We start from the raw sequence: 57,671 nt of genomic DNA, 5'->3' as shown, positions 1-57,671 counted from the left end.
ACCTGTCGGTCGGGCGGGCGTTCCTCGACGATCCGCTCACCACCACCGAAGAGCCGATCAAGCTCATCGGCGTGCTCGACTCGCTGCGGATGTACGGTCTGCCCCGCCGAAACCTCGGTCGCGACATCCCGCTCCTCCTCATGGTGGGCCGCGACGACACGGTCGGTGGGCCGCGCAGCGTGCACAGGCTCGCCGACGCCTACCGCACGCGGTCGGGGCTCACCGACGTGACGACGCTCGTCTATCCCGACACGCGCCACGAGGTCTTCAACGATGTGACGCAGGAGGACGTCCGGGCCGACCTGCGCGCGTGGCTCGATCAGCGGTTCCCGGTGCGCGTCTGAGGTCTGATCGCAGCCGCGCCCGTTGACGCGCGAGGCCGCGGTGCGTCATCCTGTCACCAATGACTGCCGTGGGAGCGCTCCCACGCATCCACGGCAGTCGGGCCGCGTCGCCGATGTCGCGCGCCTTGGTCGACGATGACCTCGAGAGGAATACCTCCCATGTCCCACTCATCCCCCCGCTCGCCACGACGGAGGGCTGTCGCGCTCGGCGCGGCCGCAGCCCTCGTCGCCGGACTCGCGGTCCCCTTCGCCGCAGCTCCCGCGGGAGCCGCCGACGGCGGGCTCCCCGGCTCGGAGCTCTTCCTGAATCCGTGGAGCACGACGCTCGAAGCCGCGCAGTCGCTGCACGGCCAGGCGCGCGCCGACGCCCAGCTGCTCGGGTCGATTCCCTCGGCCGACTGGTTCACAGACGGCACCCCTGCCGAGGTCGAGGCCGCTGTCGACGACGTCGTGAGCGCTGCAGCCGCGAAGGGGCAGATGCCGGTGCTCGTGGCGTACTACCTGCCGTTCCGTGACTGCGCCCAGTACTCCGCGGGCGGCGCGCTCGACACGGCCGGGTACCAGGCGTGGATCGACGGCTTCGCGGCGGGCATCGGCGACCGGCCGGCGACGGTGATCCTCGAGCCCGACGGCCTCGGCATCATCCCGCACTACACGACCCTCGACGGCATGCTCGAGTGGTGCCGGCCTGCCGAGGTGTCCGCCGAGACGGCCGCCGCCGACCGCTACACGCAGCTGAACTACGCCGTCGACACGCTCGGCGGGCTCGCGAGCACGTCGGTCTACCTCGACGGCACCGGCTCGAGCTGGCTCAACGTCGGCGAGATCTCGGACCGCCTGATCAAGGGCGGCGTGCAGCGCGCGGACGGGTTCTTCCTGAACGCCTCGAACTACCAGTTCACGACGAACTCGACCTATTTCGGCCGCTGGATCTCGTCGTGCATCGCCTACGTCACCGAGGTGAACCCGGGCGACTTCGGCTCGTGCGGCAACCAGTACTGGAACGGCGGCCCGGCGACGGAATGGAACGGCGCGACGATGTCGCCCTACGGCGAGTGGGGACCGGGCAACGCCGACCTCACCTTGAACGTGGACGGCGTGGAGTCGCGCTACGACCTCATCCTCGGCGGCGTCGAGCCGACCACGCGCTTCGTCGTCGACACCAGCCGCAACGGGCTCGGCCCCTGGGACTACCCCGACGGCGTCTACCCCGAGCATGAGGACTGGTGCAACCCGCCCGACCGCGGACTCGGCCTGCGGCCCACGACCGAGACGGGGGTCGCGCTCGTCGACGCCTACCTGTGGATCAAGGTTCCCGGCGAGTCCGACGGCAAGTGCTACCGCGGCACGGGCGGTCCGCTCGACCCTGAGCGCGGCATGGAGGACCCCGCCGCCGGTCAATGGTTCGTCGAACAGGCGCGGGAGCTGATCGCCCTCGCGAACCCGCCGATCGCTCCGCTCGACTGCCACGTCAAGGTCGTCGGCACGAAGATCGGCAAGGGCTTCATCGCCGCTCTGACGGTGCGCAACAACGGGACCTCGACCCTCGACCCCTGGACCCTCACGTGGTCGTTCGACGGCACGCAGAAGGTCGTCAGGGTCGTCGGCGGTGACGCGGAGCAGGACGGTGCGAACGTCGCCGTCGAGGGCGCGCGGTCGCTGCGGCCCGGCAAGACGGCGGCGCTCGCGGTGACGGGCACCGGTCCGGCGGTCGAGCCGTGGCAGTTCCACCTCAACGGGAAGGCCTGCACCTCCTGAGAACAGACGGCGGCGCCGGGATGCTTCCACCCGGCGCCGCCGCCTCCCTGAGGCTCGGGGCCGCAGCCCCAATAGGCTGAACCCATGCACGGCGAATACAAGGTGCCCGGAGGCAAGCTGGTCGTCGTCGACCTCGAGGAACGCGACGGCCGCATCGCCGACTTCCACCTCGCCGGCGACTTCTTCCTCGAGCCCGACTCCGCCCTCGACGACATCGACGCCGCGGTCAACGGCCTGCCGGTCGAGGCCGACGTCACGACGATCGCCGGCGCGGTGCGCTCGGCCCTCCCCGAAGGTGCGCAGCTGCTCGGCTTCACCCCCGAGGCTGTCGGCACCGCGGTGCGCCGCGCGCTGGTGACGGCCCCCGGCTGGCGCGACTTCGACTGGGAGATCGTGCACGAGAAGCCCGTGTCGCCGCGCATGAACCTCGCGCTCGACGAGGTGCTCACCGGCCGCGTCGGCGACGGACGCCGTCGCCCGACGCTGCGGCTGTGGGAGTGGGACGAGTCGGCCGTCGTGATCGGGTCGTTCCAGTCGCTGCGCAACGAGGTGGATCCCGAGGGCGCCGAGCGGCACGGGTTCGACGTCGTGCGCCGCATCTCGGGCGGGGGCGCGATGCTCATGGCCGCGAACTCCATCGTCACGTACTCGCTGTACGTGCCGGCATCCCTCGTCGCCGGACTCACCTTCGCCGATTCGTACGCCTTCCTCGACGACTGGGTGCTGCAGGCGCTGCGCTCGCTCGGGATCGAGGCCACCTATCAGCCGCTCAACGACATCGCGTCGCCGCAGGGCAAGATCGGCGGAGCGGCGCAGAAGCGCCTGGCGAACGGCGGCGTGCTGCACCACGCGACGCTGAGCTACGACATGGACGGCCGGATGATGACCGAGGTGCTGCGCATCGGCCGAGAGAAGCTCAGCGACAAGGGCACGACGTCGGCCGCGAAGCGCGTCGACCCGCTGCGCCGCCAGACCGGGCTGCCGCGCGAGGCGATCATCGAGCGCTTCAAGGAGACGTTCGCGAAGCTGTACGGCGCCGTTCCGGGAAATATCACCGAAGAGGAATACGCCGAGGCCGAGGCGCTCGTCGAGTCGAAGTTCGCCACCGACGCCTGGCTGCGCCGGGTGCCGTGACGCACCCGACCGAAGCAGCGCGACCATGAGCGCGCCCGCGACCGGGGCCGAGGCATCCGGAGCCGTCGAGATCCACGTGGGAGACAACCTCGACGTCATCCGCGGGTTCGCCGACGGATCGTTCACGCTGGTGTACCTCGACCCCCCGTTCAACACCGGGCGCACGCAGGAGCGCGTGACCGAGACGGCGCGCGCGCCGCGTGACGACCGTGCCGCCGACGCGGTCGTGCGCCGCGGCTTCCACGGTCGCGAGTACGAGCGGCTGCGCGGAGACCTGCGCGCGTACGGCGACCGATTCGACGACTATTGGGGCTTCCTCGAGCCGCGGCTCATCGAGGCGTGGCGGCTGCTCGCCGACGACGGAACGCTGTACCTGCACCTCGACTACCGCGAGGCGCACTACGCCAAGGTGCTGCTCGACGCGCTCGTCGGGCGCGACAAGTTCCTCAACGAGCTCATCTGGGCCTACGACTACGGCGCGAAGACGCGGAAGCGGTGGCCGACCAAGCACGACACGATCCTCGTGTACGTGAAGGATCCCGACCGGTACTGGTTCGACTCCGAGGCCGTCGACCGCGAGCCGTACATGGCGCCCGGGCTCGTCACGCCCGAGAAGGCCGCGCGCGGAAAGCTCCCGACCGACGTGTGGTGGCACACGATCGTGCCGACGACCGGGCGGGAGAAGACGGGCTACCCGACGCAGAAGCCCGAAGGCGTGCTGCGCCGCATCGTGCAGGCGTCGTCGCGCCCCGGCGACCGCGTGCTGGACTTCTTCGCGGGCAGCGGCACGACCGGTGCCGTGGCTTCCGCGCTCGGACGCGACGCGGTGCTCGTCGACGACAATCCCGACGCGATCGCCGTGATGATGCAGCGGATGCCGCAGGCCGCGGTCGTGCGCCACGGAGGGTCGCCCTCGTAGGCTGGACCAATGCGCTTCGGAACCTTCATCCCCCAGGGCTGGCGATTCGACCTCGTCGGCATCGACCCCGCCGACCAGTGGCGGGTGATGGCGACCCTCGCCCAGCTCGCGGATGACGGCCCATGGGAGTCGCTGTGGGTCTACGACCACTTCCACACCACGCCGGTCGCCTCGGAGGAGGCGACCCATGAGGCCTGGACGCTCATGGCCGCGTTCGCCGCATCGACCAGCCGCATCCGGCTCGGGCAGATGTGCACGTGCATGGCGTACCGCAACCCCGCATACCTCGCGAAGGTCGCGGCGACCGTCGACGTCGTCTCGGGCGGTCGCACCGAGATGGGCATCGGCGGCGGCTGGTACGAGCACGAGTGGCGGGCGTACGGGTACGGCTTCCCCGAGGTGAAGGACCGGCTCGGGATGCTGCGCGAAGGCGTGGACATCATGACCCAGGCCTGGACCACCGGGTCGGCCACGCTCGACGGCAAGCACTACCAGGTCGACGGGGCGATCGTCCGGCCACTGCCGCTGCAGGAGGGCGGGATCCCGCTGTGGGTCGCCGGCGGCGGTGAGAAGGTCACGCTCAAGATCGCCGCGAAGTACGCGGCGTACACGAACTTCAACGGGACGCTGGACGTGTGGGACCGCAAGAGCGAGATCCTGCGCGGGCACTGCGAGGCGATCGGCCGGGACTTCGGCTCGATCACCCGGTCCGCCAACTTCAACACCATCGTCGGCGAGACCGAGGCCGAGGCATCCGACCGGCTCGCCGATGTCAAGGCGCGGTTGCTGCCGCACGTTGGCCAGGAGCGCGCCGACGCCATCGAGGCCGAGTACCGCTCCTCGCCCGCATTCGGCACGGTCGAACAGGTCGCCGAGCGGCTCGCCGAGCGCGAGCGCCACGGCCTCGGCTACGCGATCCACTACTTCCCCGAGGCGGCCTACGACCGCTCGGGTGTGCAGCTCTTCGAGCGCGAGGTGGTCGGCGCCCTGGCCTGACCCCTGCGCGCGGCGGGCCCGCCGGGCAGGCCCGCCGCGCGGCCCGGCGCGGGGGCTCGACCCTACCCGGGCCTGGCCCTGCGCAGGTCGTCTGAGGCGCTCACCCGTCAAACGGTCGGGCTGAACGTGGCTGTACGAGTCACTGTCGGCACGGTCGCCCGGCGTTTCGCCCGACCGTTTCACCGGCGTGCCGGCGACCTTCCTCCCCAGCGTCGGTTCTGCGCGCGGTGTCCTGAGAACACCGTCCCGCCCGGCTCCACCGCGGCCGATTCGACCACAGTCGCCGCATGCACTCTGCACCCCCCATGGCGGCGTCACGGCGAAGCGAGCTCATCCGACTGGGCTGGACCGATCGCGAGCTGAAGCGGGCCGTGGCAGAAGGGCGGCTGCTCAAGCCGCGGGCGAACGCGTACCTCCTGCCCGGAACGGACCCCGACCTCATCGACGCGTGCGCGCTCGGCGGGCGACTCACGTGCGTATCGGAGCTCGCCAGGCACGGCGTATTCGTCCTCGAGAGGGAGACGCTGCACCTTCACTTCCACGAAGCACGAGATCTGGCACCGAAGACGAGCAGGAGGATGCGCCGTCACTGGGGGCGACCCCGACGTGCGCCGCACCCTTCTGCCCTAGCGCTGGAGCTCTTCGATGCTCTCAGGGAGTCCGTCAGATGCCAGACTCCCCGTGCCGCGATCGCGACGCTCGACTCCGTGCTGCACCTCGGCCTCCTCCAGGCCGACGATCTGGACGAACTCTTCGCCACACTGCCTCGTCGCTATGGCGTGATTCGTTCGTTGGCCGACGAGCGGTGCGAGTCAGGACCCGAGTCCCTCCTGCGGCTGATCCTTCGGACGCTCGGCGTGAGCTTCGAGGTACAGGTGATCATCCCGCGCGTCGGTCGCGTCGACTTCGTGGTCGACGGGTGGCTCATCGTCGAGTGCGACAGCTTCGAGCACCACTCGAGTTGGGAGGCGCAGCGCCGTGATCGGCGTCGGGACCAGGCCGCGGCCGCGCTCGGCTACGCGACATATCGGCCCATCGCCGAGGACATCATGTGGCGGTCGGCAGATGTACAGGCGGCCCTCGTGGGTCTGCTTCGAGGACGAGCCGGGAAAGCCGCCAGGCGGTGATAGCCGCTTCCCGTCGAAGGGTCGGGCAGATTCCGCTCCCCGAACCTGTGATGGCCGGCGCGACGGCGTTTCGTCCCGACCGTTTGACCGCAGCGCCCCGTGAGCAGCGGGGCGCGGAGCAGGGTCAGGCCCAGGCGGTCGGGCCCGCGACGAGCGAGCGCACGCTCCGGTAGCCGTCGGGGTCGACGTCGGGGCGGGATGCCTCGCCCCCGAACATCCGGGTCGCTCCGGGCTGCTCGGCCCACGTCGGCCACCCCGGGTCGCCGTCGCGCACGAGGCCGACGGCGGCGCCGTGGACGGCGTCGGCGAGGCGGCGGGGCGGGGCGTCGCCGGCCAGCGCCGTGACACCCTCGGCGTCGAGGCAGTCGAACCAGAACGGCACGTCGAGGCAGTGCAGCGCCCACCCCCGCGTGGGGGAGACCCACGTGAAGCGGTACACCCACGTCCGCGCGTCGCCGCGCGCCTCGGCCACGCGCACGACGTCGGAGCGGAAGACGACGTCGGTGACGTAGCGGCCGAGGACGGCCGCCGTTCCCTTGCGGCGCTGCGCGACGTTGGCCGCGAGGTAGGCGCGCCGCGCGCCGCGCGGCAGCTTGAGCTTGCCGAGGGCGAACGAGGCGGGCACGAGCCGCAGCTTGCCGCGCGCGGAGTCGGTCACCATCGTGAATTCGTCGTCGGTCGTGCCGAGCACCAGGGGCTTGTCGGAGCCGACGCCCGCCGCGAGCGAGGCGACGGTCGGCTGCGTCAGCAGCTCGCCGTCGATCATCGGACCCCACGACAGCCCGTCGTCGAGGATCACGTGCACGGCGGCGAGCGGATCGCGCGAATCCGGCGTCGCGGCATCGTGCTGCAGGTCGTGCAGCGTCTTCTCGGGCACAGACGCGAAGCCGTCGCGGTTCGGCGTGACGCCGGCGAGGTGCGCCAGCTTGGCCGACAGGGTCCGCGCCCGTTCGGGTGCGACGTCGGCGAGCGCGGCCGACATCGCCCACGCCGAGTGGAACAGGTGCTGGGCTGCCGGCATCCCGAGCAGTGTCAGCACGGCCCCGCCGCCCGCCGACTGTCCGGCGATCGTCACGCGCGCGGGGTCGCCGCCGAAGGCCGCGATGTTGTCGCGCACCCACTCGAGCGCTGCGAGCCAGTCGCGGACCCCGCGGTTGGAGGGGGCGCCGGGGATGTGCCCGAAGCCGTCGAAGCCGAGGCGGTACGAGAGCGTGACGGTGACGACGCCGTCGCGGTTGAACGACCGGCCGTCGTACCAGGGGCTCGCGGGCGATCCCGCGACGTACCCGCCGCCGTGGATGTAGACCATCACGGGCAGACGCGCGTCGCCGCCCGGCGCAGGCGTGAAGACGTTCACGTTGAGCGTCGAGTCGCCCGGGATCGCCGGCTCGGGGATCAGGGTGTCGCCGGGGTCGATGCGATGCGCGGTGGCGCCGTACGCGAGCGCGTCCCGCACCCCCTCCCACGGTTCCGGCGGAACGGGTGCCGCGAAGCGCAGGTCGCCGACGGGCGGCTGCGCGAACGGGATGCCGAGGAACGCCGCCGATGCGCCGGGGGCACCCGGCTCACCGCGCCAGAGCCCGCGGACGTCGCCCGGGGCGGTCGAGACGACGGGATGCTCAGGATGCTGCGCCATGACGCCCCGCTTCCGTGTCGGTGCCGGCATCCGGGCCTGCGGCCGCGCGGGTGTCGAGGGCGGTGAACAGGCTGTCGATCGTGCCGGCCATGTCGACGTCGGGTTCGAGCATCCACTGCACCTGGAGGCCGTCGGCGACGGCCTGGAAGATCCGGGCGAGGGTGTCGGGATCGACGCGATCGCTGAGCTCTCCCGCGGCCTGCTGCGCGGCGATCGCGGCGGCGAACGCGGTTCGGAGCGTCTTGCCGCGCGCCACGAAGAAGTCGTGGGCCGCGTGGTCGGGATCGCTCGCGTCGACCGACAGGCGCGCGAACAGCTGGACGAGCCCGGGCACCTCGGCGTTGTGGCGGATCACGCCGAGATAGCCCTCACGGAGGTCGACGCCCTCGACCGGCCCATCATCGTCTGCCAGGCCGAAGTTGGCCGAGTCGATCTCGTCGCGCTTGCGGAGGATCGCCGTGAAGAGCTCCTCTTTGCTGTCGAAGTAGTGCAGCAGACCGGCCTGGCTCAGGCCTACCTCCTCGGCGAGCTCCTTGATCGAGGCCCCCCGGTAGCCCTCGCGCGCGATCACGTCGAGTGCGCGCTCGAGGATCTCCTCTCGCTTGGCGACGCCCTTCGCGTACGAACCCCTGCGTTCCTTGCGGCCTTCTGCCATGGGGACAAGTAAACCCGAACGAGGCTTGATTTCTCAAAACCAAGTGGCATATGGTTTTGCCAGCGCTCGAGGACGAGCGTGCTCCATCCCGATTGGACCGTCCATGACATCGCCGTCTGACTCCGCACTCGCCCCCGAGCCGGCCCTGCCGCCGACCGCCCCCATGACCGAGAACACCTTCGTCGCCACCGCTGCGGGGAAGGACGATCCGCCTGCGCCGATCAAGGGTCTTCGCCGACTTCTCGGCTGGATCGTCCCGGCGAATCTCGGAATCTTCCTCATCTGGGGTGCGGTGCCCGGCATCCTGCTCCCGCAGCAGGTGACCGTCGCCCTCGGCGAGGAGAACAAGGTCGCCAACCTGGCGATCATCGCGACGATCGGCGCCTTCGCGGCCATGGTCGCCCAGCCGATCGCGGGGCAGATCTCGGACCGCACACGCTCGCGCTTCGGGCGCCGCGCCCCGTCGATCGTGATCGGCTCGCTCGCGGGCGGTCTCTCGCTCGTCGGGCTGGCGTTCGCGAACAGCCTCGTCGGCATCGCGATCGCCTGGACGCTGGTGCAGATCGCCTACAACTTCGCGCAGGGCCCACTCAGCGCGATCCTCCCCGACCGTGTGCCGCTCAAGCGCCGCGGCCTTTTCGCGGCCCTGTCGGGCATCGGCCTGATGGTCGGCGCACTCGGCGGCCAGATCGTCGGGTCGCTGTTCTTCAACAGCATCGCCGTGGGGTACGTGACGTTCGCGGTGATCTCGCTGGTCGTGCTGACGCTGTTCGTCGTGTTCAACCCCGACTACTCGAGCACGAAGCTCCAGCCCGAGCCCTTCCGCCTCGGCGACTTCCTCCGCACCTTCTGGGTGAACCCGATCCTGCATCCCGACTTCTTCTGGGCGTTCACCGGGCGCCTCCTGCTCTACACCGGCTATTTCGCGGTCACCGGGTACCAGCTGTTCATCCTCACCGACTACATCGGCGTCGAGAATCCCGAGACCGTCATCCCCATCCTCGGGCTGCTCAGCCTCGTCGGCATCGTGATCTCGACCGTGGTCTCGGGGCCGCTCTCCGACAAGGTGGGGCGCCGCAAGCCGTTCGTCTTCGGCTCGTCGGTCTTCGTCGGTCTGGCGATGCTCATCCCGATCCTCATGCCCACGCTCGAGGGCTGGATGCTCATGACGTTCATCGCGGGCTTCGGCTTCGGCATGTTCCAGGCCGTCGACACGGCACTGATGAGCGAGGTGCTCCCGTCGGCCAAGTCGTTCGCCAAGGACCTCGGCGTCGTCAACATCGCCGCCACGCTGCCACAGACGCTCGCCCCGGCGGTCGCGGGAGCGATCGTGCTCACGTTCGGCTACGTCGGCCTCTTCCCGGTCGGCATCGTGCTGAGCATCCTGGGCGCCTTCGCCGTCTGGCCGATCAAGGCGACCCGCTGAGCCCGACCCGCTGAGCCCGACCCGCTGAGCCCGACCCGGTGAGCCCGACCCGCCGACCCCGACCCGCTGGACCACGGGCCGAACGCCCCCTGACACCTCGACCCTCATCCACGGAAGGATGGCCCCCATGACCGACACCACGACCGCAGCCGAGGCCGCGGCATCCGTCTCCGCTCTCACCCTCGAAGAGAAGGCGTCGCTCACCAGCGGCGCGAGCTTCTGGTACACCAAGCCGATCGAGCGCGCCGGCGTGCCGGCGATCATGGTCACCGACGGCCCGCACGGCCTGCGCAAGCAGCGCGGGGGCGGCGACCACCTCGGCATCGGCGACAGCGTGCCGGCGACGTGCTTCCCGCCCGCGGTCGGGCTCGGCTCGTCGTGGGACGTCGACCTCGTCCGCCGCGTGGGCGAGGCGCTCGGCACCGAGACGTCCATCGAGAACGTCGCGGTGCTGCTCGGCCCGGGCATCAACATCAAGCGCTCGCCGCTGTGCGGCCGCAACTTCGAGTACCTGTCGGAGGACCCGATCGTCTCGGGTGTCCTGGGTGCCGCGATCGTGAAGGGCATCCAGTCGAAGGGCGTGGGCACGTCGCTCAAGCACTTCGCGGCCAACAATCAGGAGGACGATCGGATGCGGTCGTCGTCCGACGTCGACCCGAGGCCGCTCCGCGAGATCTACCTGCGCGGCTTCCAGCGCGTGGTCGAGGATGCCCAGCCGTGGACGGTCATGTGCTCGTACAACCGCATCAACGGCGTGTACGCGTCGGAGGACCCGTGGCTGCTGACCCGGGTGCTGCGCGACGAGTGGGGCTTCGAAGGGCTCGTCGTCTCGGACTGGGGCGCCGTGAACGAGCGCGTGCCCGGACTCGCGGCAGGCATGGACCTTGAGATGCCGACCTCGAACGGCGTCACCGACGCTCAGATCGTCGCGGCCGTGCAGGACGGCTCCCTCGACGAGCGCGTCGTCGACACCGCCGCCGCGCGCGTGCTCGACCTCGTGCGCAAGGCGCAGGCCGGAGCCGGCGAGGTCGAGGGTCCGCTCGATGTCGATGCCCACCACGCTCTCGCTCGCGAGGCGGCGGGACGCTCGATCGTGCTGCTCAAGAACGACGCGGTCGCCGAGGACGACGCGCCGCTCCTGCCCCTCGCGAAGGACGCGCGCATCGCGCTGATCGGCGAGTTCGCCGAGAAGCCGCGGTACCAGGGCGCCGGTTCGTCGATGATCAACCCGACGAAGCTCGACACCGCGCTCGACGAGATCCGCGCCCTCGCCGACGGCGACGTGAGCTACGCGCGGGGCTTCAGCGCGAAGCCGAACGTCACCGACGACGAGACGGCGCAGCTGCGCGCGGAGGCGGTGGCCGCGGCATCCGCTGCCGATGTCGTCGTCCTCTTCCTCGGGCTGCCCGCCCGACTCGAGTCGGAGGGCTATGACCGTACCGACATCGACCTGCCGGCCGAGCAGCTCGCCCTTCTCGACGCGGTGGTCGCCGCCAACCCGAAGGTCGCGGTCGTGCTGTCGAACGGCGGTGTCGTGGCGCTGCCGTTCGCCGACCGGGTGCCTGCGATCCTCGAGGGCTGGCTGCTCGGACAGGCCGGTGGCGGCGCGGTCGCCGACGTGCTCTTCGGCGACGTGAACCCGTCGGCGAAGCTCACCGAGACGATCCCGCACCGCCTCGAGGACACCCCTGCGTTCCTCGACTTCCCCGGCGAGTTCTCGCACGTCCGCTACGGCGAGGGGCTGTTCGTCGGCTATCGCTGGTACGACGCGCGCCGCATGGGTGTCGCCTTCCCGTTCGGCCACGGTCTGTCGTACACGACCTTCTCGTACGGCGAGGCGACGGCGTCGGTCAATGCTCGGGGCGACATCGACGTGACGCTCACCGTCGCGAACACCGGAGACCGGGCGGGGCGCGAGGTCGTGCAGGTCTACACGTCGCTCCCGGGAGGCGCCGTGCAGCGCCCGGTGCGCGAGCTCAAGGCGTTCACGTCGGTCGCGCTCGAGGCCGGCGAGATCGCGGAGGTCACGATGACCGTGCGCCGGAAGGACCTCGCGTACTGGGACGTCCGTCTGGACGCCTGGGTCGTCGAGGGCGGCGACTACGTCGTCGAGGTCGCGGCGTCGAGTCGCGACATCCGCTCCACCGCCGAAGTGACGGTCGAGGGCGACCCGATCGTGCTGCCGCTCACCCGCAACTCGTCGATCGGCGAGGTCATGGCCCACCCCGTCGTCGGGCAGATGGTGCAGGCGGCGATCGCGCAGATGATGTCGGGCATGGAGGGTGTGGAGGCCATCATGCCCGAGGGCGTCGACGCGTCGAAGATGATGGAGTCGTTCCCGATCGGCCGCGCCGGGATGTTCGCCGCCGGCGACTCGAACGGAGCCGTCAGCCCCGAGATGATCGAGGGCCTCATCGCGATGGCCAACGCCCCGCAGCAGCAGCCGCAGGACTGACAGACGAGCGGATGCCTCGCCCCGGGCGGGCAGGGGCATCCGCTGTTCTTCGTGTCAACCCCGCTCCGTCCGATCGCGGCCCTGCGTAGGTTCGAGCGTGGGGGAAGAGAGGACGAGCCATGAACCGCAATGCGCCGGACGACGCACGCACGAACGACCCGGAGGGCACCCCGAAGCCGGACGGCCTCGGCCAGGACGGCACGATCCCCGACGACCCCGACGGCGTCGCCGCCGGTCACACCGGCACGGCGTCCACCTTCGAGCCCGAAGAGGACGAGCAGGCCTGAGCCGCGGCATCCCTCATCCCATGTCCGGTGAGGGACGGGGCCTTCAGCGGCCGGCGCGCAGTCGCAGCGCGCGGAAGTAGCGGCGCCGCGCGACCTGCTGAGCGAGCAGCAGTCCCGGGTAGGCCGCCCGCCACCTCGCGCGGTCGCCCGGGCGGGTGAGCGAGCGGATCGTCAGCAGCACGGTGTCGCCCGAACGGTGAGCGATGAACGCCTCCTCTCCCGAGACAGGGTGCCCCGGCAGCGTGCGGTACGCGAACCCGACGCGGTCGGCCCGCCGCACCACGGCGACCACCTCGACCGGCTCGCGCACCGCCAGCCCGAACGCGTGCGCCACGATGATCGGCCGGGCGCCCGTCTCGGCCGGAGCGTCGGGCGTGACGGCGAAACCGCTGCGGGTCTTGACGCGCCAGCGCATCAGCTCGGTGGTCACCCGCAGCCAGACGTCGTCGCCATGCCCGAGCACGGCCGACTTCTCCCAGCGGCGGTACCCGCGAGGCGTCGCTCCCCACGTGACCTCCGCGGGCGAGGTCATCGACTCCGACCGGGACGGACTCACGGTGCCGCCCCCGCGCTCAGGACTTGAGGAACGCCAGCAGCGCCTCATTCACCTCGGTGCCGTGCGTCCACAGCAGACCGTGCGGCGCCCCCTCGATCTCGATGTAGGTCGCGTCGGGCAGCATCGTGCGGAACCGCCGCGCGGTGGCGTCGATCGGCAGGATGTTGTCGGCCGTGCCGTGCAGGATGAGCGTCGGCACGTCGACCGCGCCGATGTCGGCGCGGAAGTCGGTCGGCCAGGTGAGCGGCGCCGCCGCCATGCCCGCGTTGCTCGCGAGATTCGCCACCTGGATGCTGGCGTCGACCGCCTCCTGCGAGATGCGCGACCCCAGGTTGTCGTCGAGGTTGTAGAAGTCCGTGAAGAACCCGGAGACGAATGCGTACCGGTCCTCGCGCACCGAGGCGGCGATGCCGTCGAAGAAGTCCTGCGGACCGGCGCCGTCGGGATTGTCGTCGGTGATCAGCAGGTACGGCTCGAGCGATCCGAGGAAGGCCGCCTTCGCCACACGCGCGCTGCCGTACCGCGCGAGGTAGCGCGCGATCTCGCCGGTGCCCATCGAGAAGCCGACGAGGACGGCATCCTTCAGATCGAGGTCCTCCATGAGCGCGTGGAGGTCGGCCGCGAACGTGTCGTAGTCGTAGCCCGACCCCGCCTTCGACGACGCGCCGAACCCGCGCCTGTCGTACGCGATGACGCGGTAGCCGGCGTCGAGGAGCGCCGCCTGCTGCTTGCCCCACGATTCCCCGTTCAGCGGGAATCCGTGGATCAGCACGACCGGCCGGCCCTCGCCCTGGTCGGTGTAGTAGAGCTCGATGTCGGCCGAGTTCTCGGTTCCGACGGTGATGTACGCCACGTGTCGCTCCTTCCGGACCGAGGCGAGCGGATGCCGCGGCCCAGGTTCGACGCTAGGGCGCGGCATCCCGAACCGCCAGGGGTTGACGACGTCCGGGCTGTGACCCGGCGGGACGACAGGGGTGCCGGCGGGCCTCAGGCGTCGCGGCCGGCCCCGTCGGATGGCGTGACCGTGAAGATCGTGGGGGCGGTGAAGCCGGATGCCGCGAACGCGCCGGTCACTGCGTCCGTCACCCGCTCGACCCGGTCGTGCGCCACGAGCGCGATCGCCGCGCCGCCGAAGCCGCCGCCGGTCATGCGCGCGCCGACTGCGCCCGCGGCGAGCGCCGCGTCGACGGCGGTGTCGAGCTCGGGCACGGAGATCTCGAAGTCGTCGCGCATCGAGGCGTGCGAGGCGACGAGCAGCCCGCCGATCGCGCGCGGCCCCTGCTCGCGCAGTGTGCGCACGGTGTCGAGCACCCGCTGGTTCTCGGTCACGACGTGGCGCACGCGCCGGAAGGTCACGTCGTCCATGAGTCCTTCCGCGCGCGCGAGGTCGTCGACCGACACGTCGCGCAGCGCGGGGACGCCCATGATCGCCGCACCGCGCTCGCAGGCGGCGCGGCGCTCGCCGTAGCCGCCGGTGGCGTGCGAGTGCGAGACGCCGGTGTCGACGACGAGCAGGTCGAGGCCGGCGGCGTCGAAGCCGAGATCGACCACCTGGGCGTCGAGCGAACGGCAGTCGAGGAAGATCGCCGCGTCGGCGCGGCCGAGCATCGACGCCATCTGGTCCATGATCCCGGTCGGAGCGCCGACGGCCTCGTTCTCGGCCCGGCGCCCGGCCTGGGCGAGAGCGATGCGGTCGACGTCGAGCCCCCAGGTGTCGGCGAGCGCCGAGGCGGTGGCGCCCTCGATGGCCGCGGACGACGAGAGGCCTGCGCCGACCGGCACGCTCGACGCGAAGGCGAGGTCGATGCCGTGGGCGCCCGTCGCCCCGGACGCGAGAAGTGCCCACGCGACGCCGAGGGGGTAGCGCGCCCATTCGGCGATCTCGTCGCGGCGAGCGGGGAACAGCGCGTCGAGGTCGGCCAGCGGCATCTCGACGGCAGCGTCGTCGAACGTCGATGCGACGCGGATCATCCCGTCGTCGCGCACGCCCAGCGCCACGTGGGTGCGGTGCTGGATCGCGAACGGCAGCACGAACCCGTCGTTGTAGTCGGTGTGCTCGCCGATGAGGTTGGCGCGTCCCGGTGCCGACCAGGTGCCGACGGGCTCGCCGCCGAAGCGCTGGACGAAGAGGCGCCGGGCCGCGGCGGCCGTGACGGCAGCGGTGTCGGAAGCGGCGGGGGAGGTCACGGGGTCTCCTCGGGGATCGATGCGACCGCGGCACGGAGGCGCTCGGCGGCGGACTCGGGCGGGACGTCACCGATCCAGGCGCCCATGGCGGCCTCGGACCCGGCGAGGAACTTGAGCTTGTCGGCGGCGCGGCGCGGCGACGTCAGCTGCAGATGCAACCGGACGGTGTCGCGCCCGCGGTTCACCGGCGCCTGATGCCACGCGGCGATGTACGGCGTGGGCGTGTCGTAGAGCGCGTCGACACCGCGGAGCAGCCGCAGATAGAGCGGCGCGAGCTCGTCGCGCTCGGCGTCGGTCGTCTCGGCGAAGTCGGCGACGTGCCGGTGCGGCACCAGGTGCACTTCGAGCGGCCAGCGCGCGGCGAACGGAACGAACGCGGTCCAGTGCTCGCCCTGCAGGATGACCCGCTCCGAGGTGCGCTCGAACTCGAGGATGCGTGCGAACAGGTCGGCTCCTTCGCGATCGATCGACGCGAGCAGGCTGGTGGTGCGCGGCGTGATGTAGGGGTACGCGTAGATCTGACCGTGAGGATGGGGGAGCGTGACGCCGATCGCCTCGCCGCGGTTCTCGAACGGGAAGACCTGCTCGATCCCGGGGAGGCCCGACAGTGCGGCCGTGCGGTCGGCCCACGCCTCGATCACCGTGCGAGCACGCGTGACCGTCTGCGTGCCGAACGAGCCGGAGTGCTCGGGACTGAAGCACACGACCTCGCAGCGCCCGACCGACGTGCGCGCGCGACCCAGCCCCGGGGCGTCGAGGTCGGCGAGGTCGGCCGGGGCGTCGGCACCGGCCGGGGCCGCGCCGTGAGCCACTGCGAGGGCGGGCCCGAACGACGGCGACTTGTTCTCGAAGACGGCGACGTCGTAGAGCGAAGGGATCTCGGACGGGTTCGCGGCCGTCTGGGGCGACAGCGGGTCCAGCTCGGCCGGGGGCAGGAAGGCGCGGTTCTGGCGCGCTGCGGCGATCGAGACCCAATCACCGGTGAGCACGTCGCGACGCATCGTCGCCGTCTCGGGCCGCGCCGGGAGGTCGCGCGCATCCGCGGCGCGCTCGGGACCGAGGGTCGTGCCCGGGTCGTCGTAGTAGATCAGCTCGCGGCCGTCGTCGAGACGGGTGGAGCGCTTGACGACGCCGGCGCCGAGAGTCTCGACGAGCGGTGATCCTGCGGGCATGTTCACGTCAACACGGTAGCAATGACACCGTGCTAACGTCAACATGCCCGACCGTTCGACACCCGATCGAGGAGACCCCGTGCAACGACGCGTTTCGATGGCGGATGTCGCGGCGCTCGCGGGCGTGTCGGGGCAGACGGTCTCGCGGGTCGTGAATGACAGCCCCCGCGTCGATCCGGGTACCCGCGCCCGCGTCGAGGCCGCGATGGCGCAGCTCGGCTACCGCCCGCACCGGGCGGCACGCGCCCTCCGCACGGGCCGCACGCAGACGATCGGGCTGCTGGTCTCGACGCTGGCGACGGTGGGTAATTCCCGCATGCTGCAGGCGGTGGCGGATGCTGCGGCCACGCGCGGCTACGCGCTCACCGTGGTGACGCTCGGCGCCCACCCCGATGTGCCGGCCGCCTTCGAACGCCTGAGCGAGCAGGGCGTAGACGGGGTGGTGGTGCTGAACGAGGCCACCGCGGCCGCGCGCGAGACACCCGCGCCTTCCGGATTGAGCCTCGTGGTGGTCGACGCGCCGCCCGAGGCGGAGGGGGCGCGGCGCTTCGGCATCGTCCAGTCCGACCACGCCGGGGGCGCCCGCGCCGCCACGACGCATCTGCTCGAGCTCGGCTATCGCACGGTGCATCACCTCGGCGGCCCCGCGACGTCGTTCGCGGCGGCTGAGCGCGAACGCGGCTGGCTCGAGGCGCTCGCCGACGCCGGGGCCCCCGTGCCGCCCGTGGTCCGTGGGGACTGGACCGCGGCATCCGGTCATGCCGCCGCCGCCCGCCTGCTCGAGGACGAGGCGACCGCGGTGTTCGCGGCGAACGATCAGCTCGCACTCGGGGCGATCCGCGCTTTCGCCGATGCCGGACGCGAGGTGCCGGGCGACGTGAGCATCGTGGGCTTCGACGACATCGCCGACGCCGCGGACTACCGTCCGCCGCTCACGACGGTGCGCCAGCACTTCGACCGGCTGGGGGAGCTCGCGGTCGCCGCGCTCATCGCCGGCATCGAGGACGGCGCCACCGGATCCGACATCGTGCCGACGACGCTCCAGGTGCGCGAGAGCACCGCGCGGGCGCGCTGACCAGCGGCTGCCCCGGCGAAGCAGACCCGGGAAGAGGACAATGGCCGCATGCACACCGTCGTGATCGCCCCGGACTCGTTCAAGGGCACGGTCGGAGCCGCCGAAGCGGCCGCCCGCCTCGGCGAGGGATGGGCGCGCGTGCGGCCGCACGACCGGGTGCTGCTGCTGCCCATGGCGGACGGCGGCGAGGGCACGGTCGACGCTTTCGCGACGGCGGTGGACGGCGCGCAGCGTCAGGCGATCACAGTGACGGGCCCCGAGGGCACGCCGGTCGAGGCAGCGTGGCTCCTCCTTCCCGCGACGTCCGACGCCCCGGACGGCACCGGGGTGGTCGAGCTGGCTTCGACGAGCGGTATCGAACTGCTCGGCACGCCCCCGCGGCTGCGGCCGCTCGACGCCGGCACACGCGGCTTCGGCGAGGCGGTCACCGCCGCACTGGACCACGGCGTCTCGCGGTTGGTGCTCGGCATCGGGTCGAGCGCGTCGACGGATGGCGGAACGGGCCTGCTCTCGGCGCTCGGTGCGAGATTCACGGATGCTGCGGGCAGACCGGTCGCCGACGGCGGGCGAGGTCTGGCCGACCTGGCCTCGGCCGACCTGTCGGGTCTTCGACCGCTGCCGCCGGGCGGCGTCACCGTGCTGAGCGACGTCGACAATCCGCTCGTCGGTGCCTGGGGCGCGGCGGCGGTGTTCGGGCCGCAGAAGGGGGCGTCGCCCGGCGAGGTGCAGGCGCTCGACGCCGAGCTCGCCCGCTTCGCCCAGCTGCTCCCCGCCGACCGCGCGGCGCCCGGCGCGGGCGCCGCAGGCGGCGCCGGCTTCGGGCTGCTCGCGTGGGGGGCGACCCTCGTGCCCGGCGCGGCCGCGGTCGCGGAGCTCATCGGACTGAGCGCAGCGGTGGGCGAGGCATCCGTCGTCCTCACCGGCGAAGGGTCGTACGACGGTCAATCCGCCGCGGGCAAGGCTCCCGCGCACGTCGCAGCGATCGCCCACGCGGCCGAGGTCGCCGTCGCACTGGTCGCCGGGCGCGTCGCGGGCGACGCCGATGTCTCGGAGTTCGCGGCGACGGTGTCGCTCGCCGACCTCGCCGGGTCGGCGGACGCCGCCATGGCATCGCCGGCGCACTGGCTGACCGAAGCGGGCGCGGCGCTCGCGGGGGCGCTCGGCTGACACCGGGGGCGCTCGGCTGACACCCGGGGGCGCTCGGCTGACGCGTGAGGGGCATCCCCGCCCGGCGACGCCGCCTGGTCAGCCGTCGCGCCGGGGAGTGCTCCCGCGCACGACGACCTCGAGTGCGAGCGGCACCTCGGCGTCGTGCTGCCAGTCGCTCTCGACGGCGGCACGCAGCGCGCGGTAGCCGAGGTCGTCGAACGGCGCGCGGACCGTGGTCAGCCCGGGGCCGATGTCGCGGCACGTCGGGATGTCGTCGAACCCCGCCACCGCGATGTCGACGCCGACCTGGCGTCCGGCATCGCGCAGCGCCGACGCGATCCCGGCGGCCACGAGGTCGCTGACGCCGAAGATCAGCGTGCCCTCTGCCAGTCCGTCCGCGAGCAGCTCGCGGGCGACCGCATAGCCGGCGTCGCGGGTCGTCGCCCCGTGGCGCACGGCGGCGGTGGTCCCGCCGCCGTCGGTGAAGCCGGCGGTGAAGCCGCCGATGCGGTCGTCCGATGCCCGGAGGCCTTCGGGGCCGCCGATCACGACGGCCTGGCGGTAGCCGAGCTCGGCGAGCTCGGCACCGAGCGCCTCCGCGCCGCCGCGGTTGCCGAGGCTGATCGACCGCTGCCCCGGTTCTCCCTCGCCGAGCACCACGACATGGCAGCCCATGGCGGCCAGGGCGGTGAGTTCGTTCTGGAGGGCGGCGGAGTCCGACCCCGCCTTGCGGGCGACGCCCAGGATCAGCCCGCGGGGGCGTTGCCCCCGCAGCGTCCGGACCAGGCGCAGCTCGCGCTCCGGATCGCGACCGGTGTCGGCGATCGTGACGATGAAGCCCGCCTCCTCGGCGCCGCGGACGACTCCCGAGGCCAATCGGCCGAACGAGACGTCGCCGATGTCGGCCACGAGCAGGGCGACGATCGCCGAGGTTCCCCGGGCGGTCGCCTGTGCGGACAGGTTGGCGGTGTAGCCGAGCTTCTCGGCCGCGGCATCCACCCGCTCGCGGTAGCTCTCGGCCACCTTGCGGGTCGATCCGTTGAGCACGCGGGAGGCGGTCGCCAGCGACACGCCGGCCTCGCGCGCGACGTCGTGCAGGGTTGCTGCGCCTCGGGCAGGCGCGTGCGTCTCGCTCACGAGGCTGAGTCTAGGACCTCTGTCCGGATCATGGTCTGATCAGGCAAACCTTCTCATTCAGCGCAGTGAGCGAGGTGAGCGTCGCGTGTCAGGCCGATCGCCGTCCGGTCAGGCGAGACGCAGCGCGGCCCACGCCACCGGAGGGAGGTCGAGCGTGAGAGCGGATGCCTCGACCGAGGCGCCGTCGAGAGGGCGGACGCCGACGCGCTCGCGGTCCTCCAGAGTGTTCGCGGCGTAGAGGTCGTCCTCGTGCAACAGGTGGGACTCGACCACCGCGACGTCACGCCCCAGCGCCGCGACGAGGGGCGCCACGTCGAGGCGGAGGGACGCGGCATCCGTCGTCGAGCGGTTCACGATGAAGACGCTCGCGCCGTCGTCGTCCACGGTCGCGACGGCGTTCACCGATGGCACGGCTCCGAAGCGCGCGCTCTCGAACGTCGCCGCGTCGACGGGCAGGCGCACGGCCCGGCCCTGCGCGAGGCGCGACGTGAGCGAGAACGGGTGAAAGGTGGTCTGCCGCCAGGCCGGGCCGCCGGGCTCGGTCATGATCGGCGCGATGACGTTGACGAGCTGGGCGAGCGAGGCCGAGCGCACCCGGTCGGCGTGCTGGAGAAGCGTGATGAGGAGGTCGCCGAACACGACCGCATCGAGGGCGCTGTAGCGGTCCTCGAGCTGCCGCGGGGCGATCGGCCACTCGTCGGGACGGTAGGTGGCCTCCTCCTCCTTCCAGCGGGAGAGGTACCAGATATTCCACTCGTCGAACGAGATCATGATGCGCTTGTCGCTCTGCTTCACCGCCGCGACGTGGTCGGCGGTCGCGACCACCGAGGCGATGAACCTGTCCATGTCGACGCCGGACGCCAGGAACTCCTGCGCGTCCCCGTCCTGCTCCTCGTAGTAGGCGTGGCACGAGATGAAGTCGACATCGTCGAACGTGTGCTCGAGCACCTCGCGCTCCCACGAGCCGAACGTCGGCATCGTGCGGCTCGACGATCCGCACACCACGAGCTCGATCGTCGGATCGAGCTGTCGCATGCCCTTCGCCGTGCGCGATGCGAGCTTTCCGTAGTCGGTGGCGCTGCGGTGGCCGAGCTGCCACGGCCCGTCCATCTCGTTGCCGAGGCACCACATCGTCACGCCGAAGGGCGCCGAGCGACCGTTCGCGGCGCGTTCGCGCGTGCGCGTCGTGTCGACCGACGTGTTGGCGTACTCGAGCAGGTCCAGGGCCTCTTCGGTGCCGCGTGTGCCGAGATTGACGGCGAGCATCAGCTCGGAGCCGATGCGGTCGAGCCACGACTGGAACTCGTGCAGGCCGACGACGTTCGTCTCAGTCGCGTGCCACGCCAGGTCGAGTCGTGTCGGTCGCTGGTCGACCGGGCCGATGCCGTCCTCCCACCGGTAACCCGAGACGAAGTTCCCGCCCGGGTAGCGGATCGTCGTGACACCGAGCTCCTTCACGAGCTCGATGACGTCGGCGCGGAACCCGTCGGCGTCGGCGGACGGATGTCCGGGCTCGAAGATGCCGTCGTAGATGTGGCGCCCGAGGTGCTCGACGAAGCCGCCGAACAGGCGTCGGTCGATGTCGGCGATCTCGAGCGCGGGGTCGAGGCGTGCGGCGGCGTGGGTCATGCGGGTCCTCGGGCAGGATCAGAGAGCGGGGGCGGCCGGCAAGCGCGGCGACCCCGCGACACTAGCGCGCGGCGCGCGAATCACCCATTCGGCCCTGAGGATGCCGGGTTCAGGCGCCGCCGAGCGCGGCGGTGACGACCGCGCGGGCTTCGGCCTGCACCTCGGCGAGGTGCTCGGCGCCGCGCAGCGACTCGGCGTAGAGCTTGTAGACGTCCTCCGTCCCCGACGGCCGGGCGGCGAACCAGGCGTGCTCGGTCTGCACCTTGAGCCCGCCGATCGCGGCGCCGTTACCCGGCGCGTGCGACAGCTTCGCGGTGATGGGTTCCCCGGCGAGCTCGGTCGCGGTGACCGCCTCGGGCACGAGCTTGCCGAGCGCCGCCTTCTGCGCTGGCGTCGCCGGAGCATCGACCCGCTGGTACGCGGAGGCGCCGAACTCGGCCTCCAGCTCGGCGTAGCGCTGCGACGGCGTCTTGCCCGTCACCGCGAGGATCTCGGCGGCGAGCAGGCACAGCAGGATGCCGTCCTTGTCGGTCGTCCACACCGTCCCGTCCTTGCGCAGGAACGAGGCGCCCGCGGACTCCTCGCCTCCGAAGGCCACCGATCCGTCGAGCAGACCGGGCACGAACCACTTGAACCCGACCGGCACCTCGAGCAGCGGCCGGCCGAGCGATTCGGCGACGCGGTCGATGATCATCGACGAGACGAGGGTCTTGCCGACCGCGGCATCCGCCGGCCATTCGGGCCGGTGCGAATAGAGGTAGTCGATCGCGACGGCGAGGTAGTGGTTGGGGTTCATGAGCCCCGCGTCGGGCGTGACGATGCCGTGGCGGTCGGCGTCGGCGTCGTTGCCCGTGAGGATGTCGTACTCGTCACGACGGGCGACGAGCGCGGCCATGGCGGACGGCGACGACGGATCCATGCGGATCTTCTCGTCCCAGTCGAGCGTCATGAACTTCCAGGTCGGGTCGACGTCGGGGTTCACCACGGTGAGGTCGAGTCCGTGCACCTCGGCGATGAGCGCCCAGTACTCGACCGACGCGCCACCCAGCGGGTCGGCGCCGATGCGCACCCCGGCGGAGCGGATCGCGTCGACGTCGATGATGTCCGCCAGGTCGCGCACATACGCGTCGCGGAAGTCGTAGTCGCCCAGCGCGTCGCCGTCGAGGTCCTTGAACGGCGTGCGGGCCACGCCCTCGAGGCCGGCCGCGATCAGCTCGTTCGCGCGGTGCGCGATCCATCCTGTGGCGTCGGTGTCGGCGGGGCCGCCGTTCGGCGGGTTGTACTTGAAGCCGCCGTCGCGCGGCGGGTTGTGGCTGGGGGTGACGACGATGCCGTCCGCGCGGCCCGTGTCTGCGGCATCCCGCCCCTTGTTGTACCTGAGGATCGCGTGGCTCAGCGCCGGCGTGGGAACCCACGAGTCGCGCGAGTCGACCCGCACGTCGACACCGTTCGCGACGAGCACCTCGATGGCGCTGCGCTCGGCGGGAAGCGACAGGCCGTGCGTGTCGCGGCCGAGGAAGAGCGGACCCTGGATGCCCTGCTCGCGGCGGTAGTCGACGATCGCCTGCGTCGTCGCGAGGATGTGCACCTCGTTGAAGCTCGCCGAGAGGGATGAGCCGCGGTGGCCGCTGGTGCCGAACGCGACGCGCTGCTCGGGCACCGACGGATCGGGCGTGAGGTCGTAATAGGCGGAGATCAGGTCATCGATGTCGATGAGGTCGGATGCTTCGGCGGGCTGTCCTGCGCGAGTCATGGGTCCAGTCTGCCCGTCCCGGGGGAGGGGCGCACGGTCTTGACGCGGGGAGCGTGTCCGGTCGGTTGTGCCGCAACTCCTCCTGGGGTGGCCGTCGCCGCCCCGGCACGGCCGGATTCCCGCCCCGCTGTCGCGCCGGCACCGAGGCGGGCTGGAGTTGTGACACGCGGCTAGGCTGGCACCCGTGACTTCCGAGCCCCCCGCCGCGCGCCGCACCTACAGCTATCTCGGACCGGCCGGGACGTTCACCGAGGCGGCGCTTGCGCAGGTGCCCGAGGCGCGCGCGCAGGAGTGGCGCCCGGTGCGCAATGTGGGCGAGGCTCTGTCCGACGTGACCGAGGGCCGCTCCGACGCGGCGGTGATCGCGATCGAGAACTCCGTCGACGGCGGCGTCTCGACTGCCCAGGATGCCCTGGCCACCGTCCCGGGGCTGCGCATCGTCGGGGAGTACCTGGTGCCGGTGGAATTCGTGCTCGTCGCCCGCCCCGGCGCGACGCTCGACGACGTCTCGGTCGTCGCCGCGCATCCCGTCGCGTACGCCCAGTGCCTGCAGTGGCTCTCGCGCGCCCTGCCCGCCCACTCCCACATCCCCGCCGCGAGCAACGTCGCCAGCGCGATGGGCCTCATCGACGGATCGATCGCCGCGGATGCCGCGATCGCGCCGCCCGGGATCCTCGAGCACCACGAGCTCGAACTGCTCGCCTCCGCGATCGGCGACAACCCCAACGCCGTCACGCGCTTCGTGCTCGTGAGCAAGACCGTCGCGCCGCCGCCGCCCACCGGGGCGGACAAGACGTCGCTCATCGTCGAGCTTCCCGATGACCACCCGGGCGCCCTGCTCGAGATGCTCGAGCAGTTCGCCACCCGCGGGATCAACCTCTCGCTGCTGGCGTCGCGTCCGATCGGCGACGCCCTCGGGCGGTACCGCTTCGTGATCGACGCCGACGGGCACATCGAGGACGAGCGCATGGCCGACGCGCTGCTGGGCCTGCGGCGATTCAGCCCGCAGGTCGTGTTCCTCGGCTCGTACCCGCGGGCCGACCGCGCGGTCGTGCACTACCCGGAGCGCTACTCCGACGACGTGTTCGTCGAGGCGCGCGACTGGCTGCGCGGACTCATCAGCGGCGAGCCGGACGACGCATGACCGCGCCCGGTCCTTTCGCCTTCGATCCCGACGTCCCGTCCCACGTGCGAACGCTGGAGCGCCTCGAGACCGAGCAGGTCGCGTGGCTCGGCACGATCGGGCGCGACGGCTACCCGCACGCCGTGCCGATCTGGTTCCTGTGGAAGGACGGCCGCGCGCTGATCATGAGCGAGCCCGCGACGGCCAAGGTGCGCAACATCCGCGCGAACGACCGCGTGCTGCTGCACCTGGAGGCCGGAGCCGACGGCGAGCAGCTGAACGTCCTGCGGGGTGTCGCCGAGCTCTCGCCCGAGCCGTCTACCGCGTGGCTTCCGCGCATCGCAGAGGCGTACACGGCGAAGTACGACGCGTGGCTGAAGCGCCTGAACCTCACGACCGAGACGATGGCGGAGCGGTACTCCGTCATGATCGAGATCACCCCGCACACGCTGATCGCCTGGTAGCGGCATGGCCGGCACCGGCGCCGGCGGCACCACGCGGCCACCCCTGCGCCGCGCGGCACCCCGGCAGTACCCTGGACCATGCTCGATCCGACGAGCTCACTCGCCGAGGGGCGGCGTGCGTACGCCGCATCCGACTGGTCCGGCGCCCTCGCCCAGCTGAGCGCGGCCCGGGAGCAGACGTCCCTCGACGCCGAGGACATCTCGACCCTCGCGCGCGCCGCCTGGTGGCTCGGGAGGGTGCCTGAATCGCTCGCGTTCGCCGAGGAGGCGTTCCGCGCCTTTCTCGACGCCGACCGGAGTGTGGATGCCGCGATGACGGCGCTGCAGCTCGGGCTGCTGTGGGTCACGCGCGGCGACCTCACGATCGGCAACGCCTGGGTGCACCGCGCCCGGCGACTGCTCGCCGACGAGCCCGACGGCCCCGCGCACGCCTACCTCGCGTACCTCGACGCGTCGTTCGCGATGATGTTCGAGGGCGGCTCGGAGTGGGACGAGCACGTCGACAGGCTCGCCGACCTGGCGGTGCGCTTCGCGGATCCGGCGGTGGAGGCGCTCGCGCTCGCCGTGCAAGGCCTGGCGACGCTGCGGCGCGGAGACTGCGCGCAGGGCTTCGCGCTGCTCGATGAGGCGATGCTTCCCGTGCTCGCCGGCCGGCTGCCCGTCGAGTGGGCCGGCGACATCTACTGCACGGTCATCCACGTCAGTCACGAGCTCGCCGACTTCCGGCGGATGGAGGGCTGGACCCGCGCGACCGAGCGGTGGTGCGCACAGTTCGGCAGCGAGGCGATCTACACCGGCATCTGCCGCGTGCACCGCATCGAGCTGCGCAGTGCGCGCGGCGAATGGACGGATGCCGAGGAGTCCATCGCGCGCGAGTGCGCCGACCTGGCCGGCGGCAATCCGTGGGTCGCGGGGGAGGGCTTCTACCAGCTCGGCGAGCTGCGCCGGCGGCGCGGCGACCGGGCGGGAGCCCGCGAGGCGTTCGCGCATGCCCGCTCCTCGGGGATCGACCCGCAGCCCGGGGAAGCGCTGCTCCTGCTCGACGAGGGTGATGCGACCGGGGCGCGGACGCTCCTCACGCTGTCGCTCGCCGAGCGCGACGCGCTGGCCCGCGTGCGGCTGCTGCGCGCAACGGTCGACGTCGCGCTCGCGAGCGGTGACCGCGAGGGAGCGGAGTCCGCGGCGGCTGAACTGCGCCGCGCGGCGGACCGCTTCGGAAGCCCCGGTTTCGCGACGTGGTCGGCCCACGCCGACGGCATGCTCGCGCTGGCCGACGGCGATCATGCCTCGGCGCTCGCCGCGCTGCGGCGGGCCGAGGCATCCTTCCGCACCGACCGTCAGCAGTACGAGCTCGCGCGGGTGCTGCTCCTCGAGGCGCAGGCGCATGAGATGGCGGGGGATGCCGCGGCCGCCCGCGCCGCGCACGATCAGGCGCGGGGCATCCTCGACCGGATGGGCGCGCGTGTGGCCGAGGGCGTCGCGCCGGCACCGGCGGACGGGCCGCTCACGCCGCGGGAGCGCGAGGTTCTGGCTCTCGTCGCCGAGGGCGCCGGCAACCGCGAGGTCGCGCAGCGCCTGTTCATCAGCGAGAAGACGGTCGGCAGGCACCTCGCGAACGTGTACCTGAAGATCGGCGTCGGCACGCGCACCGCGGCAGCCGCATGGTGGCATGCGCAGCAGGTCGCCGGCGATCCGGGCGATGCAAGTGGCGCACATCATGCAGGCGGCCCGGTGCCCGGATCTGCATGATTCTCCCGATTCGGCGGTGCCGGTCGCGCTCATACCGTGGGTGACGCGGGGCCGCTGGGGGCCTCGCCCCCGCCCCGAAGGAGCACTCCCATGACCCTCTCAACCCCCGACACCCTCGCCTCGACCTCGACGGCCGAGGAGTACGCCGAGCGGATGATGGCATCCGCGCTCGGCTGGATCGACGTCATGTCGGCCTACCTCGGCGACCGGCTCGGCTGGTACCGGAGCCTCGCCGAGCACGGACCCTCCACCCCCGACCAGCTCGCCGACCGCACCGGCACGCAGCGCCGGTACGCCCGCGAGTGGCTGGAGCAGCAGGCGGTGAGCGGCGTGATCCTGCTGGACGAGAGCGAAGACGGCACGCGGCGTTACACGCTTCCGGATGCCGCGGCCGAGGTGCTCCTCGACGGCGACAGCCTCAACTACCTCGGCCCGCTGCCGAGGGTCTTCGCCGCAGTGAGCCGGACCATGCCCGAGCTGCTGGAGGCCTACCGCCACGGCGGAGGGGTCAGCTGGGCCCAGCTGGGCGCCGATGCGCGCGAGGCGCAGGCGGAGCTGAACCGACCCCTGCTCGCCGAGCTCCCGACCGCGTTCGCAGGGATCGGCGACGTGCAGTCGGTGCTCACCCGGCCCGGAGCGCGCGTCGCGGATGTCGGCATGGGCGGCGGCTGGTCGTCGATCGCCCTCGCGCAGGCGTACCCCGCACTCGAGGTGGACGGATTCGACATCGACGAGCCGTCGATCGAGCTCGCCCGGGCCAACGCCGCGGCCGCGGGTGTCGCCGACCGGGTGCGGTTCCACAACGCGGACGGCGACGGACTCGCCGCTCACGGACCGTTCGATGCGGCGTTCGCGTTCGAGTGCATCCACGACATGGCGCGACCCGTCGACGTGCTGGCCGCGATGCGGCAGGCGGTCCCGCACGGACCGGTCGTCATCATGGACGAAGCCGTGGGCGAGCGCCTGGTCGCGCCGGGCGACGAGGTCGAGCGCCTCATGTACGGCTACAGCATCTTCTGCTGCCTGCCGGACGGTCTCTCGCACCGGCCCAGTGTCGGCACCGGCACGGTCATGCGCCCCGACACCCTGCGGGACTACGCACAGGCGGCCGGCTTCGCCGACCTGAACATCCTCCCGGTCGAGGACTTCGGGATGTTCCGGTTCTACTCGCTGACCCGGTGAGGGTCAGCCGGCGAGCGGGAGCTCGGCCGCGAGCAGCTCGAGCGTCTGCGCGCGGCCGGGCGAGGCATCCATCGGCTCGCTGTCGTACGACCCGGCGATCGGCGAGATCATGATCTCGTCGACGCCGTGCGCGGTGGCGAACGCGGTCAACTCGCCCGCGACCGCGGCGGGCGTGCCCACGAACCAGTTCGCGCGGGCCGACGCCATGAACGAGTCGCCCAGCCCGTCGAAGTCGGCCGCCCCGGCGATCGACTGCTCGACCGTCTCGAGCGGCACCAGCGGGCGGTTCGTGCGCAGCCGCGCCGTCATACGCAGGTTCGGCAGGGCGCGCTCCTCGGCCTCTTCACTCGTGGGCGCGGCGAGCACATTCGCGGTGAGGAAGGTGCGCGGCTCGGGGTGCGCCTCGCTCGGCTGGTAGCCGGTGCGGTACAGGTCGAGCGCGCGTTCGAGCCCCTGACCGGAGAAGTGGTTCGCGAAGACGTAAGGGAGTCCGACGGCCGCGGCGAGCTGGGCCGAGTAGTCGCTGGAGCCGAGCAGCCACACCTCCGGCACGGTCGACGCCGCCGGCGTCGCGTGCACGTCATAGGTGCCGCCCGAGGTGAAGCGCACCGCCGCCCCGTCCGGTGACACGAGCGACACGATGTCGCGCACGTGGTCGGGGAACCGCTCGACGTCGCTGGTCGTGCCGCTCTGCCGCAGCAGCTGCGTGATCACCGGATCGGATCCCGGCGCACGGCCGATCCCGAGGTCGATGCGGCCCGGTGCGAGCGCCTCGAGGGCGGCGAACTGCTCGGCCACCACGAGCGGCGAGTGGTTCGGCAGCATCACGCCGCCCGAGCCGAGTCGGATGCGCGACGTGCGCGCGGCGGCGGCCGCAGCCAGCACGGGAGGCGTGGTCGAGGCGACCGCGGGCATGTTGTGATGCTCGGCGAACCAGTAGCGGCGGAAGCCGAGGTCATCGGCGCGGGCGACGAGGGCGAGGGATGCCGCGACCGCCTGCGCGCTGGTCTGGCCGGAGCGCACCGGCACGAGGTCGAGGACGGACAGGGCCGGTGCAGAAGTCATCGCTCACCCCAACCCTCAGTGCGGGTCGGCGTATTCCCGGGCGCCGCCGACGGATCAGGCTGAGGCGCGCCAGACGACCGGGCACTCCAGCACCCTGCCGCCCGTCTCGGGATCCTCGCCCCGCAGCTGACGCAGCACCGACTCGGCCGCGGCGCGTCCGAGCTCGGTCGCCGGCTGGTGCACGGTCGACAGCGGCGGATCGCAGCGCAGCGCCCAGGTGCTGTCGTCGAATCCGACCACGCCGATGTCGTCCGGGATGCGGCGCCCCGCCGACTGCAGCACGTCCATGGCTCCGGCGGCGACGGCGTCGCTCGCGGCGAACACGCCGTCGATGTCGGGCGCGCGTTCGAGCAGGGCGCGCATGCCGGCCTGCCCGTCGGAGTAGGAATACAGGGGCACGCGCTCGACGAGCTGCGGGTCGAATCGGTTGCCCAGTGCGTCGACGAACCCGGCGAGGCGGTCCGACCCCGAGTCGCGGTCGAGCGCCGAGGCGATCATGCCGATGCGCTCCCGTCCCGTGCGGGCGAGCCGGGTGGTGATCTCGCGCGCTGCGCCGCGGTTGTCGATCGCGACATAGGCCGCGTCGCCGATGTCGCGGGGATGTCCGACGAAGGCGGCGGGCAGGCCCAGGTCGGCGATCGCCCGCGTGATCGGATCGCCGACGCGTGCCGACACGATGATCACGCCGTCGATGAGCCCGCCGCTCAGGTACCGCGCCAGCCGCTCGATGTCTCGTGTGCTGTCGGCGATCATCACCGACAGCTGGTAATCGGCCTCGGAGAGCGCGGCATTCGCGCCCATCAGGATCGACCCGATGTTGGGGTCTTCGACGAACAGCGAATGCGGCTCGTGGACGATGAGCCCGATCGCCTGAGAGCTCTGCATCACGAGGCTGCGCGCGGCCCGGTTGGGAACGAAGCCCACCTTCGCGATCGCCGCGTCGATCGCCGCGCGCGCTTCGTCGGAGACGTAGGGCTGCCCGTTGAGGACGCGGCTCACGGTGCCGCGGGAGACGCCGGCTTCGAGAGCGACGTCCTTGACGGTGGCACGGCGCCTCTTCACGGTGTTCTCCACGCGACCCATCGTATGTGCACGAGCACAGTTCGTCACTGGCTGATTGACAGGGATTGGTCATGCGCATACTCTGTACACGTTCACAGACTCTCAGCGTCGAGATCTCACGCCCGGATCTGTGCACGTTCACAGATCCGAGGAGAACATGACGGTCCCCGCCCGCCACTTCCAGCACGACGGCATCGCTTTCGGGTGCGACTACAACCCCGAACAGTGGACCCCCGACGTGTGGGACGAGGACATCGCCCTGATGGGCGAAGCCGGGGTCGACCTCGTGGCGATCAACATCTTCGGGTGGTCGCACATCGAACCGCGCGAGGGCGAGTACGACTTCCGAGGGCTCGACGACATCATCGGCCGCCTCCACGCCGCCGGCATCAGGGTGAATCTCGGCACCGGCACTGCCTCGACTCCCGCATGGCTCACCACCGCCTACCCCGAGGTCCTGCCCATGGTCGAGGACGGCACCCGCCGCTACCCCGGCGGCCGCCAGGCCTGGTGCCCGAGCTCGCCGGTGTTCCGCGCCGCAGCGCTTCGGCTCGTCGAGGCCGTCGCCCGCCGCTACGGCGACCACCCGGCCGTCGCGCTGTGGCACGTCTCGAACGAGCTGGGCTGCCACAACGCGCTCTGCTACTGCGATGTCAGCGCCGCCGCGTTCCGACGCTGGCTGCAGGCGAAGCACGGCACGATCGAGGCGCTCAACGCCGCCTGGGGGACCGCGTTCTGGAGTCAGACCTACAGCGACTGGGAAGAGATCCTCCCGCCGCGCGCGACCCTCTCGAGTCGCAATCCCGGCCAGATGCTCGACTTCCACCGCTTCAGCTCGGACGAACTGCTCTCGTACTACCGTGCCGAGGCCGAGATCATCCGGCCCCTCAGCGCGGCGCCCGTCACCACGAACTTCATGGTGACCGCCCACATCGAGAACCTCGACTACTGGTCGTGGGCCGGCGACATGGACATCGTCGCGAACGACCACTACCTCGACCATCGCCTCGCCGACCCGACCGCTGAGCTCGCCTTCGCGGCAGACCTCTCGCGCGGCCTGGGCGCCGGCGCACCGTGGCTGCTGATGGAGCACTCCACCGGAGCCGTGAACTGGCAGCCGCTCAACAAGCCGAAGGCGCCGGGCGAGGCCATCCGCAACTCGCTCACCCATGTCGCGCGCGGCGCGGACGGCGTGTGCTTCTTCCAGTGGCGCGCTTCGGTGCAGGGGAGCGAGAAGTTCCACTCCGCGATGCTCCCGCACGCCGGCACCGACTCGGCCGTATGGCGCGAGGTCGTCGAGCTCGGCGGCATCGTCGACCGCATCGGTGAGGTCGCGGGCTCCCGGGTCGAGGCGGACGTCGCCCTCGTCTTCTCGTGGGAGTCGTGGTGGGCGACCCAGACCGAGTCGCGACCGAGCCAGGCGCTGGGCTACCTCGACCAGATCCACGCCGCCTACGGCGCGCTGCACGGCCTCGGCCTGACCGTCGACATCGTGCCGCCCGGTGCCGAGCTCGACGCCTACCGTCTCGTCGTCGTCCCCGGGCTGCACCTGGTGCGGGAGGCCGACGCCGCGGTGGTGACGGACTGGATCGCCGCCGGCGGCACCGCCGTCGTCACGTTCTACAGCGGCACCGTCGATCAGGACGACCGCGTGTGGACCGGCGGCTACACGGGTCCGTTCCGCGAGGCCCTCGGCATCCGCGTCGAGGAGTTCGCGCCGGTCGCGCCCGGCGAGACGCTGCGCCTGACCGACGGCTCCACGTCGACCCTGTGGTCGGAGCGCGCCCGCGTGACCACCGCCGAGACCGTGGCATCCTTCGCCGACGGACCCGCGACAGGCGCCCCGGCGATCACCCGCAACGTCTGGGGTGAGGGCACCGCGTGGTACCTCGCGACCCACCTCGATACCGCGGACTACCGCGCCCTGCTCGGCGGCATCGCCGAGGCGGCCGGCGTGCGTCCGGCAGCAGTCGTGCGCGGAGGCGACGGCGCCCTCGAGATCGTGCGTCGCCGAGGAGCGGATGCCGCGTACCTGTTCGTCGTCAACCACGGGCCGACCGCGGCGCTGGCCGAGGCATCCGGATTCGAGCTCGTCACCGAATCATCGGTGACCGGTGACATCGAGGTGCCGGCGGGAGCCGTGCGCATCATCAGAGAGGAGGCGGCCGCATGACCGCCACAGAGGTCCTCGTGACGCGGAGCGCCCGCAAAGCGCGCAACGCGCGATCGGGCGGCGAGCGGCGTCGGCACACCCCGCACAAGGGGGCGATCGCGATCTTCACGGGTCCGTTCGGCGTGCTGTTCCTGCTCTTCTACCTGATCCCCATCGGCTACGCCGTGTGGCAGTCGCTGCAGGTCGTGCAGCGCGACGGCCTGTACGGCGAGCCTCAGCAGGTCTTCGGCGGGCTGGCGCAGTACGCGCTGGTCTTCCAGAACGCGCCGTTCTGGGAGTCGGTCGGCCGCGTGCTGCTCTTCGGCGTCGTGCAGGTGCCCATCATGCTCGGCCTCGCGCTGCTGTTCGCGCTGCTGCTCGACTCTCCCGCGCTCAAGGGGAAGAAGTTCTTCCGCCTGGCGTTCTTCGCGCCGTACGCCGTCCCCGGCGTCATCGCGGCGATCATGTGGGGCTTCCTGTACTCGCCCAACCTGTCTCCGTTCACGCAGGTCACCCAGACGATCGACTTCCTCTCACCGCAGCTCGTGCTGTGGTCGATCGCGAACGTCGTGACCTGGGTGTTCGTCGGCTACAACATGCTGATCATCTACTCGGCCCTGCTGGCCATCCCCGCCGAGGTCTACGAGGCCGCACGCCTCGACGGCGCCGGCCAGATCCGCATCGCCTGGTCGATCAAGATCCCGATGGTGGCACCGGCGCTCATCCTGACCGCCGTCTTCTCGATCATCGGCACGCTTCAGCTGCTCGCCGAGCCGCAGGTGTTCCGCTCGTTCACCGCGGCGGTGTCGAGCACGTTCACGCCGAACATGACGATCTACGCCACCAACTCGATCCCGAACACGCAGCTGGCCGCAGCCTTCTCCGTCGTCCTGGCGCTCGCGACCTTCGCGCTGTCGTTCGCGTTCTTGAAGCTGACCCAGCGGAAGGCGGCCCAGTGACGAGCATGCTCACCCGTACGCGCGGCGCGACCGCCGACGACCTGACCCCGACGCGGGGTCCGCGCGAGAGCGTCCTGTCGCGCGGGGCCGCGCTCATCGTGATGGGCGTGTTCACGCTCTACTTCCTCGTGCCCATCTGGTGGCTGTTCATCGCGTCCACCAAGGACCGTGGCGACCTGCTCACCACCAACGCACTGTGGTTCGCCGACTGGAACTTCTTCGGCAACGTCGGCGACCTGCTGACCTACAACAACGGCATCTACGTGCGCTGGCTCCTGAACAGCCTCGGCTATGCGGGCATCGGCGCGCTGCTGGCGACCGTCGTGGCCGGCATGTGCGGCTACGCGCTGGCGAAGTACCGGTTCCGCGGCCGCGAGGTGTTCTTCAACGTCGTGCTCGGCGGTGTGCTCGTGCCTGCGACCGCGCTCGCGCTGCCGCTGTTCCTGCTGTTCAGCCAGGTCAACATGACGGACACGTTCTGGGCGGTCCTGCTGCCCAGCATCGTGAGCCCGTTCGGCGTGTACCTCAGCCGCATCTACGCCTCGGCCAGCGTGCCCGACGAGCTCATCGAGGCGGGCCGCATCGACGGCGCCGGCGAGGTGCGCACGTTCTTCACGGTGTCGGTGCGGCTCATGATGCCCGCCCTGATCACCGTGTTCCTCTTCCAGTTCGTCTCGATCTGGAACAACTTCTTCCTGCCGCTGATCATGCTGCGCAGTCAGGAGCTGTTCCCGGTGACCTTCGGTCTCTACTCGTGGAACACGCAGCTCAACCAGATCCCCGAGCTGCGCACCTACGTCCTCGTCGGCTCGTTCCTGTCGATCGTGCCGCTCATCATCGCGTTCCTCCTGCTTCAGCGCTTCTGGCGCACCGGACTCGGCACCGGATCCGTGAAGTGACTCCCCGCCGGTGGCCCCGGCCGCCGGCACCCCTGTAATCGCACCACCCGAACAAGTAAGGAAGATCATGCAGCACTCCAAGAGGGCAGTCGTCACAGGCGTCGCACTGCTCAGCGCGCTCACCCTGGCCGGCTGCGCCGGCGGCAGTTCCGGCGCGGGCGAGAACGGCGGCAACGGCGCGGATGCCGCGGCCTGCGCCCCGTCGGACGAGAGCGTCACGCTCGACTTCACGTCGTGGATCCCCGGCATCGAGGACGTCGTCGCGATCTGGAACGAAGAGAACCCCGACATCCAGGTCGAGGTGCAGACCGGACCCAACGGCAACGGCGGCACCTACCAGAGCTTCTTCAGCCAGCTCGCGGCCGGCAATGCCCCCGACCTGGGGCAGATCGAGTACGACGCGCTCGCGAGCTTCCGCGTGCAGGACGGTCTCGAGGACCTCTCGGCGTGCGAGGACGTCGTCGCGGCCGAGGCCGACTTCATCCCGTGGACCTGGGGCCAGGTCACGCTCGGCACCGACGGTGTGTACGGCGTGCCGCAGGACTCGGGCCCCATGGCGCTGTTCTACCGCTCCGACCTGTTCGAGCAAAACGGCATCGAGGTTCCGACCACGTGGGAGGAGTACAAGGAGGCAGCCAAGGCCGTGCGCGCGGCCGGCGGCTACATCACCAACTTCTCGACCGCCGACATCAACCAGTTCGCCGGCTTCGTGTGGCAGAACAACGGCGACTGGTTCACCAACGACGGCCAGGAATGGACCGTCGACCTGACCGGTGATGCCTCGACGCAGGTCGCCGACTACTGGCAGGAGCTGCTCGACGAGGACCTCGTCGCTACCTACCCGGCCTGGACCGAGGAGTGGAACAACGCCTACAACTCGGGTGCGGTCTGGACCTGGAACTCGGCCGTCTGGGGCGCCAACTCGATCTCGTCCGGCGCTCCTGACACCGCCGGCAAGTGGTCGGTCGCACCGTCCCCGCAGTGGGAGGACGGCGGCGCCAGCTCCGGCAACTGGGGCGGCTCGTCGATCGCCGTCTTCAAGGGCACGGACCACCTCTACGAGGCGGCGAAGTTCGCCCTGTGGCTGAACACGTCGGACGAGGCGCTCACCGCCCTCAACCAGTCGGCGAACATCTACCCCGCCACGACGGCCGGTCTGCAGCTGCCGTCGCTCCAGGAGGGTGTCGAGTTCTACGGCGGCCAGAAGATCTACGACGTGTTCGCCGAGGCCGCGCAGCAGGTCAACCCCGACTTCGTGTGGGGTCCGACCATGACGCAGACCTACGCCGACGTCTCGGACGGCTTCCAGAAGGCGGTCACCGGCCAGGGCACGCTGCTCGAGGCGCTCGAGGCCGGCCAGGAGGCCACGATCGCGACCCTCAAGGCGCAGTCGATCCCGGTCGCGGAGTAGAGTCCCCGCGTGATCCATCACCTCCGCGCCGCGGGAGTCAGCCTCGTGCTCGACTCCCGCGGCGCGGGCGTTCCCGCCGTGGTCCACTGGGGGCGCGACCTGGGCGCCCTCGACCTCGCCGACCTCGAGACTCTCGCCGACGCCGTGGTTCCGGCGATCGCGCCCAGCTCGATCGACGTGCCGCTGCGGCTCACGCTGCTGCCCGCCCTCGGCGACGGGTGGACCGGGCGCCCGGGGGTGGCACTAACCGACGGGCGCGTGCCGGTGCGGCATCGCGGCACCGCGCGCGAAGACGACGTCCTCGTGGTCGAGACGGCGGTGGGAGATGCCGCCGTCACGACGCGGCTCGAGCTCACCGCGCAGGGCGTGCTCCTCGCCTCGCACACAATCCGCAACGAGGGCGACTCCGCGATCGCAGTCACGGCAGCCGACGTCGTGCTCCCGGTCCCCGATCGGGCACGGGAGGTGCTCGACTTCTCCGGCCGCTGGGCGGGGGAGCGGCGTCCGCAGCGCAGCCGTCCCGGCCACGGCGCGTGGCTGCGCGAGACCCGTCACGGCCGAGGAGGCCACGACGACCCGTTCCTCATGGTCGCCGGCACCGCGGGCTTCGACTTCGGCTCGGGCGAGGTGTGGTCCACCCACGTCGCCTGGAGCGGCGACACCCGGCAGTGGTTCGAGCGGTCCGACCTCGCGCCCGCCGTGCTCGGCGCGGGGGAGCGATTCACCGCCACGACGCTCGCGCCCGGTGAGTCGTACGCCTCTCCGACCGTCGTCGCGACGTGGTCGGACGCGGGTCTGGACGGCCTGTCCGACAGACTGCACCCGTGGGTGCGATCGTGGTCGACGATCGCGCGCCCCCGGCCGCTGACCCTCAACACGTGGGAGGCCGTCTACTTCGACCATTCCCTCTCCCGCCTCGAGCCGCTCGTGGAGCGCGCGTCCGAGGTGGGCGTCGAGCGCTTCGTCCTCGACGACGGCTGGTTCCTCGGCCGCACCGACGACCGGCGCGGCCTCGGCGACTGGACGGTCGACCCGGAGCGCTGGCCCGTCGGGCTCGGCCCCCTCGCCGCGCGGGTGAACGCCGCGGGGATGGAGTTCGGGCTGTGGGTCGAGCCCGAGATGGTGAGCCTCGACTCCGACCTCGCCCGGCGGCATCCCGATTGGCTCCTCACCGCACCCGACTCGGTGACGTGGCGCTGGCAGCACGTGCTCGACCTGTCGCTGCCCGAGGTCGAGCAGCACCTGTTCGACAGGTTCGACGCCTTGCTCGACGAGTACCCCATCGCCTACCTGAAGTGGGATCACAACCGCGACCTCCTGGTGGAGGCATCCCGCCCGCAGGTCCTCGGCCTGTACCGCCTGCTCGACCGGCTGCGCGCCGCGCACCCCGGTGTCGAGATCGAGTCGTGCGCGTCGGGCGGCGGCCGGATCGACCTCGAGATCCTGCGCCGCGTCGACCGAGTGTGGACGAGCGACACCAACGATCCGCTCGTGCGGCAGGCGATCCAGCGGTGGACGGGCATCGTTGTCCCGCCCGAGTACCTGGGCTCGCACGTCGGCGACGCCCGCGCGCACACGACGGGACGCGTCGCCGGACTCGGTTTCCGGCTCGCGACCGCGCTGTTCGGGCATGCCGGGATCGAGTCCGACCTCACGCGCGTCTCGCCGGAAGACCTCGAGGCCGTCCGCCGCTGGGCGGAGGTCTACCGCGAGCACCGGGCGCTGCTGCACGCGGGACGCGTGGTGCGAGCGGACGCCGCAGACACCGCCACGCTGGTGCACGCCGTGGTCGCTCCCGACCGCGCGCACGCGCTGGTCTCGTACGCCGTCGTCGGCGAGACGGACGCCGCGCTGCCCGCACCGCTGCGGTTGCCCGGCCTCGACCCCACGCGCCGGTATCGCATCAGCGTGGTCGACCTCGGCACCGGCCCCGGCATGCTGCAGGATGCGCCCCCGCCGTGGTACGCGGCGGGCGAGGTGACGCTGCCGGGCGCCGTGCTGGCCGACATCGGGCTGCCGATGCCGCTGCTGCAGCCCGGCAACGCCGTGGTGCTGCGCGCCGACGCGGTCTGACCCGGCTGGCGGCGTGCACATCGTCGGCAATCCGGCGAAGCGCGACGGAGCGGGGCCGCCTGACCGACGGGCGGGCGCTCACCGCCGCGGTTCCGGAGCGCGGACTGCCGACGCTGTGCACGCGCCGCCCGCGTGACCTCAGCCGCGGGCGGCGCGCTTGACCACGTCGTACGCCGCGAGCGCGGCCTGGCGTGACTCGCGCAGGTCGACGATCGGCGGCGGCGGATCGTCCGACAGGTGCTCGGGCGCCCACTGCCGCACGTAGTGCCCGTCCGGGTCGAACTTCTTCGCCTGCAGATCGGGGTTGAAGATCCGGAAGTACGGCGCGGCGTCGGCGCCGGACCCCGCAACCCACTGCCAGTTGAACGGATTGTTCGCGGCGTCCGCGTCGACCAGCGTGTCCCAGAACCACTGCTCGCCGAGCCGCCAGTCGATCAGCAGGTTCTTGATGAGGAAGGATGCCGTGACCATCCGCACGCGGTTGTGCATGTAGCCGGTCACCCACAGCTCGCGCATGCCGGCGTCGACGAGCGCGATGCCCGTGTGCCCGCGCCGCCATGCCTCCAGCGCGGAGGGACGCAGGCGTGGCCAGGGGAACGCATCGAACTCGCGCCGCAGGTTCTGCGTGGCGAGGTCGGGGGAGTGGAACAGCGTGTGCCACGCGAACTCGCGCCAGCCGAGCTCCGACAGGAACTTCCCGGCGCGCCCCGTCGCCACCCCCTCGTGCCACACCTGGTGCGGGCTCACCTCGCCCCAGCGCAGACGTGGCGACAGCAGCGACGTCGCCCCCGCGGCGGGCTCGTCCCGCGCGCGGGCGTAGTGGCCGAGGTCGTTGTTCAAGAACTCGCGCAGGCGTCGGCGCGCGGCGGGTTCCCCAGGCTCCCACGTCTCGCGCAGGCCCCCCGCCCAGTCCGGCTCGTGCGGGAGCAGCTCCCAGTCGTCGAGCCGATCGGAGTCGATCGGATGCCGCGCCCCTGCGATCTCCCGCGGCTCGGGCAGCGGCGCACGCGGGGCGGGAAGTGACTGGCACGCGCGCCAGAAGGGCGAGAAGACGGCGTAGGGCGTGCCTGCTCCCGTGGTCACCGTCCACGGCTCGAAGAGGAGGGATGCCGCGAACGACGCCACTTCGACGCCGGCGTCACGCAGCACCGCCTTCAGCCCGGCGTCGACGGCCCGCTCGGGCCCGCCGTACCGGCGGTTCCAGAACACGGCGCCGGCTGCGGCATCCGTCACCGCCTCCCGCACCACGCGATCGGCCGGACCGCGCCGGAGCACGAGAGCGCCGCCGCGCTCGGCCAGGCGTTCGGCGAGCGACGCCAGCGATCCGTTCAGCCACCAGCGGGCGGCCCCGCCCAGCGGCCGGATGCCCGGCGACTCCTCATCGAGCACGTACAGCCCGATGATCGGCTCGCCTCGATCGATCGCCGCACGCAGCGCGGGGTTGTCGGCCAGGCGCAGGTCGTCGCGGAACCACACGATCGAGGGGCTCGGCATGGGTCCATCCTGTCGGGGCGCGCCGGCGGCCGTCCGGGGTTGACAACGGCCTCGCCCTCCTGCGTGCCGGAGTCAGGCGACCTGAATCCGGCGCACCGGATCCCGGCCCCGGTCGAACGGTCGGGAGAAACTGCACGAAACCGGCGAGTCGCGGCACCGAGGCGGCCGAATCTCCCGACGCTTTGACGGGCGCGCGGCATCCCGTGGCGCGTTTCGCCTCGCTCGCCCGACGACCGCCGGGGTGAGCCGGTCAGAGCGCGTCGGTCTCGTGGTCCTTCGGGACGACCATGAGCAGCCCACCGGGCTCGACTCGCGTGCGCACCGAGATCGCCTCCCCGAACTCGTCGCCGTCGAGCTGCACCGGACGGGGATCCTGCGTCGCGATCTCGATCCCCGAGCCGCGCGAGTACCGCACGGCGTTGTCCTTCGTGCGCAGTGCGAGCACGCGGCGCCCTGCCCGGAAGCGCCGCAGGAAGCTGTTGTCCCAGGCGACGCGGCGCCAGACGAAGATCCACCCGAGGGGCCCCTTGGGCTGGAAGATCACGATGTCGAGCGCGCCGTCGGCGACGGATGCCTCGGGGATGAGCTCGAGCCCGGCGGGCAGCGACCCGCAGTTCGCGAAGAGGATGCTCTGCACCCGCGCCGAGTGCAGGCGGGCTTCGGGCAGCTGGTACATCACGCGGAACGGCTTCGCGCTGGGCAGAGAGCGAGCTGCGCCATCGACGTACGCCACCCAGCCCACCGTCTTCTTGAGCTGCGGGTTGGTGTTGGCGATCATCGCGGCGTCGAGCCCGATCCCGCCCATCACGACGAACGCGCGCTCCTCGATCTCGCCGTCCCGGCGCTGCAGCTTCGACCAGCCGATGTCCATCGCGAGGGTGTCGCCGTCGAACACCGCGCGCATCATCGCCTCGGGCTCGGTGAGGGGAAGCCTCAGATTGCGCGCGAGGAGGTTGCCGGTGCCGCTCGGCACGATCGCCAGGCGGACGCCCGACCCGCTCATCGCCTCGGACACCGCGCGCACCGTGCCGTCGCCGCCCGCCACGAGCACCGCGTCGGCACCCGCCTCGAGCGCCTGACGCGTGACGTCGTCGCCGAGGTCGTCCACCGTCGTCTCGTAGAAGAGGGGCTCCGCCCAGCCGGCTTCGGCGGAGAGGCGCATGAGGGTCTCACGCAGCGCGTCGCCGTCGGCCTTGATGGGGTTGTAGACCAGCGCCGCCTTCGGGCTCGGGCGCTCGTCGCCGCCCGCCATGGGCTCGGTCTCGCCCTCGGGCCCGACGCGGCGGGCCTCACCGCCCTCGCCGTCCTTCGTGTCGGGCTCGACGTCTTCCGGCTCGCGGATCACGTCGTCCGGTGCCGCCGCCGCCGCGGGATCGGGATCGTCCGCGTCTCCGGGCTGGTCGTGACCCGCCCCCTCGGCGGCGGCCTCCGCCACGCGTTCCGCGTCGGCCTCGACCTCTTCGTGGTCGGGTCCGTCGGCGTAGATCGCGTCGGACGGGTGCACGGGGTCGGTCGCGTCCTCGCCGCCCGGCTCGGCCGTGCGGTCGGAGTCGGGAGGGGTCACCATGCGTACAGGTTATGGCCAGATGAGGCGCCGGATGCCGCGTCCCGCCCGGCGACTAAGGTTGTAGGGTGATCGATCCCGTCCTGCTTCGCGAGAATCCCGTGCTGGTCAAGCGGTCGCAGGAGGCCCGCGGCGAGTCGCCCGACACCGTCGACGCCGCCCTCGAAGCCGACCGCGCCCGACGCGCCGCCATCACCGCGTTCGAAGAGCTGCGGGCCGCGCAGAACGCCCACGGCAAGAAGGTCGCGCAGGCGCCGAAGGACGAGAAGGCCGCCCTCGTCGCCGAGGCGAAGGAGCTGAGCGAGCGGGTGAAGCAGGCTCAGCACGCCGTCACTGCGGCGGAAGAGGCATCCGCTCTCGCTCTCTCCAAGATCGAGAACATCGTCATCGACGGCGTTCCCGCCGGTGGCGAAGACGACTTCGTCACACTGCGCACGCACGGCGAGGTTCCCGCGTTCGCGTTCGAGCCGCGCGACCACCTCGAACTCGGCGAACTGCTCGACGCGATCGACATGGAGCGCGGCACGAAGGTCTCGGGCAGTCGCTTCTACTTCCTCAAGGGCATCGGGGCGCGGCTCGAGCTCGCCCTCATGAACCTCGCCCTCGACCGGGCGCTGCAGGCCGGGTTCGTGCCGCTCATCCCGCCGACGCTCGTGCGTCCCGAGGTGATGCGCGGTACCGGGTTCCTCGGGCAGCACGCCGCCGAGGTCTACCACCTCGAGGAAGACGACCTCTTCCTCGTCGGCACGAGCGAGGTGCCCCTCGCCGGGTACCACATGGACGAGATCCTCGACCTGAGCGAGGGCGCCAAGCGCTACGCGGGCTGGTCGACGTGCTACCGCCGCGAGGCCGGCTCGTACGGCAAGGACACCCGCGGCATCATCCGCGTGCACCAGTTCAACAAGCTCGAGATGTTCGTCTACACGACGGCGGCGGACGCCGAGGCCGAGCACCTGCGCCTCGTCGAGATGCAGGAGCGCATGCTGCAGGACCTCGGCCTGAGCTACCGCGTGATCGACGTCGCCGCAGGCGACCTGGGGTCGAGCGCCGCGCGCAAGTACGACATCGAGGCGTGGGTTCCGACGCAGAACGCCTACCGCGAGCTGACGTCGACCTCGAACTGCACGACGTATCAGGCGCGCCGGCTCGACATCCGCCACCGACTGCCCGCCGAGCCAGGCAAAGGCAGCGGCAAGACCGAGCCCGTCGCCACGCTCAACGGGACGCTCGCGACCACGCGCTGGATCGTCGCGCTCCTCGAGACGCACCAGCGCGAAGACGGCTCGGTGACCGTGCCCGAGGTGCTGCGTCCGTTCCTCGGAGGGCTCGAGGTCATGGAGCCCGTCACGTGACGGAAGCGCATCTTCCGCCGACCGGGTCGATCAAGGTCGTCAAGCCCAAGAAGGCGGCCAAGCTCGTCGAGCGGGTCGCACGCGACACCGAAGACCCGTCGGTCGTCACCGAGCGGCTGCTCATCGTGCTCGACATCGACGGCACGCTGATCCTCGAGGACGAGTCGCTCAGCCCGGGCGTCGTCGAGGCCGTCGAGCACGCGCGGCGCGCGGGCCACGAGGTCATGATCGCCACCGGCCGCAGCTGGGAGGGCACGCGCGGCATCATGCGCGTGCTGGGGCTCTCGCCCGAGTACGTGGTGTGCTCGAACGGCGCCGTGGTGCTCAGGCGCGTCGACGGCGACGAGGTGCGCTATGAGCGCGACCACATCGAGACGTTCGATCCCACCGAGGTGCTGGCGCTGCTGCGTGAGCACCTGCCCGACGCCCGCTACCTCGTCGAGCTGCCCGACGGTCAGCGGCTGTACACCGAGTACCTCGAGGACTGGAATCTCGTGCACGCCCGCCGCGTCGGCTTCGACGAGCTCGGCGCACAGCCCGTGTGCCGCATCGTCGTGGTCGCCCCCGATCAGGGTCCGCAGGACTTCCTCGACCTCGTCGAGCGCATCGGCCTCAACCAGGTCTCGTACGCCGTCGGCTGGACGGCGTGGCTCGACATCGCGCCGCAGGGGGTCGACAAGAGCACGGGCCTCGAGATCGTGCGCACCGAGCTGGGCATCGACCCGGCGCACGTGCTCGTGGTCGGCGACGGCCGCAACGACGTCGGCATGTTCCGGTGGGCGCTCGAGAACGGCGGCCGCGCGGTTGCGATGGAGCAGGGCCCGCAAGAGGTTCGGGATGCCGCGGGCGAGACCACGACGTCGGTCCAGGCAGGCGGCGTCGCTGCGGTGCTGCGCAAGCTCTGAGCGCGCCCTTTCAGACCTTCCACAGGCGTCGCTGGAAGAATCGGGGGACGGTCTGTCGGTTAGACTCGACGCCTGTCTGACGGATGCCTCGCTGAGGCATCGTCGGGAGGGTTGTCCGAGCGGCCGATGGACCTGGTCTTGAAAACCAGTGGGCAGCAATGTCCCGTGGGTTCGAATCCCACACCCTCCGCAGAACGCCGGGGGCGTATCAGTGAGAGCAGCCTTCCCCCGAGAGGACACGAGTGGCCGAGACGACCAAGCCCGCGAAGCGTGGCCGTCGCACCGTCGCACGGCACGGTGAGCTGACCTCGCCTCACCCCTTCTCGCTGATCATGAAGCTGGTCGGCGTGGTCGTCGCCGTCGTCCTCGTCTCCACCGCCGGTGTCGCGGCATACGCGCTCACCGACCTGACGGGCAGCGTCGCCGAGAACGCGGTCGCGCTCGAGGGCCAGGAAGACCTCCCGCCCGACATCGGGGCGATCGAGGGAGGCGTGAACCTGCTCCTCGTCGGCACCGACGAGTGCGAGCCGCAGTACGCGAAGTACTTCGGCGAGCGGTGCACCGGCGCCGATTCCGAAGGCCAGCTCAACGACGTCAACATGCTGGTCCACATCTCCGACGACCCGCGGCGCGTGACCGTGATCTCGTTCCCGCGCGACCTCATGATCCCGATCCCGTCGTGCACGAGCGAGGACGGATCCGTCACCGGCGGGGTCTCCAACGACCAGATCAACACCGCGTGGTCGTACGGCGGCCTGTCGTGCGTCAACAAGACGATCTCCGAGCTCAGCGGTCTCAGCATCCCGTTCGCCGCCAAGGTCAGCTTCGGCAACGTCATCAACATCACCGACGCGATCGGCGGAGTCGACGTGTGCATCGGCAACGGCGGCATCCGCGACAGCAACACCGGCATCGACTGGCCCGCCGGCGAGCGCAATGTGCAGGGCCTCGAGGCGCTCCAGTTCCTGCGCACGCGCTACGGGCTGGCGAACGGCAGCGACCTCGCCCGCATCAGCAACCAGCAGCAGTACATGTCGAGCCTCGCCCGCAAGCTCGTGAGCGAAGAAGTGCTGTCAGACCCTGCGACGCTGTACAAGCTCGCGACGACCGCCGTCGACAACATCACCCCGAGCGAGTCGCTCGCCAACCCGATGACGCTCGTGCAGATCGCCCTCGCGGTCAAGAACGTTCCCTTCGAGGAGATCGTCTTCGTGCAGTACCCCGTCGACCAGGACCCGTACGACGAGAACCGCGTGGTCCCCAACCGTCAGGCCGCAGAAGCGCTGTGGGCGGCCCTCGCGGCCAACGAGCCGATCCACGTCACCAACGACGCGAACCTCGGCGGCGGCGTGATCACGGTCGAGCCCGACGCCGACGAGACGCCCACCACGCCCACTCCTTCGACGACGCCGACTCCCGGCACCACCGAGGCTCCGGTCGACCTGCCGGACTCGATCCCCGGAACCTCCGCCGCCGACCGCACCTGCTCGGCAGGCAACGTGCGAGCCGACGGCTGATGCCCGCAGGTACTCGACCCTCCGAAGAGGGCCGCCTCCCCCTCGCGCGCCACGCGGTGCACCGGGACCGGCATCCGCTCGTCGCCTTCCTCGCCATCTTCGCCGTCGCGCTCGCCGTCATCGGAGTGAGCGCCACGAGCATCACCGCCTTCAGTGTGTGGGATGCCGCGAACTCGCTCACCGCCAACGCGGTCGTCCTCGGCGAGGACGAGCCCATCCCCCCGTCGCTCGGAGCCATCGAAGGCGGCGCAAACCTGCTGCTGGTCGGAACGGACTCGTGCGAGGGAGAGAACGCCGCACTCTCGGCGGCCTGCCAGAACGGCGACGTCGAGGGCGAGCGCAACGACGTCACCCTGCTCGTGCACATCTCGGACGAGCCGCGCCGCATCACGGTGGTGTCGTTCCCCCGCGACATGGTGGTTCCCATCCCGGCCTGCCCCACCGAGGATGGGGCGGGCAACTACCCGGCCATGAGCGCGCAGAAGCTCAACGTCTCGTACACCTACGGCGGGCTGGCCTGCACCGCGCTCACCGTCGAATCGCTCATCCACGACAAGATCGACTTCGCCGCGGCGATCCGCTGGGCGGGCGTCATCAACATGTCGGATGCGATCGGAGGCGTCGACGTCTGCATCACGGGCGACGTCCACGACCCGCACACCGGACTGACGCTCGCGGCGGGCACGCACACCCTCGAGGGCCGGCAGGCTCTCCAGTTCCTGCGCATGCGCCACGGGATCGGCGACGGCTCCGACCTCGGGCGCATCTCCAACCAGCAGCAGTTCATGTCGTCGATGGTGCGCAAGCTGCAGTCCGACGCGGTGCTGGCCGACCCGGGAGTGCTGTTCACCCTCGCGACGACCGCGATCAGCCAGGTGCAGCAGAAGCAGCTCGTGCTCAGCCAGTCGCTCACGAACCCCACGCTGATGGTGCAGATCGCCATGGCGGCGAAGGACGTGCCGTACGAGGACATCGTGTTCGTTCAATACCCGACGGCCTACTCGTGGGACGGTGCGCAGGTCTTCCCCGTGACCGAGGCGGCCGACGTGCTGTTCGCCGCCCTCCAGGCGAACCAGCCGCTCACGCTCACCGGCGAGTCCAGCCAGGGGCTCGCCATCGAGGTCACCGGCGAAGCGGTCCAGCAGACGCAGGCGCCGTCCGAGACGCCGAGTGACGAGAGCGGGTCGGATGCCGCGACCGCGACGCCGGATCCGACCGGCACGCCCGTCGTCCAGGAGCGCGTCGACCTGCCGTCCGACATCGCAGGCCAGACGGCCGCGCAGACGACCTGCACCAAGCCGCAGCAGTAGCCACGTTTCGAAAACTTCGAAAAGGCTTGCGATCCTATCCTGTTACCGATAACGTCCCCTCAACCGTGATGGGTGCTCTCCGAGCCCTTCGAGGAATGAGGACGACGTGGTCGCGAAATCGAAGAGGACGATGGCCGCGCTGGCCGCCGTCGCCGTAGGGGCGCTGGTCGTCACGCTGTCGCCGCTGTCGCCGGCGATCGCGGCGACCGAGAACCCGATCATCGGCGACGGCTCGGTGTACTCCGCCGACCCCAGCCTGCTCGCCGACGGCGACACGCTCTACATCCACGCGGGGCGCGACCAAGCCGGCACGACGACCAACGACTTCATCATGAACGAGTGGCAGGCGTTCTCGACGAGCGACGTCGACAGCGGCGACTGGGAGCATCACCCGTCGCTGATGCGACCCGAGACGGTCTTCTCGTGGGCGACCTCGGGCCGGGCGTACGCCGGGCAGGTCGTGAAGGGCATCGACGGCCGCTACTACTGGTACGTCCCCGTCAACGAGGCGGCGAGCACCGCGCCCGACAAGTTCGGCATCGGCGTCGCAGTGTCGGACACGCCGCTCGGTCCGTGGACCGACCACGCCGGCGGGCCGATCGTCTCGCAGACCATCCTCGGCAACGACGCCCACAACATCGACCCGACCGTGCTCGTCGACGACGGCCGCGTCTGGATGTACTGGGGCAGCTTCGGCCGTCTCATGGCGATCGAGCTGCAGCCGGATATGAAGACGCGCATCGGGACGCCGACGAACATCACGAGCGGCGTCACCGGGTTCTTCGAAGCTGCATGGCTGTTCACGCGCAACGACACCTACTACCTGGCCTACGCGGCGAACAACGCCGGCCCGACGAGCTCGTGCACGCCGGCGAACTACCACGCGTGCATCGCGTACTCGACGGCGTCCAGCCCGCTCGGGCCGTGGACCTACCGGGGCCGCATCCTCGCGCCGGTGTCGTCGACGACGAGCCACCCGGCGATCGCGGAGTTCAACGGCGAGTGGTACATGGCGTACCACACGGCCGACGCGGTCGGCGGGAACCACTTCCGCCGCTCGGTCGCGATCGACCACCTCGAGTGGGACGACACCCAGACCCCGGCGCGCATCCTCCCCGTGACCCCGACCCCGGTGAAGGGCCCGAACCTGACGCCCCGGTCGAACGTGGCGCCGTGGGCGACGGCATCCGCCTCCAATGAGCCGATCCCCACGCAGTACTGGATCAAGTCGCTCAACGACGAGATGATCCGCCCGAACCCGCTGCCGCCGGACATGTGGGGCAGCTGGACGGCGAACCGCCCCGCGCAGCAGTGGATCCAGTACGACTGGGATGTCCCGGTCCGCGTGGACCGCGCACGTATCAAGTTCTGGCGCGACGCGGCCCCGGGCACGGGCAACGGCGTCTCGAACCCGTCGTCGTGGGTGCTGCAGTACTGGGATGCCGGTGAGTGGAAGGATGTGCCGAACCCGAGCGGCTACCCGACGACCACCACGGCCGTCCATCAGGTGACGTTCGGTGCGGTGACGACGTCGCGGCTGCGCGCGGTGCTCAACGCCTCGCCCAACGCGGCCAACCCGCCGCAGTACTCCGCGCTCGCCGTGGAGGAGTGGGAGGTGCACGCCGCACAGCCCGACGGGGTCGCGCCGGTGGCCGTGCAGACCGTCATCGGCACCGCGCCGGAGCTTCCTGAGACGGTGAGCCTCACATACGGCGACGAGACGCTGCCCGCGCCGGTGCGCTGGGGCGAGATCGACCCCGCCGACATCGTGGCCGCCGGCGAGTTCACGGTGAGCGGCTTCGTCGACGGCTACGCCGCGGGACGCGTCGACGCGACGGTGACCGTCCTCGGCGAGGACCCGTGGCGCACCAACCTCGCGCTGACCGGCACCCCGGAGGCGCAGGCGACGGCCGGCGGCTCGTCGCTCGCGGCGCTCAACGACGGCGAGATCCTCTATGCGGGATCGGCACACCCGGTGTGGACGACCACGGCCGGCGATGCCGCCAGCCGCTGGGCGGGGTACACCTGGGAGGAGCCCGTTCGCGTCGACGGCGTGACCGCGCACTTCTGGAGCGACCGGGCCGGACCCGACGCGGGCGACGGCGTCGCCGTGCCCCAGTCGTGGACCGTGCAGGCGCTCGTCGAGGGAGAGTGGCAGGACGTCACCGGTGCGGGCGAGTACGGCACGGCCGGCGACGGCCCGAACGCGGTCACGTTCGACCCGGTCACGACCACGGGCATCCGGGTGGTGCTGGCGGCGCAGACCGACGGCGAGGCGCACGCCGGCGTCGGCCTCGGCGAGCTCGAGGTGTTCGGCGAGACGATCGACGCCGAGGCGCCCGAGGTGGCGCTCACGGTGTCGGGCGTCGACGGCGCCGAGGGGTGGTTCCTGTCGGCCGCGACCGTGCGGGCGACCGCCACCGACGACCGCGACGTGCGTACGCGCATCGAGCTGTCCGTCGACGGCGGCGCCTGGCAGGCGAGCGACAACGTCCGCTTCGCCGAGGCGACCGTGTCGGGTGACGGCGAGCACACGGTGGCCGCGCGAGCGACCGACGCCGCCGGCAACACGTCGGCCGAGGCATCCGTCACCGTCAAGATCGACGCGACGCGACCCACCGTCACCGGGACGCTCGACATCGTCGCGCGCACGGTGAGTGCGACTGCCGCCGACGCCGGGTCGGGCGTCGCGGGCATCGAGTACGCCATCGACGCTCCGACCGGCTGGCAGGCCTACGGCACCGCGGTGCCGGTCGACGATGAGCGGCACGTCGTGTACCTGCGGTCGAGGGATGCCGCGGGCAACCTCTCCGCGCTGACCTCGATCACCGTGCCGCTGTCGCCGAACGCTCCGCTCGAGGGCAACATCGCCCCCATCGCGACGCCGACCGCGTCCTACACCTCGGGCTGGAACTCCGTCACGGCGGTGAACGACGGCGCACTGAGCGGAGCGTCATGGGGCACGTGGCCCAACGTCGGCGAGCAGTGGGTGCAGCTCGAGTGGGACCGCGTCGTCACGGTCGACAAGGCCGGCGTGCTGTTCTTCCGGGACTCGACCGACGCGTCGGGGGCGGGCATGATCCCGCCGCGCGAGTGGAAGCTCCAGTACGTCGACCTGGCGTCGGGTGAGTGGCGGGATGTCGCGGCCACGGGCTCCTACGACCGCTCGTCGACCACCGTCAACGAGGTGGCCTTCGCGCCGGTCACGACCACGAAGCTCCGTGCGCTCATGCAGGCATGGGGTTCGGCGAGCGGAGGCGGATCGAGCGGCATCCTCGAGTTCCAGGCGTGGGCGGCCGCGCCCGCCGCGCCGGCACTCGACGTGGAGCTCACCGTGACGGGCCGCTGCGTCGCCGGCAAGGGCGTGCTCGCCGTGACCGCCGCCAACGGCGACGAGGTTCCCGTCGACGTCGCGCTCGAGACGGCCTATGGCTCGAAGGCGGTCGCCGACCTCGCGCCCGGCAAGCGCAGCTCGCAGGCGTTCACGACGCGTCAGACGTCTATCCCCGCCGGGGGCGTGAGCGCGGAGGTCACGGGCGTCGTGGGCGGCGAGACGGTGACCTCGGAGGTGAGCGCGACGTACGACGCGCTCACCTGCTGAACGCCGGGAACGGATCGGCACGAGCCCGGGGCGCGCTGGCGCCCCGGGCTCTGCTGTGTTCACGGCGGGATCCTGCAGGGGTCTTGCGGCAGCGGGTGGCCCGACGGTACGCTCCTGTTCGCGGTAACTGTTTGCGTAAACATGGACCCGCTTCCGCAACGCTGCGTCCCGCCGAGATTGGAACGACGATGAAGTCAGCCTCACGAGTCCTCACCGCGACCGCCGCCCTGGCACTGGTCGGATCGGCACTGACGGTCGCCTCGGCGCCCGCGCAGGCCGCGGGAACGCCCGTGCGCATCACGCCCAACCCGGCGTACGCGTCGGCGCCGTTCGAAGGTTGGGGCACGAGCCTCGTGTGGTTCGCGAACGCGACCGGCGGGTACCCCGACGACGTGCGCCAGGCCCTGTTCGACAAGGTCTTCGGTGAGGACGGGCTGAACCTCAACATCGCGCGCTACAACATCGGCGGCGGCAATGCGACCGACGTGCCGCCGTACCTTCGCCCCGGTGGCGCAGTGGAGGGGTGGTGGAACCCCGACCTGGGCGTGTCCGACGCCGAGGGCGAGATCACCTCGACCTACGCCGACCGCGCCCGATACGAGGCTGCGTGGGACGGCGACGACCCGGCGCACTACGACTTCGACGCCGATCCGACGCAGCGCTGGTGGCTCGATGCGCTGAAGGACAAGGTGACCAAGTGGGAGGCGTTCAGCAACTCCCCGCCCTACTTCCTCACCGAGAGCGGCTACGTGTCGGGCGGGATCGACAACGGCAGCACCGAGCAGCTCGCCGCCGACGACATGGGCGCCTTCGCGGACTACCTCGTGACGGTCGTCGAGGAGCTCGAGGCCGAGCACGGCATCGACTTCGACACGCTCGACCCCTTCAACGAGCCCAACACGTCGTACTGGTCGACGCGCCTCGGCACCGACGGCTGGCCCACGTCGGCGAGTCGCCAGGAGGGCGCGCACATCGGACCGCAGCGTCAGGACCTCATGATCAAGGCGCTCGAGTCGAGACTGAATGAGCCGGATGCCGCGACCGACGTCGCGATCTCGGCCATGGACGAGACCAACCCGAGCATCTTCACGCAGAACTGGAACGCGTGGACGCAGGAGTCGAAGGACATCGTCGACCAGCTCAACGTGCACACCTACGGCACCGGCGACCGGGTCGTCGCGCGCGACATCGCGAAGGCCTCGGACAAGCCGCTGTGGATGAGCGAGGTCGAGGGCGACTGGGACGGCACCGGATTCAATCTGACCAACATCGAGAACGGGCTCGGCATGGCCGGGCGCATCGTCGACGACCTGCGTGAGCTCGAGCCGAGTGCGTGGGTGTTCTGGCAGCCGGTCGAAGACCTCTACAACATGGAGAAGGTCGAGAACCTCAACTGGGGCAGCGTCTTCATCGACTTCGACTGCGACCAGAACGGCGACTCGCTGCGGCGCATCGCCGACGGCGAGGCCGACCCGTCATGCCAGGTGCTGACCAACGCGAAGTTCAACACGGTCCGCAACTTCACGCACTTCATCCGGCCCGGCGACTCGCTCATCCCCACCGACAGCACGCAGACGACCGCCGCCCTGCAGGCCGACGGCGACGGCGCGACGCTCGTGCACGTCAACACCGAGACGACGGCGCGCGACCTCACCATCGACCTGTCGCGCTTCGGGCAGATCGCGCCGGGCGCGACCGTCACGCCCATCGTCACCACGCAGTCCCCGGCCGACGACGTGACGGCGAACGCCCTCGTCGAGGGTGAGCCGGTGACGGTGGATGCGGCGTCCCGCACCGCGGTGGTGAGCGTTCCGGCCAAGTCGGTCACGACCCTCGTGATCGACGGGGTGTCCGGCGTCTCGGCCGAGGCCCCCGCGCTCGAGGACGGCGAGACGTACCAGCTCGTCGGCGTGCAGAGCGGCAAGGCCCTCACCGCCGATGAGGCCGGGCTGACCATCCGCACCGGAGGGACGACTCAGACGGCGGCGACGCCCCAGGCGTGGACCGTCCACTCGCTGTCCGGCGCCGGGACCGACCGCCACCGCTTCGCGCTCGAGAACGGCGACGGCCGGATGCTCGCGGTGAACGGCACGAGCACTGCGCTCGTCGACGCGGACCCCGAGGCTGCGGCATCCGATGAATCACTCCAATGGCTGATCTCGACCACCGACGGCACGACCTTCTCGCTGCTGAGCGCGGCCGCCGAGCGTGTGCTCGACGTCAACGGTCAGAGCACCACCGACGGCGCCGGCGTGGGCACGTGGACCTCGAACAACGGCGCCAACCAGCGCTGGACGCTCGCCGGCACGGGCATCCGCGACGTGCGCGTCGTCGAGGCCACGACCCGTGTGGGGGTGGCGCCGACGCTGCCCGCCCAGGTCACGGTCGTGTACGAGGGCGGGGTCGAGCGGGTCGCCTCGGTGACCTGGGACACCGCGGGTGCCGACTGGAGCACCGCCGGCACGGTGACCGTCCCCGGCTCGGGGACCGACGTCTTCGGGGCGCCTTTCGAGGCCGAGGCGAAGGTCGTCGTCGGGTCGTTCACGGCGACCGACCCCGTGTCGGTGACCACCTTCGAGGGGGCGTCGTTGTCGCGAGTGCAGGCGGCGGCGCCGGCATCCGTCCCCGGACAGGTCGGGGTCGCGCCACAGCGGTTCGCGCTCGACGTCGAATGGGACTGGTCGGGCGTGACCGACGCCTCGTTCGCCGAGCCCGGCGTCGTGACGGTGCCGGGCACGGCGTCGGACGGCGCAGGCTCGTCGCTGCCGGCGCGCCTGTCGGTGGTCGTGACCGAGGCCGGCGAGGGCAACGTGGCGCCGCAGAGCGCGGCCTCGGCCACATTCACCGAGAGCGCGTCGTACTCGGTCGACCGCACGAAGAACGGCCTGCGCACCGACAAGGGCTGGTCGAACTGGCGCTCGGGCACGAAAAACCTGCAGGACACGCTCACGTACGACCTCGCGCAGCGCGAGACGGTCTCGCACGTGATGGCGTACTTCTACAAGGACGGGTCGAGCAACAGCTGGCCGCAGTCGCTGCGCGTCGAGACGCGCGTGGGGACCGGGGCGTGGGCGCCCGGACCGGACGTCGCGGTGCCCGTGCCGGCGGACGGAACGGCGCCGATCGTCGACGTGCCGCTCGGGGGAGTGGCGGCCGATGATGTGCGGCTCGTGCTCACCGCGCGCGACGCGACGCACATGATCGTGTCGGAGGTCGAGATCTACGCCGCCGCACCGTCCGCCTCCTCGGTCGCCGACGTCGCGCGGGTGACCCTCGACGGAACGGACCTGTCCGGCTTCGTGCCGGGGACGACCTCGTACACCGTGCCGTGGCGGGGGGATGCCGCACCCGTCGTCGCCGCGGTGCCGGTCGACGGCGACGCGTCGGTCGAGGTCGCTCAGGCGTCCGGGCCCGAGGGCTCGGCGACGGTGACCGTGACGGCGCCGGACGGGACCTCGCGGGTGTACACGTTCGACCTCGTGCCGGGACCTGCGCTGGAGGTGTCGGCCGTCGCGACCACGCGCTGCATCGCGGGCAAGGTCGTGGTCGCGGTGACGGTGACGAACGGGTCGGACGGCCCGGTGCGGTTCGCCGTGTCGAGCGCCTACGGATCCACGTCGCTCGGTCCGGTCGCCGCCGGCAAGAAGGCGTCGGCGGCGCTGACGACTCGCGCCGTGGGCGTGCCCGCCGGCGAGGTGACGGTGGTCGGGACGTCGTCCGGGGATCCGGGGATCGTTGCGACCGTGACGGCGTCGTACGGCTCGGCGTCCTGCGGGTGAGAGTGGCCCCGGCGCGGTCGGGGTGGTCGGCGTGTCTGCGGACGCGCTGGCCGCGCCGGCGGCCCGAGGGGCTGTGGTGCGGGTTCGTGCGTGTCTGCGGACGGGGTCGGCCCCGCCGGGACCGGATGGGCTGTGGAGCGGGTTCGTGACCCCGGCGCCGTCCGGGTATGATTGCCGGGTGCATCCGCGCGTCTGCGGGCGGATGCCTGGAGACGTCGCATAGTCAGGCCTAGTGCACCACCCTGCTAAGGTGGAGTCCTCGCAAGGGGACCGAGGGTTCAAATCCCTCCGTCTCCGCGGAAAAACCCCCGGTCAGAGGGTTTTATTCTGCTTCTGCCACGAAATCCGCCACTTCTGCCACGTTTGCGAAGCGCCTCACGCTGGGCGATCTGAACTCGATCGGGAGTTCTTGTTCATCAACCTGCTCGGTTGCGGCCGGACCGGTCGAAAGTTCAGTGCCGCTGCCTGCGAGACCGCGAGCGCGAATCCCTCGGTCTCCACGGGCCATGCGAAGGCCTCCCGTCCTCCACAGCGGCGGATTCGGGCACGCTGTCCCCAGTTCGTCGGATGCCGCCATCAGAGCGACGTCCTCGTCGAGATGCTGCCCGCATGGGAATCCGCTACTACGCATACGCCTTCGACGCCGACCTCGCTGAGCAGGCGGTCGATGACCCGCACAGCATCCTCTCCAGTGACCCGCTTGCTGACGCGTGGGGCCTGGAACCGCACGCAAGCGTGAGTGTCGCGACGTTCGAGCAGGTCTCGCCGAAGCGCGACATGCTCTATCTCGACAAGGTATGGTCCGCCCTGCAGTCCCTCACCTGTCCGACGACCGATGTTCCCGACGCAGGCTCCTGCTACCGGATGTTCGAGGGGAGCGTAACGATGCACGGGCTCGGGTGGGACCCGTGGGTGAGGACGATCCTCCCGGTGGAGGTGCCGGCGATTCGGGACGACCTCTGTGCGATCGACGAGGACCAGGTGCGAACGTGGGCGCGCACTTGGCGCAGCAGGCACGGAGCCGACGACGACGACGAGCTTCGCTACGTCCTTGACTACCTCAGGCGGGCGCAGACGTTCGTCGAGACGCTCGCAGCGGACGGCCGTGGAATGGTCTACCTGATCGGGTGACTCCGTCCGAACAATCCGCGGCTGTCGTCGCGTCAACGGATGTCGGTGTGTTCCTTCAGAATGGACGCGTGCCCGCCGTCGCCCAGGTCCTCGAGCTCGCCCAGCTTGCGGAGCGCGATGCGGCGTGGAAGCTGCTTCGAGCCGACAGCGCACCCGTGGTCGCCGGTCTTCTCGGCACCCACCTGGGCGGAGACGAGCGCCAAGTCGACGCTGAGGAGCTGTACGAGCGGATCGATGCCGACCTCGAGCGGCTCCGCGCACAGGGGCTGATCCTGCCGTTGACTGCGAAGGGGTACTGCGGAGAGTGGCGCTCGGCCGGCTTCCTGGTGCGTCGGCCGTCATCGGAAGCGCGGGGTGAGACGCTCGAGCTTTCCCCGGACGCGATCGCCGGGATCCGCTTCCTGCAGGGTCGCGCCGCCCCGCGTTCTAGTGTGACCGAGTCTCGGCTTGCGAGCCTTGCGGCGCAGGTCCGTCGCCTCGCGATCGACACTGATCCTGACGTGTCAGCACGCATCGCGCTGCTCCAAGAAGAGATCGAGTCAATCGAGCGGCGGATCGAGAGCCTGCGTTCGGGTGACGAGACCGCGATAGACGAGGACCGGGCGCTCGAACGCGTTCGCGATGTGTTGGCGCAGGCGGCGGACGTGCCGGACGATTTCTCTCGGGTGCGTGCTGAGTTCGAGGCGCTGAATGCGTCGCTGAGGGCGAAGATCGTCGAGTCCGATGTTTCTCAGGCGTCGGTCGTAGACGAAGTCTTCCGCGGAATCGACCACATCTCCGACTCGGATGCAGGCCGCAGTTTCGCTGCCTTCTCACAGCTCGTGCTCGACCCTGCACTCGGTGCCGCGTTCGAGGCCGACATTCGCCGCATCCTCGACCGCGGATTCGCTCGTGACCTCACCTCGGATGAACGCCGGGCATTGCGCTCCTTCCTCACCACGCTCAAGGGACGAAGCGCGGAGATCCACGACGTCATCACATTGTTCGCCCGGGCGCTGCGCCGCTACGTGCAGTCGCAGGACTACCAGCGCGACCGGGTACTGAGGACTCTTCTGCGAGAGGCTCAGCACGCGGGTGTGGAAGCATCCGCGCATACGCGTCCATGGCATCCGACGTCGCTCACTCTGGATCTCTCGGCCGTGGCCATGTCAAGCGTCGGGGCGATCGACCTCCACGATCCCGCCGAATTCGCCGCCACCGACGAGATCGTCACGCAGACGGCATCCCTCGCGAGCCTCGAGGAGATGCGGGCTATCGCTCGCGAGACCGAGATCGACTTCGACGAACTCACCCGGAACATCAACGACCTGCTCGCCGAGGTGCAATCGTGCACCGTCGCAGATGTCCTCGCTCGATACCCCGCGACGCAGGGGGTAGGAAGTGTGATCGGACTTCTCTCGATCGCGGCGGAGCAGGGCACCGTTGACGACGAGCCCGAGGTGCTCGCGGGGCAGGGCGCCGACGGAGTACCGCGCGCGGCAATCGTCGCGGCGCACCGATTCACAGGAGCGGTGACATGACCGAAGCGATTCCAACGGATGTCGCCCCCGGGGAGCACACCGGCCTCTGGCGCGGTGACTCGGGGGAGCTTCCGGACCGGACCAGGCGGGTCCTGCTCCGTCTGGTGCGCGGGCCGTACCTCTCAGGCGCACGAGAGGCGCAATTGTGGGCAGTACTGCTCACCGACGAGACCATGATCCGCTCACGTCTCGCCGAGCTGTTCCTCGAACTGGTCATCGACCGTGACAACGAGTTCGCGTTCGTCCGCAACGCTCCCTCCGACGATGCGCCGAAGGCGGTGCGGTCCGAGGCCTTGACGTTCCTCGACACGGCGATGCTGCTCGTCCTACGCCAGACATTGCTGAGCGAGGAGGGTCGCGGGCGTGTGATCGTCGGGCAGGCGGAGGTCTTCGAGCAACTTGCTGTGTTCCGCACCCCCGATCGTGACGAGAAGGACTTCGCGAGTCGAGTCAACTCGTCGTGGAACAAGATGCAGAACAAGCTCCGTGTGCTGCACGCCGTGGGCGATGACCGCGCCGAGATCTCTCCGGTGCTGCGGCTGCTCGTCGACGCCGACCAGATCCGCGCGATCACCGCCGAGTATCAGCGGATCGCCCGCGAGTGCGAAGGTGACTTTGCCGCACTGTCGACGGATGACGAGGACCAGGACGCATGACGATGCTGACCTTCCCCACTGACGAGCCGGAGATCGATCCGACCAGGCCCGGTCAGTGGCGCCTCGCCCAGATCGAAATCGTCAACTGGGGCACGTTCGCGGGCCACGTCGCCGTGGACGTCGCGCGCGACGGTCACCTGTTCGCCGGGGCATCCGGATCGGGCAAGTCATCCCTCTTGGACGCGATCGCCGCGGTTCTCACCCCCGATAGGTGGCTGCGACTCAACGCGGCAGCTCAGGACGGCGCATCTCGGCACAGCGATCGGACGCTGATGAGCTACGTGCGCGGGGCCTGGAGCAAGGAAGCGGACGAGGCCGCTGATCGGGCCACCACGACTTACCTTCGCTCGAAAGCCACCTGGAGCGGCATCCTGCTGCGCTACGAGAACCTTCGCGACGAACCGGTCGTCCTGCTGCGGGTGTTCCACGCACCCGGCACGCGCACCGAGGCGACAGCGTTGAAGGACGCGCGGATCTTCGCGCGCGGCCATGTGGAGCTTCTCGAAGTGAAGCCGCATGTCGAAGGCGGGATCGACGCGCGCCGAATGTCGAAGGCCTTCCCCGATGCGCTCCTCACAACCGGTGGGCGGCACGGACGCTTTCATGAGCGTGTCATCCGCCAGTTCGGCTTCCGCGGCGACGCGACGCTTCAGCTTCTCCACAAGACTCAGTCGGCGAAGAACCTCGGCACGCTCGACGCGCTATTCCGCGGGTTCATGCTCGATCAGCCGGGAACCTTTGCGCGCGCGGAGACTGCGGTCGAGCAGTTCACGGAGCTCGATGCGGCTCACAAACACGTGGTCGACCTGCGCAAGCAGGCTGATGCGCTTCGCAAGGTCGACGAGGCGATCACGGCGTTCGACCTGGCCGGTGCCGAGATGGCGGCGATCTCTGATCTGCACGATGCAGTCGAGCCCTTCACTTCGGCACTCAAGCTTCGGCTCGCGAAGGATGCCGCCGGCCCAGCACGCGCCGCGCTGGCGCGCGCCGAGAGCGAGCTGAGCGACGCCGCGCGCGAGCAGCGGTTGGCGGCCGATGCTCTCGAGACCGCGAAGGCTCGCGTTCGCGACGAGGGAGGCGCTCGCGTCGAGCTTCTGCAGGAGCGGATCGATAGTGCGCAGAGCGCCGAGGACGTCATCGGTCAGTACCGGTCCCAGCTGGGCGCCGAGCTGACGCGCATCGGCGCGCCCATGCCTGAAGACTCCGAACAGTTTGCGGAACTCCTCGCGGTCGCCGTCGCCGAAGCTGCGCGCGATATCCCCGCTGTGTCGTATGAGGTGCGTGACGCCGCGAGTCAGGCCCGTAAGG

At 71.0% G+C, this 57,671-nt stretch carries 43 protein-coding genes and 2 tRNA genes (2 of these 45 cut by a window edge); 32 read left to right on the top strand and 13 right to left on the bottom strand.

Features of this window, described 5'->3' with window-relative positions; genetic code table 11:
* From H9622_RS03710 to H9622_RS03685, 6 genes are all read left to right on the top strand, one after another.
* A protein-coding gene (locus H9622_RS03710) for an alpha/beta hydrolase (protein WP_191764334.1) crosses the window boundary here: on the top strand, positions 1-344 show its 3' portion. Its footprint begins 508 nt before the window's first position; 344 of the gene's 852 nt are visible here — the last part of the coding sequence; its start codon lies beyond the left edge, outside the window; it ends in the stop codon at positions 342-344.
* Between the two features lie 159 nt (positions 345-503).
* Positions 504-2,102, top strand: coding sequence for a glycoside hydrolase family 6 protein (locus H9622_RS03705; protein ID WP_191764332.1), 1,599 nt, complete (start codon positions 504-506; stop codon positions 2,100-2,102).
* Positions 2,103-2,186: 84 nt separating this feature from the next.
* A complete protein-coding gene (locus H9622_RS03700) occupies positions 2,187-3,236 on the top strand; it encodes a lipoate--protein ligase family protein (protein WP_191764329.1) in 1,050 nt (349 codons plus the stop codon).
* Between the two features lie 25 nt (positions 3,237-3,261).
* Positions 3,262-4,155: a DNA-methyltransferase gene (locus tag H9622_RS03695; RefSeq protein ID WP_191764327.1), complete on the top strand. Its 894-nt coding sequence runs from the start codon at positions 3,262-3,264 to the stop codon at positions 4,153-4,155.
* 9 nt (positions 4,156-4,164) lie between these two features.
* Positions 4,165-5,151, top strand: coding sequence for an LLM class F420-dependent oxidoreductase (locus H9622_RS03690; protein WP_191764325.1), 987 nt, complete (start codon positions 4,165-4,167; stop codon positions 5,149-5,151).
* 287 nt (positions 5,152-5,438) lie between these two features.
* The gene (locus tag H9622_RS03685) at positions 5,439-6,278 is read left to right on the top strand and encodes a hypothetical protein (RefSeq protein ID WP_191764323.1); all 840 of its coding nucleotides are present in this window, start codon (positions 5,439-5,441) and stop codon (positions 6,276-6,278) included.
* Between the two features lie 124 nt (positions 6,279-6,402).
* On the opposite strand, the gene H9622_RS03680 is transcribed toward H9622_RS03685, so the two are convergent.
* Together H9622_RS03680 and H9622_RS03675 are read right to left on the bottom strand one after the other, a co-directional pair.
* Positions 6,403-7,914, bottom strand: coding sequence for a carboxylesterase/lipase family protein (locus H9622_RS03680; RefSeq protein ID WP_191764321.1), 1,512 nt, complete (start codon positions 7,912-7,914; stop codon positions 6,403-6,405).
* Positions 7,898-8,569: a TetR/AcrR family transcriptional regulator gene (locus H9622_RS03675; protein WP_191764319.1), complete on the bottom strand. Its 672-nt coding sequence runs from the start codon at positions 8,567-8,569 to the stop codon at positions 7,898-7,900. Before H9622_RS03675 ends, H9622_RS03680 begins: the two co-directional genes overlap by 17 nt.
* Before the next feature lie 103 nt (positions 8,570-8,672).
* Between H9622_RS03675 and H9622_RS03670 the strand changes: the two genes are divergently transcribed.
* The 3 genes from H9622_RS03670 (at position 8,673) to H9622_RS03660 (ending at position 12,737) form a co-directional block, all read left to right on the top strand.
* A complete protein-coding gene (locus H9622_RS03670) occupies positions 8,673-9,995 on the top strand; it encodes an MFS transporter (RefSeq protein WP_191764317.1) in 1,323 nt (440 codons plus the stop codon).
* 127 nt (positions 9,996-10,122) lie between these two features.
* On the top strand, positions 10,123-12,450 hold the full coding sequence (locus H9622_RS03665; RefSeq protein ID WP_191764315.1) for a glycoside hydrolase family 3 C-terminal domain-containing protein: 2,328 nt from the start codon (positions 10,123-10,125) through the stop codon (positions 12,448-12,450).
* Positions 12,451-12,569: 119 nt separating this feature from the next.
* Complete coding sequence (locus tag H9622_RS03660) at positions 12,570-12,737, top strand: hypothetical protein (protein ID WP_191764314.1); 168 nt, start codon at positions 12,570-12,572, stop codon at positions 12,735-12,737.
* Between the two features lie 43 nt (positions 12,738-12,780).
* On the opposite strand, the gene H9622_RS03655 is transcribed toward H9622_RS03660, so the two are convergent.
* From H9622_RS03655 to galT, 4 genes are all read right to left on the bottom strand, one after another.
* Positions 12,781-13,269 carry a DUF1990 family protein gene (locus tag H9622_RS03655; RefSeq protein ID WP_191764312.1) on the bottom strand — a complete coding sequence of 163 codons (489 nt, stop codon included), beginning with the start codon at positions 13,267-13,269 and terminating at the stop codon, positions 12,781-12,783.
* A 40-nt stretch (positions 13,270-13,309) separates the two neighbouring features.
* Positions 13,310-14,146, bottom strand: coding sequence for an alpha/beta fold hydrolase (locus tag H9622_RS03650; RefSeq protein ID WP_191764310.1), 837 nt, complete (start codon positions 14,144-14,146; stop codon positions 13,310-13,312).
* 134 nt (positions 14,147-14,280) lie between these two features.
* Complete coding sequence (galK, locus tag H9622_RS03645) at positions 14,281-15,480, bottom strand: galactokinase (RefSeq protein WP_191764308.1); 1,200 nt, start codon at positions 15,478-15,480, stop codon at positions 14,281-14,283.
* Positions 15,477-16,652, bottom strand: coding sequence for a galactose-1-phosphate uridylyltransferase (gene galT, locus H9622_RS03640; protein WP_191765596.1), 1,176 nt, complete (start codon positions 16,650-16,652; stop codon positions 15,477-15,479). The genes galK and galT overlap by 4 nt, the downstream gene beginning before the upstream one ends.
* 97 nt (positions 16,653-16,749) lie before the next feature.
* Here galT and H9622_RS03635 point away from each other — a divergent pair, with 97 nt between their 5' ends.
* Positions 16,750-17,727 (top strand): LacI family DNA-binding transcriptional regulator, encoded by a 978-nt coding sequence (locus H9622_RS03635; protein WP_191765594.1) that lies wholly within the window; start codon positions 16,750-16,752, stop codon positions 17,725-17,727.
* Positions 17,728-17,775: 48 nt separating this feature from the next.
* Entirely contained in the window at positions 17,776-18,894 is a 1,119-nt protein-coding gene (locus tag H9622_RS03630) for a glycerate kinase (protein ID WP_191764306.1), read from the top strand.
* A 78-nt stretch (positions 18,895-18,972) separates the two neighbouring features.
* Here H9622_RS03630 and H9622_RS03625 read toward each other — a convergent pair whose 3' ends face one another.
* From H9622_RS03625 to pgm, 3 genes are all read right to left on the bottom strand, one after another.
* Positions 18,973-20,013, bottom strand: a complete 1,041-nt coding sequence (locus H9622_RS03625) for a LacI family DNA-binding transcriptional regulator (RefSeq protein WP_191764304.1) — start codon at positions 20,011-20,013, stop codon at positions 18,973-18,975.
* 108 nt (positions 20,014-20,121) lie between these two features.
* The gene (gene arfA, locus H9622_RS03620) at positions 20,122-21,642 is read right to left on the bottom strand and encodes an arabinosylfuranosidase ArfA (protein ID WP_191764302.1); all 1,521 of its coding nucleotides are present in this window, start codon (positions 21,640-21,642) and stop codon (positions 20,122-20,124) included.
* A 109-nt stretch (positions 21,643-21,751) separates the two neighbouring features.
* The gene (gene pgm, locus H9622_RS03615; protein ID WP_191764300.1) at positions 21,752-23,395 is read right to left on the bottom strand and encodes a phosphoglucomutase (alpha-D-glucose-1,6-bisphosphate-dependent); all 1,644 of its coding nucleotides are present in this window, start codon (positions 23,393-23,395) and stop codon (positions 21,752-21,754) included.
* 184 nt (positions 23,396-23,579) lie between these two features.
* On the opposite strand from pgm, the gene pheA reads away from it, so the two are divergent.
* The 4 genes from pheA to H9622_RS03595 all read left to right on the top strand — a co-directional run bounded on the left by pheA (position 23,580) and on the right by H9622_RS03595 (position 27,913).
* Positions 23,580-24,539 carry a prephenate dehydratase gene (gene pheA / locus H9622_RS03610; protein ID WP_191764298.1) on the top strand — a complete coding sequence of 320 codons (960 nt, stop codon included), beginning with the start codon at positions 23,580-23,582 and terminating at the stop codon, positions 24,537-24,539.
* The gene (locus H9622_RS03605; RefSeq protein ID WP_191764296.1) at positions 24,536-24,982 is read left to right on the top strand and encodes a pyridoxamine 5'-phosphate oxidase family protein; all 447 of its coding nucleotides are present in this window, start codon (positions 24,536-24,538) and stop codon (positions 24,980-24,982) included. The genes pheA and H9622_RS03605 overlap by 4 nt, the downstream gene beginning before the upstream one ends.
* Positions 24,983-25,060: 78 nt before the next feature.
* Entirely contained in the window at positions 25,061-26,731 is a 1,671-nt protein-coding gene (locus H9622_RS03600) for a helix-turn-helix domain-containing protein (protein WP_191764294.1), read from the top strand.
* A gap of 90 nt (positions 26,732-26,821) precedes the next feature.
* The gene (locus tag H9622_RS03595) at positions 26,822-27,913 is read left to right on the top strand and encodes a class I SAM-dependent methyltransferase (protein ID WP_191764292.1); all 1,092 of its coding nucleotides are present in this window, start codon (positions 26,822-26,824) and stop codon (positions 27,911-27,913) included.
* A gap of 3 nt (positions 27,914-27,916) precedes the next feature.
* Here the strand turns inward: H9622_RS03595 and H9622_RS03590 are convergent, their stop codons facing one another.
* Complete coding sequence (locus H9622_RS03590) at positions 27,917-28,978, bottom strand: LLM class flavin-dependent oxidoreductase (protein WP_191764290.1); 1,062 nt, start codon at positions 28,976-28,978, stop codon at positions 27,917-27,919.
* Between the two features lie 54 nt (positions 28,979-29,032).
* Positions 29,033-30,061: a LacI family DNA-binding transcriptional regulator gene (locus tag H9622_RS03585; RefSeq protein WP_191764288.1), complete on the bottom strand. Its 1,029-nt coding sequence runs from the start codon at positions 30,059-30,061 to the stop codon at positions 29,033-29,035.
* 136 nt (positions 30,062-30,197) lie between these two features.
* Between H9622_RS03585 and H9622_RS03580 the strand changes: the two genes are divergently transcribed.
* The 5 genes from H9622_RS03580 (at position 30,198) to H9622_RS03560 (ending at position 37,534) form a co-directional block, all read left to right on the top strand.
* Positions 30,198-32,213, top strand: a complete 2,016-nt coding sequence (locus H9622_RS03580) for a beta-galactosidase (protein ID WP_191764286.1) — start codon at positions 30,198-30,200, stop codon at positions 32,211-32,213.
* Positions 32,210-33,151: a carbohydrate ABC transporter permease gene (locus H9622_RS03575; RefSeq protein ID WP_191764285.1), complete on the top strand. Its 942-nt coding sequence runs from the start codon at positions 32,210-32,212 to the stop codon at positions 33,149-33,151. The genes H9622_RS03580 and H9622_RS03575 overlap by 4 nt, the downstream gene beginning before the upstream one ends.
* A 5-nt stretch (positions 33,152-33,156) precedes the next feature.
* Positions 33,157-34,050, top strand: a complete 894-nt coding sequence (locus H9622_RS03570) for a carbohydrate ABC transporter permease (RefSeq protein WP_191765592.1) — start codon at positions 33,157-33,159, stop codon at positions 34,048-34,050.
* A gap of 67 nt (positions 34,051-34,117) precedes the next feature.
* The gene (locus tag H9622_RS03565; protein WP_191764283.1) at positions 34,118-35,461 is read left to right on the top strand and encodes an ABC transporter substrate-binding protein; all 1,344 of its coding nucleotides are present in this window, start codon (positions 34,118-34,120) and stop codon (positions 35,459-35,461) included.
* Positions 35,462-35,470: 9 nt separating this feature from the next.
* Positions 35,471-37,534 (top strand): alpha-galactosidase, encoded by a 2,064-nt coding sequence (locus H9622_RS03560; RefSeq protein ID WP_191764281.1) that lies wholly within the window; start codon positions 35,471-35,473, stop codon positions 37,532-37,534.
* 138 nt (positions 37,535-37,672) lie between these two features.
* Here H9622_RS03560 and H9622_RS03555 read toward each other — a convergent pair whose 3' ends face one another.
* Both H9622_RS03555 and H9622_RS03550 read right to left on the bottom strand, forming a co-directional pair.
* Positions 37,673-39,028 carry a cryptochrome/photolyase family protein gene (locus H9622_RS03555; RefSeq protein ID WP_191764279.1) on the bottom strand — a complete coding sequence of 452 codons (1,356 nt, stop codon included), beginning with the start codon at positions 39,026-39,028 and terminating at the stop codon, positions 37,673-37,675.
* Positions 39,029-39,278: 250 nt separating this feature from the next.
* A complete protein-coding gene (locus H9622_RS03550; protein ID WP_191764277.1) occupies positions 39,279-40,595 on the bottom strand; it encodes a diacylglycerol/lipid kinase family protein in 1,317 nt (438 codons plus the stop codon).
* A gap of 65 nt (positions 40,596-40,660) precedes the next feature.
* On the opposite strand from H9622_RS03550, the gene serS reads away from it, so the two are divergent.
* From serS to H9622_RS03490, 12 genes are all read left to right on the top strand, one after another.
* Positions 40,661-41,944, top strand: a complete 1,284-nt coding sequence (gene serS, locus H9622_RS03545) for a serine--tRNA ligase (protein WP_191764275.1) — start codon at positions 40,661-40,663, stop codon at positions 41,942-41,944.
* Entirely contained in the window at positions 41,941-42,849 is a 909-nt protein-coding gene (locus H9622_RS03540; RefSeq protein WP_191764273.1) for an HAD family hydrolase, read from the top strand. The genes serS and H9622_RS03540 overlap by 4 nt, the downstream gene beginning before the upstream one ends.
* 105 nt (positions 42,850-42,954) lie before the next feature.
* Positions 42,955-43,039 (top strand) — tRNA-Ser (locus tag H9622_RS03535).
* 52 nt (positions 43,040-43,091) lie between these two features.
* Positions 43,092-44,366, top strand: coding sequence for an LCP family protein (locus H9622_RS03530; RefSeq protein ID WP_318247017.1), 1,275 nt, complete (start codon positions 43,092-43,094; stop codon positions 44,364-44,366).
* Complete coding sequence (locus H9622_RS03525; protein ID WP_191764271.1) at positions 44,366-45,676, top strand: LCP family protein; 1,311 nt, start codon at positions 44,366-44,368, stop codon at positions 45,674-45,676. Before H9622_RS03530 ends, H9622_RS03525 begins: the two co-directional genes overlap by 1 nt.
* A 106-nt stretch (positions 45,677-45,782) precedes the next feature.
* Positions 45,783-49,277 (top strand): family 43 glycosylhydrolase, encoded by a 3,495-nt coding sequence (locus H9622_RS15770; RefSeq protein ID WP_318247016.1) that lies wholly within the window; start codon positions 45,783-45,785, stop codon positions 49,275-49,277.
* 188 nt (positions 49,278-49,465) lie between these two features.
* On the top strand, positions 49,466-53,056 hold the full coding sequence (locus H9622_RS03515; protein ID WP_225221541.1) for a glycoside hydrolase: 3,591 nt from the start codon (positions 49,466-49,468) through the stop codon (positions 53,054-53,056).
* A 208-nt stretch (positions 53,057-53,264) separates the two neighbouring features.
* A tRNA-Ser gene (locus H9622_RS03510) sits at positions 53,265-53,353 on the top strand.
* A 312-nt stretch (positions 53,354-53,665) separates the two neighbouring features.
* The gene (locus H9622_RS03505) at positions 53,666-54,187 is read left to right on the top strand and encodes a DUF1877 family protein (protein ID WP_056368562.1); all 522 of its coding nucleotides are present in this window, start codon (positions 53,666-53,668) and stop codon (positions 54,185-54,187) included.
* Between the two features lie 68 nt (positions 54,188-54,255).
* On the top strand, positions 54,256-55,707 hold the full coding sequence (locus H9622_RS03500; RefSeq protein WP_191764269.1) for a DUF3375 domain-containing protein: 1,452 nt from the start codon (positions 54,256-54,258) through the stop codon (positions 55,705-55,707).
* Complete coding sequence (locus H9622_RS03495; protein ID WP_056368566.1) at positions 55,704-56,363, top strand: DUF4194 domain-containing protein; 660 nt, start codon at positions 55,704-55,706, stop codon at positions 56,361-56,363. Before H9622_RS03500 ends, H9622_RS03495 begins: the two co-directional genes overlap by 4 nt.
* Positions 56,360-57,671, top strand: partial view of an ATP-binding protein gene (locus tag H9622_RS03490; protein ID WP_191764268.1) — the 5' end (the start) only. 2,042 nt of this gene lie beyond the right edge of the window; 1,312 of the gene's 3,354 nt are visible here — the first part of the coding sequence; the start codon lies at positions 56,360-56,362; its stop codon lies off the right edge, out of view. The genes H9622_RS03495 and H9622_RS03490 overlap by 4 nt, the downstream gene beginning before the upstream one ends.

Origin of the sequence: Microbacterium gallinarum, from assembly GCF_014837165.1 — a bacterium.
Classification (GTDB): domain Bacteria; phylum Actinomycetota; class Actinomycetes; order Actinomycetales; family Microbacteriaceae; genus Microbacterium; species Microbacterium gallinarum.
The sequence above is the reverse complement of the archived record's forward strand: the minus strand, read 5'-3'. Positions and strand labels throughout refer to the sequence as shown.

What these genes read in the sequence shown, in the direction of transcription:
- H9622_RS03590 (WP_191764290.1), bottom strand. Translation starts at nt 28,978, where the DNA reads ATGACTTCTGCACCGGCCCTGTCCGTCCTCGACCTCGTGCCGGTGCGC.
- H9622_RS03595 (WP_191764292.1), top strand. Translation starts at nt 26,822, where the DNA reads ATGACCCTCTCAACCCCCGACACCCTCGCCTCGACCTCGACGGCCGAG.
- H9622_RS03675 (WP_191764319.1), bottom strand. Translation starts at nt 8,569, where the DNA reads ATGGCAGAAGGCCGCAAGGAACGCAGGGGTTCGTACGCGAAGGGCGTC.
- H9622_RS03655 (WP_191764312.1), bottom strand. Translation starts at nt 13,269, where the DNA reads ATGACCTCGCCCGCGGAGGTCACGTGGGGAGCGACGCCTCGCGGGTAC.
- H9622_RS03555 (WP_191764279.1), bottom strand. Translation starts at nt 39,028, where the DNA reads ATGCCGAGCCCCTCGATCGTGTGGTTCCGCGACGACCTGCGCCTGGCC.
- H9622_RS03585 (WP_191764288.1), bottom strand. Translation starts at nt 30,061, where the DNA reads ATGGGTCGCGTGGAGAACACCGTGAAGAGGCGCCGTGCCACCGTCAAG.
- H9622_RS03565 (WP_191764283.1), top strand. Translation starts at nt 34,118, where the DNA reads ATGCAGCACTCCAAGAGGGCAGTCGTCACAGGCGTCGCACTGCTCAGC.
- H9622_RS03580 (WP_191764286.1), top strand. Translation starts at nt 30,198, where the DNA reads ATGACGGTCCCCGCCCGCCACTTCCAGCACGACGGCATCGCTTTCGGG.
- H9622_RS03705 (WP_191764332.1), top strand. Translation starts at nt 504, where the DNA reads ATGTCCCACTCATCCCCCCGCTCGCCACGACGGAGGGCTGTCGCGCTC.
- H9622_RS03670 (WP_191764317.1), top strand. Translation starts at nt 8,673, where the DNA reads ATGACATCGCCGTCTGACTCCGCACTCGCCCCCGAGCCGGCCCTGCCG.
- H9622_RS03605 (WP_191764296.1), top strand. Translation starts at nt 24,536, where the DNA reads ATGACCGCGCCCGGTCCTTTCGCCTTCGATCCCGACGTCCCGTCCCAC.
- H9622_RS03695 (WP_191764327.1), top strand. Translation starts at nt 3,262, where the DNA reads ATGAGCGCGCCCGCGACCGGGGCCGAGGCATCCGGAGCCGTCGAGATC.
- galT (WP_191765596.1), bottom strand. Translation starts at nt 16,652, where the DNA reads ATGCCCGCAGGATCACCGCTCGTCGAGACTCTCGGCGCCGGCGTCGTC.
- H9622_RS03495 (WP_056368566.1), top strand. Translation starts at nt 55,704, where the DNA reads ATGACCGAAGCGATTCCAACGGATGTCGCCCCCGGGGAGCACACCGGC.
- H9622_RS03570 (WP_191765592.1), top strand. Translation starts at nt 33,157, where the DNA reads ATGCTCACCCGTACGCGCGGCGCGACCGCCGACGACCTGACCCCGACG.
- H9622_RS03685 (WP_191764323.1), top strand. Translation starts at nt 5,439, where the DNA reads ATGCACTCTGCACCCCCCATGGCGGCGTCACGGCGAAGCGAGCTCATC.
- H9622_RS03525 (WP_191764271.1), top strand. Translation starts at nt 44,366, where the DNA reads ATGCCCGCAGGTACTCGACCCTCCGAAGAGGGCCGCCTCCCCCTCGCG.
- H9622_RS03665 (WP_191764315.1), top strand. Translation starts at nt 10,123, where the DNA reads ATGACCGACACCACGACCGCAGCCGAGGCCGCGGCATCCGTCTCCGCT.
- H9622_RS03550 (WP_191764277.1), bottom strand. Translation starts at nt 40,595, where the DNA reads ATGGTGACCCCTCCCGACTCCGACCGCACGGCCGAGCCGGGCGGCGAG.
- H9622_RS03575 (WP_191764285.1), top strand. Translation starts at nt 32,210, where the DNA reads ATGACCGCCACAGAGGTCCTCGTGACGCGGAGCGCCCGCAAAGCGCGC.
- H9622_RS03680 (WP_191764321.1), bottom strand. Translation starts at nt 7,914, where the DNA reads ATGGCGCAGCATCCTGAGCATCCCGTCGTCTCGACCGCCCCGGGCGAC.
- H9622_RS03630 (WP_191764306.1), top strand. Translation starts at nt 17,776, where the DNA reads ATGCACACCGTCGTGATCGCCCCGGACTCGTTCAAGGGCACGGTCGGA.
- H9622_RS03635 (WP_191765594.1), top strand. Translation starts at nt 16,750, where the DNA reads ATGGCGGATGTCGCGGCGCTCGCGGGCGTGTCGGGGCAGACGGTCTCG.
- H9622_RS03515 (WP_225221541.1), top strand. Translation starts at nt 49,466, where the DNA reads ATGAAGTCAGCCTCACGAGTCCTCACCGCGACCGCCGCCCTGGCACTG.
- pgm (WP_191764300.1), bottom strand. Translation starts at nt 23,395, where the DNA reads ATGACTCGCGCAGGACAGCCCGCCGAAGCATCCGACCTCATCGACATC.
- H9622_RS03505 (WP_056368562.1), top strand. Translation starts at nt 53,666, where the DNA reads ATGGGAATCCGCTACTACGCATACGCCTTCGACGCCGACCTCGCTGAG.
- H9622_RS03600 (WP_191764294.1), top strand. Translation starts at nt 25,061, where the DNA reads ATGCTCGATCCGACGAGCTCACTCGCCGAGGGGCGGCGTGCGTACGCC.
- H9622_RS03660 (WP_191764314.1), top strand. Translation starts at nt 12,570, where the DNA reads ATGAACCGCAATGCGCCGGACGACGCACGCACGAACGACCCGGAGGGC.
- arfA (WP_191764302.1), bottom strand. Translation starts at nt 21,642, where the DNA reads ATGACCCACGCCGCCGCACGCCTCGACCCCGCGCTCGAGATCGCCGAC.
- H9622_RS03690 (WP_191764325.1), top strand. Translation starts at nt 4,165, where the DNA reads ATGCGCTTCGGAACCTTCATCCCCCAGGGCTGGCGATTCGACCTCGTC.
- H9622_RS03700 (WP_191764329.1), top strand. Translation starts at nt 2,187, where the DNA reads ATGCACGGCGAATACAAGGTGCCCGGAGGCAAGCTGGTCGTCGTCGAC.